Consider the following 57,671-nt stretch of genomic DNA (forward strand, 5'->3'; position numbering starts at 1 on the left):
GATAGAACTTAACCTGAGTTGGATAGTTCGCATTTGATTGCTCAACATATGTAAATCCTAAAGTATTGAATTTTTCTTGTAATTCTTCACTTTGATAGTCATTGAATTGATAATTGCTCATATTTTGAAAGTTTGGTTTATACAAATTTTACATCTTATTATGGGACTCCAACCGTTTTCTCAAATAAGTTTTCAACAAAAAATTCAATTAAGCTCTATTCCTTATTTTTATTGAAATCCGTGTATTTATCCAAAATCATTTCCAATTCTTCTTTCGACCTTGAAGCATAATACAATTCTAATGCATTCTTCAAAACCGCCTTAATTTGCTTTCTTTCCCACCAGGCGATAGCTTTAAGTTTTTCATGTTGATTCTTATCAATTACAAATGTTGCTCTATGACTTTCAGTCAATTGTTTTGAAATAGGTTCTTTTATATTTTTTTGACCTCCTAAAATCCCATCCAGGCCCGAGCTTAAATCCTTTGCCATATTACTATAATTTTTAGTTACCCGATAGTATGATATTACCGAATAATACGAGAAATAAAATATTATTAAATAATAATTGTATTTACAAAATCAGTTCTTTTGAAAGATCCAAATAATCAGAAGCACCATTTGATTCAGGACTGTATGTGAATATATCCTGTCCATGAATTGGAGCTTCGGCCAAAGCAATATTATTTCTTATCTGCGTTTTAAAAAGTTTTGCACCAAAATGCTCACTTATAGTGGCTTTTACATCTCGATTCAATATTTTTCTATTATCAAATTGAGTCAGTAAGACACCACATAATTTTAGATTTGGATTCAATCTTGATGTTATTTTCTTTTCCACCTCTATCAATTTCCCAACACCTTTTAATGCCAAAAAATGAGCTTGCAATGGAATTAAGTATTCGTCCGCTGCTACTAAAGCATTAATGGTTAGCAATCCCATTGATGGTGGACAGTCAAGAAGAATAAAATCAAAGTCATCTGCAATTTGAGAAAGCAGTTCCTTCAGAATAAATTCTCGACCAGGTTCTGAAGCGAGCTCTAAATCTACAGCAGCCAAATCAACACAAGCTGGAATGACATACAAATTCTCTTTTACTTGAATCAACTCAAGTTTGGCATTTCCTCTTAAGGCATCATAAATTGACACTTTAAATTCACTTACTCCTTAAGATTGAGTTAGGTTAGCCTGAGGATCTAAATCACACAAGAGAATCTTTTTGTTTTGGATAGCCAAAGCTGCTCCTAAATTAACTGTTGTAGTGGTCTTAGAGACACCTCCTTTATGATTTGAAATAGCAATAATCATATTACATGTATTTTTTATATTACTTATATTCTCGATTAATCCGATATTATTTACTCACATAAGATTAGCTGTATAATCTTTTTCGTTTTTTCTTCTTCTTAAAGAATAGGTCATCATCATCAGATGGAGATTCATTAACACTTCCCAATATTCCTTTTATGGAATTAAATACTGGCGTTATAAAATCGCTTTGTGAAAATGAAGAATAAACAGGCTCTCTATTATCAGCACCATCTAACTGGAGAACAAATAAGTTTAGATCTTCGCCAATATCTATTCCTTGTTTTAGTGAATAATTTAATCGGTTTAAACCTCTTAGTACACTACCATTAAAACCTCTTTGCTTCGCTGCATCTATTAATTTCAATGGATCAAGTCTAATGTATCTTTCTGGCTTTTTAGAATTCAACATTTGTACGTAGTTTAACAACCTGTCCTCCTTTATAGAATTTGGTAATTCTTTGTAAGGCTTATTTAAAAAATCAACGTAATTAAGAACAAAACCGGTTACATCTCTTTCAAGTGCTCTTCCCTGTTTTATTCTTTGATTTAGATTTAAAAGAGACCTGTGAATATCTCCGTTCCAGTTGAGCTGCTTTGCTTTATCCAAAATTTGATTCTTATCAAGAGGATACCTTTCTTCTTTATAACCAAATTGAATAAAATTGATCAGCTTTAATAACTTTTTCTCTTTTTCAGCATCAGTTAGCTGATAGTACTTTTTATTAGAAATTCTTTTAGATTCTGATGTCGCAATATGATTATATTTTACATTAGAATCTCCATTTTTAATTTCGTCTTGATATTTATAAGTTTGCTCTTCTGGACGATTGTATTGAAACATTTCATCAAACAATTTCTCACAACCGATAATGAATCGTTCTCTATTAAACCCACCTCTTACTGCACCCGACTTTGTAGATCGATGATTGGTTTTCGGTGATAATTTCAGTTTATTATCCACCGATTTTCTCCCCACTATAAAATGAACATGAGTGTTTAACTCTGGCTTGATATCTCCAACTTTGTTTTTCCCCTCAATTACCTCCTGATCTGTTCCTTTATAATATCTATTGTCTTCTAACTTTCCGAACCAATTGATATTATCAATGGTTAAGCCTTCCTTACTAAAATTGGCTGCATAAAGCTTAAATACTTCACGGACGTAATTCTTAATTTTTGCTTTATCGTTATTGAGAAAAGCCAGTTCTTCTTGTGAGAAGTTAATTGAACCCGAGTAAAACTTTGCATCATTTTTCCCTAGCCCTTTTTTACGAGAATCAATTTCTGTTTTTACAACATGACCAGGCACCATATCGTTCCGTTGATTAAAAAAGAACTCTTTATCTATCCCTTTATCTTGATCTTCTTTTTCCAGGTACGTAACCATTGGAGAGCAACTAGAAGTGTTCGTCGCCGATCCACTGGGGCTATCAAATTTAATAACTGCCATATTTCTCAATTATTTGTTTACAATGCTCCATATCCTCTTTTCGATACGACACTGTACCTCGATTCATAATTAACTGAGAAATTGCCATGACAACAATCGACAACTTCTCTAATTTTTTTTCAGTATTTTTTCTTTCGCTATCTTCAATCTTTTTCCGATCAATAGAAAACTGCAATTGCTTATTGACACCATCACGAAGACTATTTATTACCCCACTTAATTTTTCTCCTAGTTCAACATAGGCTTTATTGTAATCTTTTCGGCTCAATGATTGACCAATCATATCTCCAAGTCTACGCTCCAGAATTATCATGTCATTTAGGATAGGATCAAGCTTCTTCTCTTCTTGTGTTCTGATAAAACGAACCACCTGGTCGACTCTTTTGGTAAGTTTTTTAATCTCTTCGGAAGGAGATAAATATGGCTCCAGTGGACTTATTCCTGATTTAGAAAAGTAGTCAATACACGCATTGATAAAATCTACTTGTGAGACTCCATTTTTCTTAGCTAGCTTTTTAAGCATATCTCTCTGTGGTAATCCAATATTAGTTGTAGTTAATGAACTCATAATATATTGTCACATTAAAATTATTACTGATTTACTGTAGGTTATGAAGTTTTCAATATCACAACAAGCACCTTGTAATACATAGCTCCTTTTTCACATCAGTGAGAACCAACTCTTTACAGAATGTACAAGTCTAAAAACAGGACTTTGTCCCGTTTCTACTTGCTTTTCTTAACTTCAATATTTCCTTTCTTCTGAATTATATAATACTCCCTAGAATTCGATCTATGATCCTTACCATTCTTCGCTGGATTAAATGCATAATTTCGGAGTTCGCAATACAATTTCAATTTTACTTTTGATTCCCTACTTCCTATCTCCTTCCCATTCGATTCAGAAACATAATTTTCAAAGGAGGCCTCAAATTCTACTCTATAAATGCGTTCTCCAAATTCGTATAATTCGAAAAATTCATCTGCCCACTCCAAAAAGTCTTCTCCAATTTTATCCTTCATAAGTTTAATTTTAACATCAGGGACCTTTGCTTCAATTAGTCCATATTCTAGATAAGTCTTGAGGCATTGCATCATTAAGTTGTAAAACTTATTTCGCTGAGCATATGGTTCTTGATTAGAAAAAAAATCATAACCAAATTCTGAAGCAGGCGTTATTCTTTTATGATCATAGTAATCTGAAAAATAAATCCCAAAGGCTCTCCGATCCTTTGACTTATGAGATAAATCAAAGAAATCATTCGTAGACAGATAAAATTTAATTGACTGATCTTCTGGAAGAATTCTCGCATCATGATAACGATTTCTTAAGTTAAAGCGACCAGTTATTTTTGCAAACAAATCTTCGAGATTGAATCCTTTAGGCACATCATCTATAACAATAAGTCTTGTTTTATCTGTTACCCGGCTAAAACCAGTATCCTTCTTAACAAGTTGTTTATCTTTTCCATCAAATTCTTCTGTTGAAATCATACGACTTAAAGCCGTACCTAAAATGGATTTCCCTGTTCCTCCATCAGCTCGCTTAGAAAACAAACTACTATAATCGAATGCAATAACAGCTCGACTCTTACTTTTCACTAGGTAAGTATGAAAAAGATACCCTAAAGCAGTAATCTTTGAAATCATATGTAGATTCTCTTCAGTTATCATATCTACAGTTTTATAACTTTCAGCATGATATATACTACTTGTATTTTTCAGATATCTTAGAAAATCACAACTATTATCCATAATGTTGATATGAAATCCTGATGGGCTTTTACTGATTTGATAATAATCTTTTTCTATGATGGGGAGAAAGGGAATCTCATGATTTCTCCAAATATAATTTTGAAAATTATCCAACTTATAATCTTGGATTTGATCTTTTGTTACTTTTAAGAATTTACCCTTAAACAAAAATATCTGAGAATGAGGAAAGCCATTATCAAACTCCAACTCCCTCTTTGAATCAATCAAGCTGACAAGTTTTTTATCTGAAAATGATCGTAAACCATTAATAACTACATCTAAGATATCTTCATTTCCATATTCTTTACTGACAATACGAAGTAACTTTTGTACGAATCCTATTGAAATCTCTTCAATCCATGGATTATTAATCTTGATTAGCGTTGGTTTATTGTCATTAAACCTATATTCAAAAATCCCATTAGAGGTAAGAAACTTTGAGATTCGACCTGGTAAAAACTTATATCTTATCTCATTATTTTTAAGTTTCTTTACTGACCAAAACTCATGTTCTTTTTTTAAAACAATATGGTTTGAAAATAAAAATGCCTTATCAATCAAAGAGTCATAATCACTACTTGTATAATGCCTAAAATAATCTGTAACACTTGAGGCTGCAACCTTAGAATATGCATTTTTATTGAACAGTAAATCATTTGGGAGAAGAATCTGCTTGATAAAATCATACTTATTCCATAACTTTTCAACCTCACTTTTAGCATTTTTATCTGACCCAAAACTCACATATAATTCCTTCGACTTAAATATCAATTCGCTAATAATTTCTTCAGGTATTTCTGATAAGTCACATTCAAAACAAATAGCATGATAACCTGATTTTTGCAAATTGATAACATCTCTTTCATCTGAAGTAATTATTAATTCCTTAACTTTTCTGTTAGATCTGAAGTTATAACCAAAAGAAGAAAACTGATTATTACTGAAACAGTGGTAAATTCCTTTTTGAGGTATAATCACCTTCATTAAAGTATCATTATTGATAATTCCATATATGAAATTGTCCTCTGTTGCAGTATGATCGGAATAATAAGAAAGAGAGCAAATGTTATATCTCCTAAGGTCATCTTCAGTTATTCCTTTTCCCCAATATTCTAATTCTGATATAGTAAAATCCTTTACTTCGTATAAACGACCATTCGATCGACTCCTATTTTCTATTGACGAGCATCTTGATTCATCATTATCCAAACTATTTCGATCAAACTGCATACTATTATAGATTTAGATAATCACTCAAAGCTTTCTCAGATATTTTACCATCAGGTCTTAATTTTATTAATCCTTTGTATATCAGCTTCTGTAATGTATTGTAACTAATCTCTAATCTTTTAGCTGCCTCTTTTTTTGTGAAAAATAAAATCTCCTTTTCTTTAACCAGTTTGATTCGGTCATATTTTTCCAAGCTATCAAGGATCAAGTTTTCCAGTTCAATTGGAGTAAGTTGGACAAGTTTCACTTCTTTTAAATCCATATCAGTATTATTTTATAACTTTGAATATTTTAAAAATTCATGCAGAAATATGAAATGTTTTTATTTCTGTGTCATATTTTTATGACACAATTTTAAATATTATTTCTTCTTTCTCAAAAGATTTTTTGACATTTGTTATAAAATTCCGAAAGTTCACTATGAATCAAACCTTAAAACTAATTGAGCAACAGTTAATTAAATTAGGCATATCAAAAAAGGATTTAGCCAGTGAATTAGGCCTATCAAGAGGAGGTCTATATACAATGCTATCGAACTTTGATAATATCAAGCTTAGTTCACTGATGAAACTTAGTGAAGTAATTCAAATTGATACGAGCGATTTACTTTTGGTTCATAACTATAATCCAACTTATGCATTTACTCAGATCTCAAAAGCATCTAAAAAATTAAAACTTAATGAAGTTGAATTAGCTGGCTACCTCGGTACATCAATAGATAATACTACCCAATTCAAGAAAAATAAATCCATAGAATACGAATACACCGAACGCTTTTCTAGACAGACAGAAATACCTCTCGAATTTTTCCTTGAATCTAAAAGTAAGAAAGAGATAGATGTAGAATTATTTATTAAAAATCAAGACTTATTTCTCAATAACGATATCTTAAAAAATTTCTTCGATTACCTTCCTAGGTTTCAAGTAAAACTGTGTTCAATTATAAATGAGAATGTCGAAAAAATTAAAATTCACAATCAACAAAACACATTTTACATTGAAGAGTTGGGGCAAGAGTTAAATGGAACCATAGCAAGTGTCCAAGTTTCAATTTTAATAAAGGGGAATAAAAAACCTATTGTTATTGCATCAAATTTACCAACCAATCCATTTCATATTCTGCATTTCACTCAAGAAATATTTTCGGAAGTTATAAAACAATTTCTTAACGAATACACTTGCAGTCAGGTTGTGTGGGTTTGCAACTATTCAGGAATAGTAGAAAACCAATCTACATATCTAGTAAAGTTTGAAGAAAATTTCAAGAATCCAGAATTCTTTCAAATATATGATTCTGTTCGCAAATTCTCAATAATTAATAAAAGTGAACTGCAGGAATTTTTAAGATGAAAATGATTTAATTAGACTTGTTTTGAACTATATTTAGACTTTATTTTTTATTGAGTATGAGATAATTAAATATAAAAAGGCTAAAAGTCTAAAAATTATTGAATAAAATATGGAAAAAGAAATTAACAAAAATAATTGTTTCACAATTGATTTACATTAATTATATTAACATACTGAAAACCAGTGAAATTATATAGAGGAATAAGGAGACCCTGCAGCTCCACGAGACGATAGTCAAATTAAATCAAATCCGCTCAAAACGCGTAGTTTTGGCGGATTTTTTATATTCAAATTCAATCGAAAAACAAGACATCTTAAAGTGAACTTATATATTCGATTTAATCTTTACTAAAAATCCTGACTAAAGGGGAAAACATTTATTCCTGAATATGAAAGTAAATTGTTATCCTGGTAGGGATGTGAGTCTTTACAATCAACCAACTACTTCCGGAGTAGCATTTTTAATGAAGAGTAAGTATTATAACGTGAGTTCGACGTAAAATTCTATCCACAGAAAGTTATATTTGCGATAGATTTGCATTAAAAATTTGGAAAGAATAGCGGGCTATTTTGAGGAATTTTTAATGTGAAGATGTCGTAAAGAGAACTTTCCATTATGTGCTTGCCTGCTTTCGGCATAAGTTTCCTCAAATCTTCTTGAAATATCCCGATATTCCTGCGAATATTTGAGAAAATTTCTACTCAAAATCAGTGCAAACTGTGAACGAATTTTACCTCGAACTCACGTTATTATAATGCTCACTCTTTTTGACCGTTTAAGGTTCGGGTAGTATAGCCCAAACTGCTTGGGCAGTATGACCCGAACTATTTGGGTAGTGTAGCTCTTTTTTTTCATCACGTAAACTACAATTTAAAGTATCGGCAGGGCTATCCAAATCCACTTTTACTGACTTGCTATTTTACAAGAAGAGGAACACCAAATGGTGCTCCTCTTGTATTTATCCGCTTATAAATTAGGCATCTACATAGCTGTAATATACTAATATACAATTACCTTTATCGCTAGCAGTGCCTGCTTTATGATATTTTATGCATAAGGATTATAATCCTCTTTGAACTTTAATTTTTTAACTTTAGAATCTGTTGTATATGTCTCCGTTATTGTATTTCCGTTATTTACATCGTAGAAAATAACTTTAGAACCATTTCCTTCGTCCAATACAATTCCTAATATGCTACCGTCTCGGCTTACAGCCATATCTTTGATATCTCCTTCAACTGTTAAATGATCATACTCAAAAGCTTCAGTTATCGTATTGAATCGATGAAGACTGTTTCCTTTTGATAAATACACAAATGGAAGGGCAGGATTACATGTATAAACAGAATTGTCATCGAGTTTTCCATCTTCAACTGCTAATTCCAATTCGGCTGTAAATCCACTATAACCCAATGCGAATTTTTGGATAAAGAATGCCCCAGCATCATCTTTTAACACAGCGTAGTTTCGATTTCCACTACTCAAAGAACGAAATGCATCATTGCCAATCCAAATACAATCTTTTTGCAGATTTTCAGGGTCAAATGGAGCACCCGCAGACGCCGTAACTTCTGCGATTGAATATACATCGGGAGACCAGCCTCTTTTTCCATACGTGATATACCTGCGGTTTTTCGAATCGAAAAAGATAATGTTATCGTATCTGGCTTCAGCAGCCACACCAGTAGCATAATAATCGCCGGCAGCAGGTGTTTCCCACCATGCCTCGTCATCAATTACATAACCACCTTTCCCATAAATTTTACCGCCTGCAATAAATGTGGGAACAGATCTAGCCAGGTTGGCAATTATGCTATTTGTAAAAGGTAATTCTACCTGATCCAAACCATGGAACCTCTCCTGAACCGAAGCATTTAATTTCATGGAAAATGCATCAAAAAATCCGCCTCCATTTTCTGTTAAAATAAACATGCTGCTAAAAGGAGTATATGTGCTCCAATAGAATCCAATATTTAATGGTTTCCCATCAAAACTTACCTCTGAGATATTTGTAAAAACATCGGTGTAATAGGTATTGGTTATTTGGGAAATGAAATCCAGTTCTGCTTTTCCATTTTTCTCTTTTAACAATGCCCATCCAGTTGAAAATGGTGTGTCAATAGAGAGGTCAATCATTTTATCTGACTTAACTCCATTCTTGTTATCGACAACAGTAAAAAACAAATCCTGCTTCCCAGGTTGGAAATTAATTAGTACATCCAGGTCACGACTGGTACTAATCGTATCCATATAGAAATCTCTATTTTCATCCTCCAATTTTATTGCCCAGACATAGGACATATCTGCATCAGTTAAGTTGGTACTGATATCCCCGGGAATTACCAAACGTTCTCCAATAATACCCTGAGCTTCATCAGGTATTTGAGATAGGTCCATTTCTGGAAGATCGATATAGTCATAGTTGCCTTCGTCATCCAAACATGACGAAAGGGCTACCATAAGCACCATTGTATATATAAGATATTTTAATGTCTTCATAGTTTTCAATTAATAGTTAAAAGTTTCAGAAATTAAATCACCATTCTCGTCGTAATACAGGCCTCCCGAATCGGTTTCTAACCAATTTTTAAATCCATAAATATGTGCCCATACAATTTCACTAGGATTGTAGTTATAACCACCAATATAGTCGTTATAGCTATCTGATTTGTATTCAATAAGCGGATCGGAACCATCGGTTACACCCCTGTACTGCAGCCACAAAATGGCTTTTTTCTGAGTAAATGGCCCTATAGTTGGATAACCATTATAAAGCTCATATAACCACCAATCTGGTTCAGCAAAATAGTCGTTGTAAGTTATTTTAACAACTGTACTTACACCAGGTGTAAAATTATCACTTGAAATCAGCTCTAAACCAAGCTGATAATCAGTATCCTTCATATCTGCGGTTTTTATCAAGTTGACTGATATTGAACCTTCCGTAGAGTTAGCAGGAATTACCTGTGAAGAAGCATCAATGCTAAAATGTGTCCCTTCAACCGCCGTAGTCAATGAATCCACCACTTTGATTGAGAATAAACGATCGGTTGAAGTCATGTTGCCAAGTGCCATTACGGGTATCTCTAATGTTTTTTCATTGACCGATTCGTCCTCGAATAAGAAAGTAAATGAAGTTTGTAACACTTCTCCAGACTCTCTTGTCTCCCATCCTTGAATATAAATGTAATCTTGTTCTCCGTAGGTCATAATGTCATTTTCAGTACATGAAATGGCACCAAGGATGAACAGTATCAGGAATAATATATTTTTTATTTTCATTGTAATTAAGTTTTAGTTAGGTATATTTCCAAATTCCAATTCATTATCTGGCAGAGGAAAGATAAAACTCTCGGCTGTTGTTGTAACAGAATGATCATTGTTCATTGCAGGAATTGTTGTAAACCCTAGGCGTTTGTACAAATACATAAGTTGTCCTTCCATATAAGTCTCTTTACGGAATTCCTTCACAATAATATCAAGTAATTCACTCTCTGACAAGCCATTTAAATCATCTTCTATGATTACCTGACGTTGTTCCATTAAACCTTTAATATAAGCTACTGCTTTTGTCTTATCCGTAAAAAGTGAAGCCTCGGCAGCAATGAGCATCATTTCTGAGATTCGAATCAGAGGTACTGTTTTGTAATTCATGAAGTTAAGAGACGATGTACTCTCTGCAGGTTGTTCATATTTTGTGGAAATTGTTAATTCTCCATTCTCATTTTCTTTAAATAGGTATAAGAATCTTATGTCATTGATTCCGGGTCCTGAAGTTGGTTTTTGCCACCAATAAGCAGGAGGAACGGAAACTTCAAATGCATATCCCGCATAATTTGTTGTACCATTACCTGCATGGTATTGGTTATTATCAGGTCCGAACCAGGTACTGTAAAGGCTTTCCAATTTTGTCACATTCAAGGCAGAAACTACTTCATCAAAAAATAACATGTCCTTGTACCTTAAGTCTGGTTCATTTAAGTTTTCAACATTAACCCATTTCCAATCGTACTCATTAATTAACTTTTCTGCATAGATCAGTGCATTGGAACGATCGCCTTTGTTTATGTATACCCTTGCTTTTAATGCCAGTACTGCATAATAATTCATTCGGTATTTTCTATTGTAACTTCCCAGTAGGTTGCCATCGTAAACATGCCCCACAATAGGATCCACCTCAGCTAAAATTGCTTCAGCTTGGTCCAGATCGGCGAAAATATTTTCGTAAACCTTGTCAGCGGTTAAATGCTGATATCTTACGCGTTCGAATGTTTTTACATAAGGAATTTGAGGTTCTTCTCCAGCATTTTGGTAGGCATCGCCAAACATACGTAATAAGTCAAAATGCAAATATGCACGTATAGCTAATGCTTCTGCTTTAATGATTTTATAGTCAGTATCTGCAAACAGGTTGGCTTTGTCATCAATATTGTCTAAAATGATATTGTTGTTGACAATTACATTGTACATGCCTTTCCAAATTTTTGCAATGGTTTGTTTTGTTTCTGGGTTGTCGAATTCTAAACTTCCAAACCCCCAGCCCCAGGTATTATTAATGTTTTGAGCAACTTGTTCAACACCGCCATAAATAAGATGATGCCCATATAAATTATCATCAGTCATATTGATATATACACCGTTCAGGGTTTCATTAAAACCATCGGCGCTGGATATCTGGTCAACAAGATCAATCTCTGTGACCGGTTGTACATCTAACCATTCGTCGCACGCAATGAATGCTTGAGATAGAAGTACTAATGTTATAATTAATATCTTGTTTTTCATGTGTATATTTTTATTATTCTTATTCTTATTCAGAACCACTTTCCTAAATAGTCTTTTCGCTTGAGCGTAAGAAATATTCTGGTTTGTATTCATCATTCGAATGATTAAAAGTTAGCACGTAAAGAAACAGTAAATGAACGAGCATAAGGATAGTCAAATCCACGCTCTCTGCGTACTGTCGACCAATAGAACAGATCACCCATATTGGCAGTCAACCTTAGTGACTCCATTCCCAGCCCTTTAAAATATTTCTTCGGAACATTGTAATTGATATTTACAGAACTAAGGGTTAGCAAATTAAAATCTTCCACAAAACGTGAACTAAGCGGTGTGGTTTCATCTCTAAATCCATATTCAGTGTTATAATTTGATTTAAACTTCACAACATCTCCTGGTTGTTTCCAGGTTTCTTCAAGTACCCTGCGGTCTACATTCCACCTTTTATCAGAATTCTCAATTTTGCTTACCAATGTATAATTATATCGCTGTCCACCAAATTCATACCCAAAGCGAACATCAACATCAAAATTACCATATTCAAAGGTTGTTCCGAAGGTACCCCTTAAGTCAGGGTCTTTGTTACCTACAATTACTTTATCTGTTGGATCCCAAACAAATGTAGTATTCCCATCTTTGTCAAGAAATGCTTCCTGTCCTGTCATCGGATCTATTCCTAAGGAACGAACTGCCCAGATTGCATTTTTCGGCGTTCCTTCCTGATACCTTATCCGGAACTGATGAGAAAGCATTTTTTGCCTATCCCCGCTAGTATCACTAATAGCATCATCAACAGAAAGTCCACCTCTATCGCTAATTTGGTTATATGCTTCCAATGAGTTACTAATGGCTAAAATTTTAGTTCGGCTTTGTGCACCATTGGCATGGATTGTCCACCTCATGCCGTTTTTATTAATAAGATTAGCTCGAAGTGCTAATTCAAAACCTTTATTTTCCATCTCCCCTATATTTTCAGAGAAAGAATCAAACCCTAATGAAGGAGGTGTGGTAACAGGAATTACCATATCGACGGTCTTCTTAACATAGTAGTTAGCTGTTGCACTGAAATTGTTGTTGAAAAGTTTAAACTCAATTCCCAAATCAGTAGATTCGGTGGTTTGCCATTTCAAATTCTCATTTCCAAGTGCAATCAGGTGCGTTCCCAATGCCCTCAAGTACCTTTTGTCGGTATAATAGGTTACCGCATCTTTGGCCTGATAGGAACTGAAATTCGTAGATCCAGTCTGACCATAAGTTGCTTTAAGCCTTAAATGGTTAATCACGTCATTTCCTTTAAGGAACTTTTCGTTATGAATATTCCAACCGATACCTGTACTAAAGAATCCTGCTGTTTTGTCCTTGGAACCAAATTGTGACGAACCGTCCATACGGTAGGTGAAGTCGGCAATATATCTTTCTTTATATGAATAACCAAATAAACCTAAAACACCCGCTAAACGGTTTCTTCCCTCCAATGATACCGGAAGGTTTCCATCACCATGACCCGCAGCATAAGCAGGGTCGGCTTGGTTTTTTGCGGCAAAACCCTGCGCTTTGAAACCTAAAGTACGGTAGGTATCTTCAGTTGCATTAAAAGCAATTGAAGCATTAACAAAATGACCATTAAAATCCTTCATAAAGCTTAATGATGTGTTTGCATAATACCGTTCGGTGGTTGAATGATTGTATTCGTATTCGCCTTTTTCATCGATATCATATCCTTCCCAATAATAGTATGATTGTGGAGATCTAAACCATTCCGTTTTACCTGTATTATAGGTATACGACAAGTTTGACCTTAAGGTGAATGATGGACTTATTCTCCATTCCAAACCAAAGTTATTGTTAATATCGGTATACTTTGATTCATCGATATTTCCAATGCCTGCCTCAAATATTGGATTGTAGTCGTTCCTGAAGTTTCTGGTTACTTTATCAAATCCATCATAGTAAGTGTACCTTTCAATAACATTTCCATTTTCATCATGAACAGGGAAATAAGGTTGCATTCTTGAATAAACACCGAAACTTCCGTATGGAGATTCTTCCGAAATGGTTTTATCCACCGCCAACCTATTCCTAAAAATAAGTTTGTCGCTAGCATTATAGGATAATGTTAAGGCAATTCCCTGGTTTTTACGGGACGATTTTTTCATTACTCCCGGACGATCCTGATAATTTACATCCAGCATATAACGCATGCGGTCATCGCCTCCCATCAGGTTCAATGAATGTTTTTGACCAACTGCATTTCTTAATGGTTGGGATATCCAATCGGTGTCCACACCTTTTTGCACCAAATTATTGATTTCGTTAGACGACCATCTTTTGGCATTAATATAATTCCAGATACCTAATTCATTTTGTACTTCAAATAGTTCTTCAGCATTTAAAAGGTTGTAGGTTCTCAGGTCAGGAAAATTAAAGTCACCACTTACATTGTAGCTTACCTTTAACTCACCTGATTCAGGTTGTTTTGTTTTAATAACAACCACACCATTTGCTGCACGTGAACCATAGATTGCCGTAGCTGCAGCATCTTTGAGGAAAGTTACCGATTCAACCCTGTTAATATCAAGGTCAAAAACTTTTTCCAGAGTTGTTTGGAAATCATCAAGCATAAAAATAGGCAAGTTTGGATCACCAGCAAGATTTACTCTTCCTATACTCTCAACTCCTGGAGTTGAGAATACAGCCTCACCACGAAGTCGAATTTCTGGCAAAGCATTAGGATTCGATCCAAGTTCATTGTTTTCCATAATGTTGAATGATGGATCCAATACACTCAAACTTTTTATGATGTTATCGGTTCCAACTGATCTGATTTCTTCAGCTTTGTAAGTTGAGGCTGTTCCTGTAAAACTTTCGGCTCTCCTTTGTACAATACCAGTTACAACTACCTCTTCAACTGTTTCCATGGAAGACTCCATTGTTACATTAAGTCCCGTCTGACCAGTATATACTACCTCCTTGGTATTCATACCAACAAATGAGAACACCAAAGTAGTTCCTTCCTCAACAGAAATTTTGAATATTCCATCTATATCGGTTATTGTACCACTATAAGATCCTTTAATAATTACTGATACACCAGGTAGAGGCTCTCCCTCTTTGTCGGTTACTTTTCCTTTGATGGATTTTTGTTGTTGTCCATCTACCGGAACAGTTATTGGTTCTATATAAGAAACAATTACCAGATCATCTTCTGTAGTATATTCTAATGGCAAGTCTTTAAGAAGTGTATTTAAACACTCTTCTAGAGTTACAGACTGCAAATCTACAGACACTTTGTATCCTTCTACATCATCAAATGAGAATACAAAATCGTAATTAGACAACTCCTCTACTTTTTCCAATGCTTCGGAAAGTTTAACCTCCTGCAATTTTAAATTAGAGATAATCATTTGTGAGTTTACACTTGCGTAGGTGGTAATCAAACTCATCAATAGAATCATTTTCAGCACAGCAAGTCTCATCAGCCACTGTCGGTTTTTCTCCTTGTCTCCCAAAGGATAAAAGAGGGTTAAGTTTTTTTTCATAGATTTGTAATAAATATTAAACAATTGCTCATTGCTTCAACAATGAGCGGTTATTTGAGGGGTAGCTCCAACTATCCCTTTTATCTTTTTAGTGAATGAATAGGTTTGTTAACAAGGAACTACAGCTCCAACTATAGCTTCTTCATTTGTTCATTCATAACTCAAACTAGTCCATCCATCTTTTAATTTTTATGCTTATTTGCGACTAAGGCCAGCAACAAGTATAATATTTCCATATATTTCTATTGAGATTCTGCCAGTCTGCTCCAACCTGCTAACAATATTATTAAATTCCAGATCACCATCGGATCGCATTTTAAACCGGTAATCTTTTGCTCTCTGGTTCTGACAGAACACTATAAAATCGCACCACCATTCAAGCTTCAATAGAATATCTTCCAATCGTTCTTTCTGGAAATAGAAATATCCATTTCGCCAAGCAATGTATTTGTTTACATCCACCTTTGATACGGCAAAATTTGTGAGTTTACACTTTCGTCGGTGACAATCAAACTCATTAATAAAATCATTTCAGCACAGCAAGTCTCATCAGCCACTTTCGGTTTTTCTCCCTGTCACAAAAAAGATAAAAGAAGGTTAGGTTTTTTTTCATAAATTTGTATTGAATATTAAACAATTGCTCATTGCTCCAACAATGAACGGTTATTTGAGGGATAGCTCCAACTATCCCTTTTATCTTTTGTGAATAAATAAGTTTGTTAACAAGGAACTACAGCTCCAACTATAGCTTCTTCATTTGTATTCATAACTCCAAACTAATCCATCCATCTTTTAATTTTTATGCTTTTTTGCGACTAACGTCAGCAACAACTATAATATTTCCATTTATTTCTATTGAGATTCTGCCAGTCTGCTCCAACCTGCTAACGATACTCTTAAATTCCAGATCACGATCGGCTCGCATTTTAAACCTATAATCTTTAACCCCCTGGTTCTGATAGAACACTTTAAAATCGTACCACCGTTCAAGCTTCAATAGAATATCTTCCAATCGTTCTTTCTGGAAATAGAAATAACCATTTCGCCAGGCAATGTATTTGTTTACATCCACCTTTGACACGGTAAAATTATCTCCTTCCACTATCTGATTGGCGTTCTCACCAGGCTTTAAAAGAATTTCCTTTGAATGCTTTTGATTTAAGGCAACACTTCCCTCAACCAGGGTAATATTCAATTCTTCATTCGGATAAGAACACACATTAAATTCCGTTCCCAACACTTTGGTATATACTCCATTTGTTTTCACGATAAACGGATGGTCGGGCTTTGATTTGACTTCGAAGTAGGCCTCTCCGGTTAGCTCAACAAGTCTCTGTTTTTTATCGAACTGCACAGGATACTTCAATGTCGATTCAGAATTTATAAAAACTTTGGTTCCATCAGACAATAAAATTTGATACTCACCTAAACGTGGCACCTCCAAGATATTGTATTGTTTTGCAAGCTCTGCTTGAGACAAGGCAAGTGCCTCACCTGTATATTGCAACATATTGCACGAATCTGTCTTAATTTTAACACCAGATCGATCGGCTATGATTCGGCTTTCACCATCTTCCAATTTATACTCTGCGCCCGAAGAGGTAATTAAAACAGCTCGTGCATTTCCTTTTTCGATGTTCACCTCTTGTGCCATTTGATCTGAATCATCAACTGTATACACAAAAGTCAAGAGTGTTGAAACAGATGCTACCAACACAATACTTGCAGCAGCCATCCACCTTCCAAGCATATGCTTTTTCCTGTTTAGCTTAGATTCGAACTTGCTCCATTCCAAATTTGTTTTCGGGGCATTGATTTTTTCCAGTTTAAGTCCTGCCTGTTTGTATTTCCTTAATTCCTCGTACAAATCCAACATTTCTTTATTGTCTTGATACTCGTTCAAGAAATCATCTAAGTTCTCCCTTGGAGACCGAAGCACTTGAATTACTACTTCTATTTTATCCTGATCGTAGTTCATTTATATATCAATAATTTGGGTTTTATAACGAAATTGAAAATAACCTAAACTGAAAAAGTGTCAACTTCAATTTTCAGTAAAAATCTTTAAACTCTATAATCAACTCATTTTTGTCCTTTTCACTTTCTTTACTTCATTAAAGCATCAACAAATCCATACTCAAAATTCAATATTGATTTAGCGCCAGATTCTTGATTCTCTTTAATCTTGCTCATCCATTTTTAGCCTGATTACAGTATTTACACAAGAAGATTTGCAGATGGGTGAATGAAAATATAAAAAAAAGTGATTTTTATTTGTAAGAAATGAGAATTGGGATGGAATTCGTGTAACTATGGGTTAATTTTCATACAAAAAAACGATTCGGATTAAAAATACCAAACTCAGAAAGCCCTAATTCAAACACAGAACTAGTGTAAAGAATGCTAATTCCCCGAACTAATTTTTTGACCTATTTTCCTTTCTACTGCGTTAAGCTTTTTCGCCGTAGCTACGGCTATGCCTGTAAACCTTGCCTTGTAAAAAGAAAAATATTTTCAAAAACTTTAATTCGTTTTATTAACACTCTTCACACTAGTCATTTTTATTTAAAACAAATACACAAAGTTGGTAAGTAAAATTTATGTGCATTCGTGCATATTTTCCGATCAATTCTTATACAATTAGACTTTTCTTAAATAGAAAAAAAGCAGCAATGAGTCTTTGTCCAGATCGTTTCTTAATCGTTTTAAAGAATTCTTTACATGAGTCTTAATGGTATTTACCGAAAGGTTTAAGTCTTTAGCAGCCTCTTTGTAGCTAAGATTTTCGATAAAGCATTTGGTAAACACTTTACGCCCTTGTTCAGGCAACTGTTCTATGGCCTTCATAATATCTGCCATAATCAAATCATAGTCCTTGTATTCATCACTTTCTTCCAGAAATTGCTTGGCTCTATCAAGGTATTTTTGTTCCACATCTTGTTTCCTCAAGTGATTTATACACTTGTTTTTTACAACCCGGTACAGAAATGATAATAGAGAATAAGAAATATCCAATTTATTTCTTCTGTTCCAGATCTCTTCGTAGGAGTCGTTCACCAGATCTTTTGCCAATTCATTATCGTTTACAATGCTATAGGCATAATAATACAAACTGTTGTAGTTTTCCTTAAACAGTTGCTCAAAGTTATTTCTATTTAGCTGAAATCTAGACAAAGGGGCAAATGGTTAGTTTTAGAAATATCAAAATAAAAAGAAAAATCTGAAATGGTTGAATGAGATTGTTTATTTTTTGAGCCTAATTATAAAATTTGATGGATATTCTATAAATGCTCACCCAAATTAAGAATCTAAACCCACAACCGTAACTGGATGTAAAAACCTGAGCTTTTTACGTTAATGCCTGAGCTTTTAACATTAAAACGTGAACCTGGAACGTTAAAAGCTGAGGTTTTAATGCTACAAGCTTAAGTTTTGATGTTTTTTGCTGTCCTTTTAGCTAAGAAAAGCATGGTATTGCATTAAAAGATGAGCTATTAACGTTCAAAGTTCAGGTAGAAACGTTCAAACCTTAGCTTTGAACGTACAAACATCAGTTTTGAACGTAGACACATCAGCTTTTAGCATAGAAAGTTCAGGTTTTATTATTAAAAGCACAAGCAATCACATTAATAAGTCTGTTGATGATATTAAAACCTGAATTGAGAAGCTTAAAAGTTGAAGTGTTAATGATCGCATAGTCCTGTGTAAAGAATAAAACTTGATTAACGTGAGTTCGACGTAAAATTCTATCCACAGAAAGTTATATTTGCGATAGATTTGCATTAAAAATTTGGAAAGAATAGCGAGCTATTTTGAGGAATTTTTAATTTGAAGATGTCGCAAAGAGAACTTTCCATTATGTGTTTGCCTGCTTTAGGCATAAATTTCCTCAAAATCAGATCAAACTGTGAACGAATTTTACGTCGAACTCACGTTATTATAATGCTCACTCTTTTTGACCGTTTAAGATTCGGGTAGTATGACCCGAACTGCTTGGGCAGTATGGCCCGAACTGCTTGGGCAGTATGACCCGAACTACTTGGGCAGTATGACCCGAACTATTTGGGTGGTGTATCTGCCCAGGGCACCAATTTAGATTGATAGTAATTAATCTCTTGAATTTCGAATCTTGTTTTTTGTTTTCCCAAACGAACTTTGTACTCTTCCCATGAATTGCTTTTATCAGTTGACCAGCCCAATTCTGCATAACCCAATAAACGCGGAAAAATCAGATATTCAATATCGTCCATGCATTCAATGGTTTCCGACCAGAGAGGAGCTTCAATACCAATGATATCTTTTTTGTCGATCCCTTCAATATTTCCTTCCAAAGTCCAGTCGTAAGCTTTGTCAACTTCCAAATAACCTGCCCAATGAAGCCCTAGCGGTGAAATTGAATCATACTGCATATCCATATAAGCGCGAGCTGCAGGCGACATCAATATTTTAAGGTTTTGCTTTACTGCTTTTATGGCATTGTCTGGTTTTGTTTGCCAAAACTGAGCAATGGTAGTTTCGTATAATTCGGCTGCAGCAATATCGGCCCAACCCATCACTTTTTTATTGTGAGCGTGAACAATCTTCTGAACCCTTTCTATAAATCTGATGTAATCTTTCTTTTGGGTTGCATGCGATTCGTCGCCACCAATATGAATGTACTCGCCTGGCGTTAAAGCTGCCAATTCACGAATCACATCATCAATAAATTTGTAAGTAATTTCTTTGTTGGTTGCCAAAGAGCTGAAACCAACCTTTGTTCCTGTATATGGCTTACGAGCTTTCCCATCGGCATTTAATTCGGCATAAGCCACCAAAGCCGCATTGGTATGACCCGGCATATCAATTTCGGGGACTACCGTAATAAATCGATCTGCTGCATATTGTACAATCCTTTGGTATTGTTCTTGGGTATAAAAGCCTCCTTCTCCGCCCCCTACTTCGGTTTTTCCTCCTATTTCGGTAAGCTTAGGCCAAGATTTAATCTCAATTCTCCATCCTTGGTCATCCGTCAGGTGCAAATGCAAAACATTCATTTTATAAGCTGCCAGATAATCGATGTATTGCTTCACTTCATCAACATCGAAAAAATGACGAACCACATCCAGCATCGCACCTCGATATGCATATTGGGGATAATCTTCGATTGTACCGCTAGCAATTAGCCAAGGGCCTTTCTGCTTTTCTTGTGCTTCAATTTTAGCTGGCAACAACTGACGAATAGTTTGAATTCCACGGAACAGGCCCTCCGCATTGAATGCCTGTAACGAAATTTTACGAGCATCAATCATTAAGCTGTACCCCTCTTTGCCCAAGTTTTTAAATTTATCGTCGAGAATTAAAGAGATGCCTCGGCTTCCCAACGGTGTTTTGAGTTCCTTGATTTTGGGATGAAAACCAGTTGCCGGCTGAATCATTTCAGCCAAATGATTGGCAACTTTCTTTGCTTCCTCATTTCCTGTTTGGATGTGAATTTGAGTATACCTTGTCCACTCGAAAGAGCTACCAGCAGCTTTAAGCTTTGCAGGTTTCGGAATCAGATTTTCTTTGGCTAAATCCATAGGAATGGGTTCTTTGCAAGACGTATACACCAATCCTATAAATAGTGCAAACATCAATGGTTTTATTTGAATCATAGAGCTGCGTTTTACTTTGTTTCTGTCAATCCGATTCGGACTTTGCATAGAATAAGCTAAGCCGATTTAAGTTTTGAAATTATTCTTTCATCGTTCCAAATTAAGGCTGCGGCTCCTAAGATACCGGCATTTTCGCCCAATTGCGATGGCAGTAATTTAATCTTATCCTTGTAAAGAAACAAGAGGTTATCTTCCATCACTTTTCTAACCGGATCGAATAGTAAATTGCCTGCTTTGGCCAATCCTCCAAACAAGAAAATTGCCTCGGGAGCTGTTACTGATGCAACATTTGCCAAGGCTTCTCCAAGCATTTTACCTGTGTATTTGAATGTTTCCAATGCAACCAAATCACCTTGCTTTGCAGCTTCGGCCACCATTTTTGCATTCAAATCATTAAATGGAATATCGCGTAAAGCACTATCCCCTAAATGCTTTGCCAACAACTTGTACACGGTTCTTTTTACTCCTGTAGCCGATACATAGGTTTCCAAACAACCTTTTCTGCCGCAAGCACACTCTCTTCCACCGGGGCGAACAATTACATGCCCAACTTCACCGGCAAAACCTTCGTATCCATACAACAAATCGCCATTTACAACAATACCACTGCCTAATCCGGTTCCCAAGGTAATTACCATAAAATCGGACATATTTTGGGCTCCACCAAAAATCCTTTCCCCTAAAGCTGCTGCATTGGCATCGTTGGTAACTTTTACCGGAACAGCAAGTTTTTCATTAACCAATTTAGCAATTGGCAGTGTTCCCCGCCATCTTAAGTTTGCAGCATTTTCGATTGTTCCGGTACGATAACTGCCATTCGGTGCACCTATACCTACACCTACAATATCAATAAGCTTATTGGTATGGTTTAATGATTGTTTGATTTCGTTTACCAGATCATTAATATAATCCCCAAAGCTATGCCTTGTTTGCGTAGGAATACTTCCTTCAGCTAATATCTTACCTAAAGAGTCAATACATCCAAATGCAGTATTCGTTCCTCCAATATCTATTCCTATTGCTATTTCAGTCATTCTCAGGTTCTATCTTTTTCGTTTTACTTGCAAAGCCAGTCAGCCTATAATACCTCTAAAAATCGGATCGAAGAGATACTCCTCTCCGATCCTACTATACATTCTTAAATCTTTAGAAAGGATTCTCTTCCACAGCTCGTTCCAGGTCTTTAGCCATGTCAACAAACTCGTTTGCAGACATTTGTTTCATGTATACCAAACCGTGAGTTGCTCTAACCAATGGATTATTGTTCTCGTAGAAGAAGTTTTTGCCCAGTAAAAGTTGAATTTGCTTTAATTGCTGCACCCATACTTTTTGAGTTAGCTCATTGAACTTCCCATCGTACTCGTAACTTGGAAAGGAAGCATTTACCTGACTCATGTAACATTCGGTAAACGAATTTTCAAGCACATCGAGGGCATTTAAGGATACAGGAACAATATAATCGGCATCAGCCGAGTGATATTTAAACCAAACATTTCGGTACCCGATAATTCTTAATTTCGAAAGATCTTCTTCTTCTCCCCACTCTTTTACAGCTCCTGCAATTGCCTGCAATACTTTGTAATGGGTATCAGGTCCACTTCCTTCAGGATCCATAGCCAAACTGATGGTTGTGGGCTTGTACTTTCTGAATTCTTCCAGAACAGGAAGCATATCTCTATTCTTTTCGGGCAGTTCTGTAAAGATATCTCCTTTATAGAATCCCAATCGCAAGTGATGGACATTGCGAACCGGAATTCCAAAGTGAGCCCACACCAATTCCTCCTCGAACTCCCGTACCATTCCTTTCATTTTCTGAACCTCAGCTGAGTTCTTTCCGCCATCATAAGAATTTTCCAATTCATCAATTACACTAGCAATCACTTCAATTAAATGATTCTTATCCTGAACTTTCCAGATACCAACAAGCGAACGAATTACACGGTGGCACAAACCTCTACGCTTCCCTTTTTCGTTTCTGCCGGCAACCGAATTCAAGAAATGAGATACATCCTTATCCCATTTTTTGCTATAACCTAGTTCAAAGAAATCAGGATACTCAAGCATTTGAATTTCACCTTTGGCAATAAATTCCTGACATTCTTTTAAAACGCCAATAATAAAACGATTTGTAACAGCAGTAAAACCAGAGGTCAATACCGAAAAGTGAATTTCGTTACTAGCCGAACGCATCTGACGATTTGTATAAGGCATAATTCCCAGCATGATATCATCGTGGTGGGGGCCTGTATGATAAATTACCTCGTCAGTATCAGCTTTCATCCCTTTTTCAAGCTTTACTTTTATTGAATCAATTACCGATTGTACCGTTCCTTCGTTCAGATTTGGAATTAAGCTGGTATATGGGTCGGTCTTAAGATCTTGCATGGTAAGATGGTGACCATATTTATTGATTTTCTGACACAAATCGATAATCGCTTTCTCCGTTTTGGTATGTGTCCATTCACCAGTTCTGTAGTACTGATTTACGCTATCGGTAAGCTTACAAGCAGCTCCTGTTGTTAAATAAAAACGACTGTTTTTCTGACGCTGAAGTACCGAGGCTGGATACACTGCATCCGGCTCGCTTTCCAATGAGCCTTTTACGATATCCGCTTTGGCTTCACCAGCTGCAAATATGATTGAAACAGCATTAGGATCGTGGGTAATGGTATCCAATCCAATCGTAATCACCAATCGGTTTCTTGATACCTCGATTCCTCCCAAATCACCCGCTGCAACCGCCTGTGTTTCGAAATTTGTTTTGGTTAATCTTGTGGTGGAATAGTGATCCGACCCACGGGTATTAAAGGCAATGTGACCATCAGGTCCAATTCCGCCAAGAAAGAATCCAATTCCTCCTTTTTCGCGTATTTTCTGTTCGTATTGCGTACACCAATTGTCAATCATAAAGATTGATTCTTGCTGCATTTTTTCATCATCGCTGCTTGCTTCACGGTAACGAAGCGACAGATCGATATTGTAATCAGGGAAAATTTCCAGAAAGGTTTTGTTGTCTGCCAAAGGAATCTCATCCGAGTTAATCAGCAAAGCATTTTCTTTCTTTAAGCCAAATCCTTCGATGTAATACTTCATCACATAGTTGTAAAAACTATTGTGCTGACGTGGGTCGATAGGATAGAACTCGTCGATTTGCACAAACTGTAATCCACTTAAATCTGGCTTAGCCATATTGCCTAATCCATACTGCTTTCGAATTTCAATTCCTTTTTTATTGTCCCAATTCTCAAGCAAGAATTGGGTGTATTTGATAAAATATTCGGGAGTCTTACCCGTAGGTAAACTGATTACTCCCTGAGGGTTCTGCTCCGCCCATTCTAGAAATCGAAGCGATGTAATTAAACCTAATTTAGGAAAGTTATCAACCGTTAGGTAAGGGATTTTAGTTGACATTTCCTGCACTCCTGATAATTCATAGAATGCTTGCTCTACTCGTGATTCGAATCTTTTTTCCATTTCTCTCTATAAAATCTATTTCGGTTGAATCTCCACCACACAAGGAGAAAACGACTTGTTATCTATGAGTTAGCTATAGCTTTTAAAGAATTTACTAAGGCACTACTGTTTGGTTCCAATATTGTTTGCTACAAATTTCCAGGATCTTATTTTGTATCCTTTTAATGCGTAAAACAGAATAAACAAGTAACAGGGAACCATAATCCAATAGGCTTGTTGAGTTGAGAATACGTCTGATAAACCACCCCACAGTAATGGTATGATTGCACCACCCGAGATTGCCATGATTAACAAGGCCGATCCGGTACTGATAAAACTGCCAAGTCCTGATAAAGCCAAAGGCCAAATTGCCGGCCACACCAAAGCATTCGACAATCCAAATAATGCCACAAAAATCACAGAAGTTAAACCTGACGTAAAAATTGCTCCTATAGCGAAAATCAAACCTAAAATTGCTGATGCCTTTAGAGCAAAACGTTGGCTAATTACAGTAGGAATTAGTGCAACACCTAACAAGTAACCCACAACCATTGTTACCATTGTATATGAAGTAAAGGCTTTTGCGGTATTTAGCTCAATCCCCAAGGATAATCCGTAGTTGATAATTGTATCGCCAGCTATCACCTCGGCTCCTACATAAAAGAACAATGCCAATACACCTAAAATCAGATGAGGAAAATCCAGAATACTTTTCTTTACCCTTGCATTCTCTTCAAGCTCTGACTCCTCTTTTTCAGTATCAATTTCAGGCAGAGGAGCCAAACGAACCCCTATTCCCATTATAATTAAAACGGCTGTCATTACCAAGTATGGATTAATTACTCTGGCAGCCAAAGAATCCAGTGCTGCAATTTTTGCTGTAGCATCCAATGTCTTTAAGCTTTCAACAAAAGCATCACCATCATTTAAAATGTAGTAAGCTAAGATAAGTGGAGCCATTGCCCCTGCAAATTTGTTACAAATTCCAAGGATACTGATTCTTCGAGCGGCACTTTCTTTAGGACCAATTATGGTTACATATGGGTTCGATGCAGTTTGCAACAAAGCCAAACCTGTTCCCATTACAAATAATCCGGTAAGGAAAATCTCAAAAGTTCGTGCCATAGCAGCAGGAATAAAAATAATCGTTCCTATGGCCATCACCCACAAACCAATCATCATCCCATTTTTAAAGCCCGTTCTTTTCAGCACCCAAGCTGAGGGCAAAGCCATAATTGTATATGCGATATAAAAGGAAAACGCTACAAAAAGGGCTTGAAAGTCTGATAATTCGCAGGCTATTTTTAAGTAAGGAATTAGAATTCCATTCAGCCATGTTACAAAACCAAATATAAAGAAGAGGGCACCAATTATAATCATTGGTAAAATGAAGCTTTTAAATGAAGTTTGAGAAGTATTCATTTTTTAATTTTTTTAGTTCTTGAATTCATCTGTCTTTTTTTCATTGGCATGATATGCTTTTAAGATAAAGGATATCTATTTCCACAATTGATTTGGATACTCCCCTGCTTCAATTAATGCTTTAATTGCCCGAACTGCCTTTTCCTTATCCTCTTTGTATGTTACTCCAAACCATTGTGAGTTGGAACTTAACACCTTAAACTGTATGGCATTTGTTTCAATTAGCGATGTCACAACTGAAGGAATGTAGAATTCTGATTTTAGTTCATTTCCTTTTTCTGTAATAAAACTCTTAAACTGTGAACTTATGTGGTCGAAAACATTTGGAGTAAAGCCCCAAAAGTTCATCGATACAGTTGCATCTTCAGGCAATGAATACCATCTGTTATTTTCCAAATAAGCGATATGTTCAGGTAATTTCTCGATATGTGTTCTTTCCACAACATTCACCAGATGCTCGTGCTCATCTGCTTTACAAATGCCTCTTGAAACCGATCCATTTTCAGAAATTGTATTCTTTAATAAATAGCCAAGCATACAGTTCTCCTTTTCAGTTGCTCCATTTAAAAGAAAATCAGCCATTGTATGAAAAGCATTGGCTCCATAAAAATCATCTGCATTAATTACTGCAAACGGTTCTTTAATAACATCTTTTGCCATTAAAACAGCATGAGCTGTTCCCCAGGGCTTTTCTCTATCTTCACGATATGTTGTTCCCTCAGGCACCTTAAAAATTTCCTGATTTACAAATTGCAGTTCAATCCTACCATCCAGCTTGCTTACGAATCGTCTTTTAAAATCTTCCTCGAATTGTTCACGAATTACAAAAACAATTTTCCCAAATCCTGCTTTTATTGCATCATAAATAGAATAATCAATAATTGTCTCACCTGATGGCCCTATGGGATCAACCTGTTTTAAACCACCATAGCGGCTTCCCATACCTGCTGCAAGTACTAATAATGTCGGCTTCATGTTGTTATTTTTTTAGTATTAATTATCCAATTGTCTATCATTAAAAAATTGATTCCCGCCCCACACTACTACTACAATTACATGTTAAACCAAAATTTAACAAAGCGGGAATCAATTATTTCTTATATCAATCCAAATTTAACGCGATTCTCATCACATTTGCCATTGTTCCCATTAAGGCAGCATTATCCAGCAAATCGGAACAAACAATCTCTGTTTCTGAACTTATCCTCCTCATAGCATATTTATTCATTGACATGCGTACCGGGTCAAGAACATATTTTCCGGTATGTGCCATTCTACCTCCTATAATTACCATTTCAGGATTCAACAAGTGAATCAGAGTTACCAAACCTTTTCCCAAATATTCACAAATCTGGTTCAATTGATCTATTGCGAATTGATCTTCGGCCTTTATCGCTTCAACAACAGATCTAAGATCTATCTTCTTTCCTTCTTTTTGATACTGTGCAAGTATTGTTGGTTGGCCTTTTTCCATGGCCTTTTTCACATTTTGCACTAAAACCTTTCCGGATGTAAGGGTTTCCAGACATCCTATTTTTCCGCAATGACAAAGCTCTCCGTTCGGTTCGATAGGAATATGCCCAAACTCACCCGCAAATCCATTTTTTCCGGAATGAAGTTCACCATTCAAAATCATACCAAGACCAATTCCATTAGTCAAATTCAAACAAAGAACATTTTCTTTATCAATTGCTTTTCCAAAAGCTTTCTCACCCAATGCCATAATCCTGGCATCATTATCCAGTAATACATTCAGGCCTATTCGTTCAGCTAAATAATTGGCCAAGCCATTTGCGGCTACCGACAAGTGGGTATAGCTTAATCCTAGCTTAGCATCTACCAAACCCGGAATCGAAACACCAATGGAAAGATACCTCTCTTTAGGAACATCTAATTTTGAGATCAGCATTTCTATCATTTCTACTAAGGCAAGCAAATACTCTTCGCTATCTTCCAAATCAAAATACTTAATTTCCTCCTTTTGTATCTGATTATTTGACAAATCAAAGACCGCCAGATTTAAGGTGTGTAAATTAATTTCTACACCTATTACATACTGATAGTCTGGATTAATACAAAAAAGATTCGGGCGTCGCCCACCTATCGATTCACCAACGCCACTATCCAAGAGCATCCCATATCCAATTAAATCATCAACCAATGAAGCTACCAATGGCTGACTAATATGAACTGCTTTTACGATTCCGGCTATTGATGTAGCATCATTATAATATAGGTGACGAACAATTTTACGATACTGTTCCTGCTTTCTCTTTACAGAATTAGCAACACCCTCCAGGTTCTTCTCATAGAAAAATTGTATACTCAATTGTCTCTCTTCTAATTAGTATCTTGTATTACCACCACAAATTTATAATATTCTTTCTTTTAAAAGAGCACTTTTATAATTTTTTTTAAAAGATCTTTACTATAAGGCCACTTTTTTAAGGTCATCATTTATAAACATTTGTAGAATAATTGGCATAAGAGTAAAAAAGATGAGGCATATGCACAAAAAGAAAAAGGGTCTAAACCAGACCCTTAATCAAAGAAAACCAATTAATTATGCTATTAAAACCAAAATCCCGGGACACCACTCCCAATTTTTGGGAAACCATTAAAAATGATTTCGTCTGTACATTTACAATCCATAGACCAAAAAAACTTTCCTTCTGTATTTCAGTCTATTAATCTATTTCTGTTTTTTTTAGAAAAGATTAAAGTGTCCGTTTGTATCACATTTCATGTACGCATACGAACAAAAGTCACACATTTTTACCCTACTCATTAACTAATTGTAGGTTTGATCACCCGAACTGCTTTTCCCATGAATCCATATTTCTCCATTGCGCAGATATAATTTCCTGTCTCCTCTTTTATTGCCAGCCCTTAAACTCCCGGAAGATGCAATCAAGTCAAAACTAAGTTGATCAGGATCATTTTTCAATAGCATATCAACATTCCCCGAGGTAGTGCGAAAGTATGATTCTCCAAGTAATACTATATTATGAGCCTGAATATCACCTGAGGTTGCAGTAAGGTGCAAGTAAACCTTAGAATTATCCATTTCCAGATTTCCGGAACTAGACACATTCTTTAACCTTCCCACCAAGTGATCAATTTCCAAATCGCCTGATGTGGTTTCGGAAACCACATCTCCCTCTACATAACTGAACTCGATATCACCGGATGACGCCCGAGTTTTTATATTCCCTACAATCTCCTTTAATTCCTGGTTACCTGATGTAGATTCAATTTCTAAATTTCCAACCAATTTTCTCACCAAAATTTCCCCTGATGAAGTAGAAACATTTAAATCTCCTTTTATATTAAAAGCATTAATGTCACCAGAGCTTGCGCTCAAAAACGTATACTTTGCATTCAATCCTTCACATGATATATCTCCGGAAGAATTTTTCACTTTAACATGAACATTTGATGGAACAGTAAATCGAAGTTCAGATTCAATTCTTCCACTAAAAGAAAATGGAGAATAAACCCAAACGCTCAGCAAATCATTATTTACACTGTATCTTATCTCAAATTTCTTATTTCTTTTAAATGATGATCCTTTAATAATACCATCAAACTTTACATTATCTCTGTTTGTACCTACAATCTCAACATCGCAAAAAGAACCCTTCACTTCAATTTTACTGATCCCTTCAAAATTTTTGTGCTCTTCTGCATAAGTAGTTTGTGAAAATGAACTCACAGAATAAATCATCAACAAACTAATTAGCAATAATTGCCTCAAGCTTTTATTTGTTTTCATTTCTAATATGATTTTATGGAATGATTGATTAAATTCAAGAATACATATTCTTAGACGCTTGAATATGATGAATAGTTACATAGAGGCTATTCTCAATATCAAGAATTAGATCACTATTTAGATCCTTTTTAAATTAATTACTATATTTGCCCTCGCTAAATTGTAAAATATGAATTCAAATACAGATCAAAAGAACAAACTTCAAACAACCAAAATACTTGAAAACAATGAAATATCTCCTGGTGTATATGTTTTAAAATTCAAAAAAATTAAAGAGTTTAAAGCAGGTCAATATGTTGGATTAACAACCGACCTAAGCGTAACTCCAAGACTATATACCATTGCAAGTGGTATTAACCAGGATGAAGTTCATATTCTATATAATTTAAAGGACGATGGTTGGCTTACTCCTAGATTAAGCGAAATTAAGCCTGGTACAGAATTATTCGTTACCGATCCTGAGGGAGATTTTATTGATGATCAATCACCAGCTTGGTGGATTGCCTCAGGAACAGGAATTGCGCCATTTTCTTCTATGTTTCGTTCTGGCTTGAAAAAGGACAAGCTTTTGATTCATGGTGGAAGATTTGCACACTCTTTTTACTTCGAAAAAGAGTTTCTCCCCGAATTAGGCGATAATTATATTCGCTGTTGTTCACAAGAATCCGGTGAAGGTTTGTATAGTGGAAGATTAACCCGATATTTGCAGGAAACCTCGGAGCTGCCAAAAGATTGTAGATTCTTTTTATGTGGTAGCCCTGAAATGGTTATTGAAGTTCGCGATTTATTAATTCTACGTGGTGTTGAATACAATAAAATTGTGGCTGAAATTTACTTTTAATTTGACTGATACTAAAAGATGGGAAAAGATACTCTATTAGGAAAGAGTCTTGATGAATTAACTCAAGTAGTTAAAGAGTTAGGACTTCCCAAATTCACTTCCAAGCAAATAGCCGATTGGTTGTACAAAAAAGATATCAACGCAATTGATGAAATGACAAATTTATCTTTAAAAGCCAGAACGGCTTTAAAAGAAAAGTATGATTTCGGAACAACTGCATCTACCAAAGTACAAGAATCGGTTGACGGAACAAAAAAATACCTTTACCCAACAAATCATGAAAATAAATTTATCGAGACTGCTTACATTCCCGATAAGGATAGAAATACTTTATGCGTATCATCGCAAGTAGGTTGTAAAATGGGATGCTTGTTTTGCATGACAGGTAAGCAAGGCTTTCAGGGCCAACTTACCAGTGGTGAAATTATTAATCAGATTAGAAGTTTGCCTGAAAGGGAAATGCTAACCAATATTGTATATATGGGTATGGGCGAACCTCTTGATAATGTTCCTGAAGTTCTAAAATCTCTGGAGATTCTGACTTCGGATTACGGCATGGCTATGAGCCCAAGAAGAATTACTGTTTCTACAATTGGAATCATTCCGGGTATGATTGAGTTTCTTGATCATAGCGAATGTCATTTGGCAGTTAGTTTACATACTCCATTCGACGAAGAAAGAAAGAAATTAATGCCGGTTCAGAATGTATATCCAATTAAAGATGTATTGCAAATTATTAAGGATTTTGACTTTGGAAGACAGCGAAGAATATCCTTTGAATATATCATGTTTAAAGGAATAAATGACACCTCCACACATATAAAAGAACTTTGTAGAATTCTTGATGGCATAAAATGCAGAATCAATTTAATTCGCTTTCATCCAATTCCTAACACTCCATTGGATGGATCAGATGATCAAACTATTGAATTTTTTAAAGAGCAACTAAATAAAAAAGGAATTACAACCACCATTCGCCGTTCGCGTGGTTTGGATATATTTGCTGCTTGCGGATTACTTTCAACCAAAGAATTGGTAAAACAGCAACAGGAAAAAGATTTCTAATCAGAAGATTACCAATAATATATCCACAAAAAAAAATCCTGCCAGTAAGCAGGATCTTTAATATCTTATTTTTAGTCCTTTATCTATCGCTAGAAGTACGCACAACCAAGTCAGCTTGCACAACCACCTCTTTTATAGCTTTCGAATCAGGCTTATTTTCCAACTGATCGAATAATAATTTTGCAGCCTCTCGCCCAACTTGTTTAGGGTTCTGATCCATTGTAGAAACAGAAGGCTCCATATAACGAGAACGACGACTATTAGAAAATCCTACAACCGCCACCTCTTCAGGAATTTTAAGTCCTAACTCTTTCGCAGCTGCAATAGCTCCAATTGCCAAATCATCATTAATGGCAAAAAAGGCATCCGGACGATTGGATCTCTTTAATAATTCCAAGACAGCTTTTTTTGCATCCTCAACGGTAAAATCACATCTTGAAATCAAGGTTTCGTCAATTGGTAAACCCTTCTCTTCCAAAGCCATTTTATATCCTCTCATTCGGTTTCTTCCGAAAAGCATATATTCAGGCCCTGTTAAAAAAGAGATACGCTTTGCACCTCCTTCAATTAGGTGCAATACTGCCGAGTGAGCTGCAGCCGCATCATCAGCAACTACTTTTGAAACTTCCAATTCTTTTGATGTTCTATCGAAAAGCACCATTGGCACACCCATATCCTGAATTTTATGAATATGATCGTATGTATTTGTGGCACGAGATAAAGAAAGGATAATTCCATCCATTCTCATATTCAGGAATCCATTCACATTCTTCTCCTCTTTTTCCATATTCTCGTTTGAAGAACTAACGAAAACCTGGTAACCGAACTCATCAGCAACTTGCTCAATTCCTTTCACAACCGATGCATAAAACGAGCTAACAATTTGCGGAACAACAACCCCAATCGTGTTTGACTTCTGAGTTTTCAACGCAACAGCCAATGGATTTGGCTGGTATTTAAGTTCTTTTGCCAACTTCTGAACAGCTTCTCTTGTTTGCAAGCTAATTTCAGGGTTGTTTTTTAAAGCACGAGATACAGTTGAAACAGAAATATTCAGTTTTTCTGCAATGTCTTTAATGGTTACGGGTCGGTTTGCCATAATACAAAATTTAATCTTATTTCAATAAATCAGATAAAAAATCATTAAAATCATGACTTTTATCAGTTTATCCAACATCATACAAAGATAGTATAATTTGGATAGCATGAATATTTAGCAACTGACTTTTTCATTCAAATCCAACAAGTATCTTTAATAATTATTCAAGAATAACATTACACTAACATTTGTTTAAGATCGAAGCAACACAAGCTCATACCATCGCATAACGAATTGAATTCTAACAAGAAAACCAAATTTACATTGTTTTTTGCTATTACATTTAATTTTACGCATCTCTGCTAACAATATCCAACTACTACGAACTGGTAGGGTCTTAATCAATAACTAAAACACATTCAAACCAACTCCATTTTTGAGCGTATCCGGCGAAAAACAACCCAACAAATGATTACAATTTACTCGATTTAATCACCATCAACTTTTCGCATGTCATTTCGTGCATTGAATAAGGAATTCCACCTACTCCAATTCCTGATTCATCCCTTCCTCCAAATGGCATCCAATCCACTCTAAACGCTGTATGATCATTCACCATCACAGTAGAGGCATTAAATTGATTCACTGCGTTTAATGCTTTATCGATATTCGAAGTAAAAACTGCCGACTGAAAAGCCAGCGGTAATGAATTCGATAAATCAATTGCTTCTTGCATTTCACGATAGGCATAAACACAAATAACCGGACCAAAAATCTCATGTTGCGATACTTTCGAGTTCTGACATGGATTTAGAAGAACTGTTGGCTCATAGCAAGTATCTAATATCTTTTTCCCTCCACATAGCAATTGTGCCCCATCAGATATGGCTTCTTTCACCCATGTATCAACCCGCTCTACTTCGTAAGTTTCAATAAGAGGTCCTACTTCCGTTTCCGGATCAAGAGGATCGCCAACTTTTAAGTTTTTAGCAATAGAAACCAACTGCTCACAAAACCTATCTACAATTCCTTCCTGAACAAAAACACGCTGTACCGATACACAAACCTGACCAGCATGGTAAAACCCTCCTTTTGCCAAAGCGGGAATGGCTTCCTCCAAATTTGCATCAGCTTCAACAATTACCGGAGCTGAGCCTCCATGTTCAAGCGCACATCTTGTACCTGGAGCCAATTTCGAACGCAAATTCCAACCTACTTCTGCCGAACCTATAAAGGATAAATAATTCACGCGTTTATCTTCTACCAGATTGCCGGCATTTGTTCTATCACAAATCACAAAATCGACCCAATCCTCAGGCAAACCCGCTTCTTCCATCATCTTCACCAACTCGATGGCCGACATTGGTGTACTGGTAGCTGGTTTAATCAACACAGGGCATCCCACGGCAAAAGCTGGAACAACCTGATGCACTGCCAGATTAAGCGGATGATTAAATGCACTGATACTAAGAACCACGCCTATGGGTTCGCGCATGGTAAATCCCCAACGATTAACAGAAGCAGCAGTTGTTCCCATTGTAATTTGTTCGCCTTTCATCTGTCCGATGTGCTCTATTGCCAATTGCACTCCATTAATGGCACGCAACACTTCCACCTTACTATCCTGATATGGCTTTCCTCCTTCGGCTGCCGCAATTTTCGTTAACTCTTCAACCCGAGTTTGCATGATGGCCTTTGTCTTCTCCAAAATTGCTATTCGTTCAAACGGCTTTAAGCATCGCGCTTTATCCTGAAAAAGTGCATATGCCTTTGCTATTTTTTCCTCGACCTGATTGCTGTCAAGCAAGGGAATTTCTTTTATCAAACTCCCATCAAATGGTGATTTTACTGATATTGTGCTCATTGTGTGTGTTTCATATTTTACCAAAACAAAATACACGTTTTTGTCCTGAATTTAAGCATGAAGCCTGCAAAAGATCAATCCAAACTACTACTTTTGCTGCTCTCAATTTTACCGACTGATAAGAATACACATGAAGAATCTAAATAAAAACCTAAAACATTTACGAATCAGAAAAAGACTATCACAGAATCGCCTGTCAGCCCGAATAGGAGTTGGAGCCTCATCAATCAGCTCCTACGAACAAAGAAAAAGTACCCCAAAAATTTCTACACTTTTAAAATATTCGGATTATTTTAATCGAAATCTGGATGAATTGGTAAAATCGGACATTGAAGAAGAGGAGAGAATTAAAAAGCGAGACACGAAAGGAGAAAACCTTCGAATTCTACCCATATTGGTTGATGAAAAAAACGATGAAATGATTTCATTGGTTCCGGTTAAAGCAGCTGCCGGCTATTTAAACGGACACTCGGATGCCGAATTTATTAGCGAACTGCCAAACTTTAGAATGCCATTTGCCGAGCTTTCGGAAAATAAAACCTACAGGGCTTTCCAAATTGAAGGGGAAAGCATGTTGCCTGTGCCAGCAGGAGCATACATTATTTGCGAATATGTGCAAGATTGGCAACTGATAAAAGACAACACAAGCCACATTGTAGTTACTACCGACGATGGAATTGTTTACAAACGAGTATTGAAAGATTTCAACAACAATCAATTGCTATTAAAGTCCGACAATAAAGAATACTTATCCTTTGAAGTAAGCCTAAACCAAGTGGTTGAGGTATGGAAGGCTTTGGGATTTGTTTCTTTTCAATTGCCATAGCTATTTGCTAAGAATTGAACCACAAAACAAAAAGTAAACCAGCAAATAGCTTTTGGGTGTAATACTGGTTTTAATATAAAATAGCTCTTATCGCTACTGCAATATTTTTTAAGGAAGAATCAACTTAAAAGGCCAAAAGAGTAAAACTGATTTTATGGCAATTCCAGTATAAAAATCAATCTTCTTTTTTCCTAAGGCAACAAGCTGTAGGGTAGCCATCTGTTACTTTCCTGTTATTTTTTTATTTGGAAGTATCAGCGAATCTTTTTTTTTCTACTTTTGACTCCTTGTAATTATTCTAAATAAGAAAACCAATGAACACTCTTGCTTCTTCCAGTAATTTTAAGGGAGTACTGTATGCCATGCTCACTGCATTTTTATGGGGGTTTCTTCCCATTTTTTTAAAAGTGGCATTAAAAGATATCGATCCTGTTAGCATCGTATGGTTTCGTTTTGCTTTTGCTTTTTTAGTGCTGTTCATTTACTATTTAATAAGAGATCGAAAGCAACTGAATATCATTAAGCGCCCTCCACTTATACTAATTATTGCTGCCGTTGCATTAGGGGTTAACTACATTGGTTTTCTGCAAGGATTAAACTACACTAGTCCCAGCAATGCTCAAATCATTATTCAATCGGGGCCAATATTGCTTGCTTTAGTGGGCGTAATCATGTTTAAAGAGCGGTTAAACCTAAAGCAGCTTGCCGGTTTTGGCATTGCCGGCATCGGATTGTTCCTGTTCTATCGCACTCAACTGCAAACATTCATTCACGATACCAATGCTTTTAACCTTGGCTTTTTTTGGGTAGAGCTGGGGGCAGTTACCTGGGTATTATATGCTGTCTTGCAAAAGAAACTGGTGCAAAAACACCCTGCTCAGGCTCTCAATATGGTACTTTATGGAATTCCTGCACTTCTCTACACGCCGATGACCGATTTTTCGGCTTTTCAGGACTTGGACTTTAAAACCTGGGCCATTGTGGTATTTCTTGGAGTGAACACCTTGGTAGCTTATGGCTCTATTGCCTTGGCTTTTAAATACACCGAAGCCTATAAGGTTAGCATTATTGTTACCCTAAATCCAATTATTACGCTAATTAGCATGTCTGTTCTTACTTCCCTTAGGGTAAGCTGGATACAACCCGAAAGCATGACTCTTTATTCGCTGATTGGTGCCATTTTGGTAATTGGCGGTGCAGTTACCGCAGTGTTTTTTTCGCGCGAAAAGAAAAAAAGAGTGCTTGCTGTGCAGAAAGAGGGATAGCAATGATCTCAAATTGTTTTTTGGGAATTGAAAATCCATTTGCTCTATGAGCCCTTATTACAATCAAGACTAGCTGACTTGCTAAACCTCTAAAATTGAATTAGAAATTCATTACTCCTTGAGCCCTGATTGCAAATCAGGACTAGCGGGGTGTTGTGCAACGGTTACTTTTGTTAGCAAACGTTTTATTTATTGGCTTTCCTCGCCTCTTCTTCTTTTAAAAGCCTCTCATAGATTTTTTGTTTTAATTTTTCAGAAAACTGAATACTTCTAAATAGAATAGCTTCAATTTGTATATGATCTTTTTTGAATCTATTTCTTAATTTTTCCAAAATAAGAGTTTCAACTTCTTTCCGTTTGAAACTATATATTTCTCCTATACTATATTGCTCAAAGATTCCATTCATTATTTTTAATACTTCGGGATGAATTCCCTCATTTGTATCATTTTTGTCAGATTGTAGGGTAACTATGTGGTTATTATCTAATGTATAATATCTCATTGCAAAACTATAATGAAAAGATACCCCATTCTTTGCGACGGAATTAATTGAATCACCTCTTACTTGCTGGTAGAATATTTGATCATTCATTGATATAAGAAAGGAGTGAGTATTTGATCTTATCTTGTTTAGCTGAATGGTCAATTTATTACCCCATGAATAAATAGATGTTAATAATAAAAATGTAATTAAAATTATATTTTTCATACTACTAATTTGGTGTCAAGAATGTTTGCTAATGGTAAATTGTATGGTGTCGTAGCGGATACACACCTACCAGGTCCGCTACAAATCTCAATATAGTTTAACTCTCCACCCCATTTGTTTTTCATGCCATTAGAGAAGATTCCAAAATATTGAACAAGATGATATATTTTTTGCATACCCCACTCTCCAACGCACCCTATTGGTAAATTATCAAAAGTAGAGTTTGTACCAGTACACAAATCGTTTTCAGTTATTTCTTTTCTGTCGTATTTATTACAACCTTGCTTGCATTCCTTGTTCTGAATATAATTTAAATCTAACCTATCTTTCATAGTAATCAATAGTTTATCTGGTTGGAAGCGTGGGTAAGAAAGAAAAGCATGTGTTTGGCAGCGAAGGGATGATTGCAGGGATGGGCTGACAAACTTATGCTTTGCGCATTGGGGTTTTTTAGTATTTCGGTCTCTTTTTTTCTCATCAATTTAGCACTATATTTCTGTCTGGGTGGCTGTTGCGTACAACGGCGAATTGTATGAAACGTAGCCGATTGCGAGCTACAAACTTATCAAACGGAGATAAGATACTACACTACAAGTTTGTAAAATCTCGGCTATGTTTTATACAAAATGTTATGGGCTTTTATTTACATTCATTTAGTATCTTTCCAATTAAATTTTCAATGTTTGCATTTATATATGGTATATCATATTGACCTAGATTTTTCCAATATTCATTAGTATATGAAGTTGATTCAGGAAAGGCATAACTTGATGATTTTATTAGCTTGAATTCTTCTTTGCTTATATAACTTCTATTAAAAATATATAATTCATCAATACCTTCTAGTTTTACTGATTTGTTATCTTTTTTATGTTTAAATAATATTAGACGATGCTTTTTCCTTCTCAATATATCTTTTGTAGAAAGTAAGGATAATTTAATATTGGGATAGATTTCCGTAAGTTCGTTGCTTGTTATTTGAGAAGTATAATTAAAAAGTGTTCTTGTTTCGTGTTTTTTTGGTGCAATAAAATCCAAATTTAAAAGAACTGTGCTATCTCCAAAATTTCGTTCAACTATACCTACAACAGAAGAATCCTTTGTTATTTCTATAATATTTTTAGAAATATCTCTAACCTTGTAATTCTTCTTACTTAAAGTTTTAAGAATCGAGCCGTGTACTATTCTTGGTATGCCAGCCAAACGCATCACTATCATATTTGTTCTTTTTTTTTCGGCTTGAACTAAAACATTATTGCAATATGAACGATTCTCAATAATCCTCATTTTTATTTTTTTTTCATTTTTAACAGGAATGTAATATTCAACAATGCCATCCGTAAAATATTTTGGAATGTTATCATCAAGCTCGTAGCTTCTATAATAACCTTTTAACACAATAATTTCCGGCTTACTGGACATCACAATACTCTCTGCTAAAATATGAGTATTCTTAATCATAAAAACAGAATCATTAGCATTTAAATCCTCATAAGAAATTTTAATGCTTTTATAAGATATATGTTGAACAATCAAAGAATCGCATTGAGCAGAATTATCAGCATCTATTTCAATTATTCCATTTAAATCAGATGTTGCAAGTAGATTCCCATTCTCTGATACTACATGTGCAAATAAGATTGGTGAGTGTGTGTCTGTGTCAATTAAAACAGTTTGCCCAAAGCTATAATAATTAATATTATATAGTAGTAAAATACAGAAAATTATTCGCATAATTACAAAAATTTCAAGGGGTCAAATCAATTATTGACTTGACCCCTAAAGATTAATTAATAAGTGTCCCAAATTTTCTTACCAAAGAGATAACCTCGACTACCTTTTTTTCCATCAAACCAACCTTCAATACGAATGATTGAGATACCGCCTTGTACCTTTTTCATTTCATTCTTTGTTAATTCCTGGACTTGGAACATTTCTAAATTTTTCATTTTAAACTAATTTTAAGTTATTAAAAATATTATCGAACCAAAAATAGTTTACTCCACTCTCATTTTTTGATAGTGAGTTTCTATCAAAGTTAAAAAACATTCCTCCTTCAATTTTTTGTTGGTCTTTTTTATCTATTTCATAACAAAATCTAATCTCTAATTTACCATCGAATTCATAAACATATGAACTTCTGCTTTTATCAAAAATATTGGACAGGATGCTCTTTCCTTCAAATAATTAATAACTCGATATAAATGACTTTCTGATATTCCCAACTTGTTTGCAAATTCTTTTGGGGAACCTGTCATCTTCATTTTTATCATCTGGTCTACTCTTTCGTAAAATTCTTTATTCTCAAATTCTTTCATATTAAAGCTAATTATACTTACTGGGTAATTGCCCATAACGGTAAATTGGTCGAGTAGGCAAAGGGAGTTTCACCCTAAGCCTCTCACAGAACCGTACGTGACAGTCTCCCGTCATACGGCTCTTGTTATACAATCGATACCAAATTTAACAAGATAATCCAACTTGCCAATGGTAAAACAGGTAAGGAAATTGTTTCTTTATCCGTTCGTACCACTTAAAGGCTTTGTTTAAACTTGTCTTGTAGCGTTTATACCGCATTCTTGCCCAGCGTATCAAACGATTTCGCAACAACTGAAATACTTTAACTAGTTCTGATTTCCTGAACTTCCCATAGTAATTGACCCACCCCCTTATCATAGGGTTAAGGTATTGGGCAACTCCAACTATGCTTTTGAAGCTCAGTTTCTCTACTTTAATTTCTTCCAGTTTGTCCGCAATCCGTTTTCTCGAACTTATACTTATAGCACAATCAAATCCAAGGAACAGCTTGCCTGTTTTCCTGGACGGGGTTGTGCGGGGCTGAAAAGAGTACCCTAGAAAATCGAACTTCACCAGCTCGTGTTTCTCTCTTCTGCGGTAATCTTTACAATACACAATTTTGGTCTTGTCAGGATGGAGTTCCAACCCACATGACTTCATCCGTGAATCTAGTTGGCCCAGTATAAGCTCCGCTTGTTTCTTGCTACCGCAATGAATAATCGCATCGTCGGCATATCGTGCGAATTTCAGTGTAGGGTCTGTTAGTTCCAGCCATTTGTCCAGTGCGTAATGTAGGTAAAGGTTGGCCAACAGGGGGCTTATCACTCCTCCTTGCGGTGTACCTTTGCCTTGTTTTTGCTCCAACTCCCCTGACTTTAATTGAACAGGCATTTCCAGCCACCTCTCAATGTACATGCAAACCCACTTTTCGGCCACATGCTTTTCTACCGCCACCATCAGCTTGCCATGGTCGATATTGTCAAAGAACCCTTTGATGTCCAAGTCGATTACCCAATCCGTTCGTCTACAGTTTTCTCTTACCGATGACAGTGCCTGATGGGCATTCTTGCTGGGACGATAGCCATACGAATGAGGGCTGAATATCTCCTCCATTCGTGGCTCTATAAAGTCCTTTACAACCTTTTGACCAATCCTGTCCGATATAGTGGGGATGCCCAACTTGCGCATCTTTCCGTCTTTCTTGGGTATTTCAACTTGCTTTACCGGTGGCGGAAAATAACTTCCCGATGACATGCGGTTCCAAAGTTTGTAGAGGTGTTTTGAACGGTTCGCATCAAATTCTTCCATACTTACCGAGTCCACCCCTGCACTTCCTTTGTTCGCTTTTACTTTCTTATAAGCCTGCCAAACCATTTCTCGGCTTACAGGTATCGATTTTGTCTCATACCATAAATTCATCCTCTTTCAAGTTGTTAAATGTTATAAGACGGTATAACCTAACCCCTTCGCTCCTCTTCCATTACGGTCGTATCTTCACTACTACAGGTCAGTCCGTCCCTGCTCCAGCACTTCGTTATTCAACCTTTAGGGTGTTCCTATTGTGTCTTTCGCTTTGCATTGCCAGGCAGGTTCCCGAGTTCCGTAATTGAGCCCAGATAAAAGTCATGCCTCCTGAATGACGCCAACCGCACGGACAGTAAACAGGTTTCTTCCGTACTTATCACTGCATCACATACTTTGCAGTTTTTGATTGAATGTACCCACTTCTCGACACCTCGTCGGAGGTTCACTTTCGTTCATCTCTTTTTTTCAACACCTAATTGTGCTCGCGGCACAACCTTTCCCAAACGCTCAGCACCATGGCTCTTTACCAAAGCACCTTTGGGTGGTTTGAAGCCCCCTCCTGCAAGACGACCCCAGTGGTTCCACCTTACAACTGGTGTCCACCATCTCAATTACAGCATGCAACAGATATTTTGCCGACCGTTGCTTCTCGGCACACTATGAGTAGTGGCAGATTGCGTAGTAATTTCCTGTCAAACCGCTACGCAGTTTGAGCGGGCTACAAACCCTGAAATTAAACACTTTCCCTGCCATTACTTATACAAAATGTGTGTGCCCTGCATGAGCAAGAGCACACTTATCTGTAAGCTCTTGAAAAAGTTTAAATATGCAAATATTTGATCAAACGAGCTAACAATAAGTATGTTAATTTTCCAGAGGGTGCAAGTCCCTTATGTGCCGAGGTGACTCTCGGAAGCATTAGTAAGTCGCAAGGTGGTTTACCGTGAGGTATGCACTGAAGGAAGCGAGACTACAAAATCCGGTACTGACGAACAGGAACCTGATATGAGGCTATGAGGTTGGATAAGGCAGCACATCATGTCGACGTCCTAACTCTTTTTTTAGAGAAACACCAAAGTAGTAGATCAGGCAGGAATTGGAGGAAGGAAAATGCTCTTACCGGGGGATATCTCAGGAACTACGGGTTAGTTGTACTGAGAAGTCAGCAGATACCATATTAGCTATTGGTAACGAGCCATGAATAGAAACCATGGAGGTCTCACAAAATAGTGAAGGGTTGAACGTTAAGTTGTTCCAAATGTTGCAAGGAAGCTTTCTTATGATTCTAGCCTTGCATTAAGCGGAACAGGGAAAAAAAGTAATTAAAATGATTGAGCAAATACTAACAGGCAAGAACTTATTACGAGCCATGTACGGGGTTCAAAAGAACCACGGTTCTGCAGGTGTTGATCATATGCCTGTAACCAAACTTACAGACCTCATGTCGATTAATCGGGATGAGCTGACTGAAAAGGTTCGTACAGGAAAGTATTTGCCCCATGCGATTTTAGGTGTGGAGATTCCAAAAGGGAACGGAAAGATGCGCTTATTGGGTATTCCGACCGTAACCGATCGTTTGCTTCAGCAAGCGGTATTGCAGATAATCACGGCAAAATTCGAGTTTGAATTCTCAGACAATAGTTTTGGATTTCGACCAAAGCGAAGTCTGCATCAGGCAGTCATGAAAGCACAGGGATATATTAACGATGGCTTTCAGCATATTGTAGATATCGACCTGCAAACTTTCTTTGATGAAGTGGATCACTGCTACCTATTGCAGTTACTTTATCGAAAGATAAAATGCAGAGAAACAATGCGCCTGATTCGTAAATGGCTGCGAGCCCCGATTTTAATTGAAGGCAAACTGGTCAAACGAAGAAAAGGAGTACCACAAGGTAGTCCACTAAGTCCTCTTTTGTCCAATATCATGTTGCATGAACTGGACAGAGAACTGGAACTCCAGAACTTACGCTTTGTACGCTATGCGGATGATTTTAGCATTTATTTTAAAACAAAATCGCAAGCCCGACAAGTTGGGAATTCGATTTACAAGTTTTTAAGAGACAAGCTAAAATTAAAAATCAACAGGGAAAAGAGTGGAATTCGCCGACCAGTTCACTTCACCCTTTTAGGGTTTGGCTTTGTACCAACCTACAAGAAAGGGGAACGAGGCAAATATCAATTGGTAGTTTCCAAAAAGAGTTGGAAAAACTTAAAGCAAAAGCTAAAAACCATCACCCGCAAAACGACTCCTATGAGTTTTGAAGAACGTATTCAAAAACTGAAAGAATTACAAAGAGGTTGGGTAAACAACTTCCGAATGGCTAGTATGCTGGTTAAACTTCAAGATGTTGATGGATGGGTTCGTAACAGGCTCAGATATTGTATCTGGCATCATTGGAAAAAGCCTGAACGAAAAAGGAAAAACCTGATTCGTTTAGGAATAGAACAGGGTCAAGCCTATGCATGGTCTCGTTCTCGAATGGGAGGTTGGGCAATTGCTCAAAGTCCAATACTTGGAACTACAATTACTCTTGACCGATTGAAGAAGCGTGGCTACGAATCAATGCTTGACATTTACAAGAAAATTTCCCCACAACTTAACGAACCGCTGTATACGAGACCCGTACGTACAGTGGTGTGAGAGGTTCTCCGCTAGGCTAATGGCCTAGCGGCTGCCTACTCGATTGTGGGTAGTTGATTTTACATACTAATGATAATGAAGGAATTACAGATACCTCCATTATCATTTTGTTAACTTACTTGACAATTTTAACTAATGCTGTTTCAGCATCTCTATTCCAAACTAAATTACTATTATACCACACCTTAATAATATAATTATAGTTGCTACCTATCTCATGTTCACTTCTGATTGTATCTGTTATATCTTCTGATAGCTTTAAATACGTAGTGTCATGGGATAATGGAATGAATAAGGTATAAACACCTCTTTCATTTGAAATAAAATGCAGTGATTCATTGTTCGCCAAGATGCTTTCATCTCCATTATCTAAACAATAAACTTTCAAATCCTCATGCTTATATGAATTAGTAAAAGCAGGATTTAGTAAGTCGTTTCCATTATTGTCTTCAAATGAAAATTCAAGAATTACATCGATCAATGTAGACTGATTCTGTTCATCTTTCTTATCACAGCTTGTAAACATTGTTAGTAGAATATATAAATATAACATATGATATTTCATAACTTAAGGTTTTATGCCGATTATACACTTTTTTCTATATTGAAAATCATATGGCGTGCCGTCAGATGCTGTCACACTACCAATCTCCCAATCATCATACTTAAACCAACCATTGTTGTCTGCACTACCCATTCCAGAACCATTCCACCCCCAGTTCATATGTAAATAATAAGGACCATAGTCATATTCTCGAAATTCATTAGGCGTTCCATAATAATATATCGTGCAATACCTATTTCTTTTATAACCATCACATACCCACGCATGTCCATCTTCATAATGATGGGTCGTCTTCTCAAAAATCCACCAACCACTAGTTGTTGTATAATACGTATGATAACCGTCCATTATTACAGGTCTATTATTTGATATTTCTGTAGCAACAGTGTTTACATTATAGTCAACGTAATTTGCAGAAGAGGAATAACCAAAATCGTTAATTAATGCATTTCTCGCATCAGACATATCTGCACCAGAGCCACTTAGAGTATAGTTCATACTAACTGCTTCGCCAATATCTCTCATTAGTTGTGCGGTTTCATTCGTCCCATATGTATTTGGCATTAAACTCCAATTATAGCTTGACGGGTATTGGTGATATTTCATTACTTGAGCCATAGCTGTTGCAACACAACCAGTTGGCGGTAACGAACCACCAATCCGGTCAAGTAAAGAGTTATACCCCCAACCTTGCCCCCATATTGTAGTAAGCAATGGTCCTTTTTGAATTAATTCAGTACCCCCATCAACTCCAGATGGATTATCGGGATCGTCATCAGGGTATGGTACATCAGGCGGTTTAACTTGGTATGACCATTCCAACTCAACATCATCAGGTATAAGAAGATCATCTAAGTCTTTTAATACTTGTATTTTATCCATTCTATCCGCTATCCAAAAAGCAATAGTAATAGGAATGCTATCTAATTTGAATACACTATTTTCAGAATATCCTAAAATTGGACTTTCCTTTTGAGTACCTGAAATTATCACATAACCTTTAGGGATAAAATTAATAATATACAAAGCTGGGGAACCGTCTTCACTTGGTGCTACGATTATTTCATCTATTTCCCTATCTTGAAAATTAGAATTTAAAGAGGCCGACTTTAACCTTTCACTTTTTCTATTAAATTTATTTCCATTTGAAAAATTTAGTGCGACTTCTGATGCCAATTCTATTGGTACTTCATCAGATGTAGAGTTAATTTGGTTAGGGCTAGTTTCAATTGTAATTTCTTCCTTTTGACACGAAAATAACAAAACGAAAACTGCTACCAAGTAAATTTTTTGTTTAAAAAGTTTTTTCATTTTTTTGATTAAATTAATTATTGCTAAAGATTCATTGCATGTCAGATGGTCAGTCTTAGATTTAACCGGCTATTGGTTTGTTTCAATTACCCACAACTCCTTATTCGCACACTGGTGCACTTATTTTTACTATCTCAGAGTAAAAAGGTGCACAATACACGCAATATTGGTATGTATTGTGCACTTATTTTTGACTCACGATTCCAAATCTAAGAATTATAATCAATATTAGCACGATTCAACAGGTAACAATTCGCATTGGGTTTGTTGAACACGGATCAATGCCATTTTGATGCATCAAAATAAACATATCATACCTTTAGGTCTGGATTATTTACAACAGTATGGCTATTGAAAACAGAACAAAAGAGCTTTGTCGGAGAAAATGACTGTAGAAATTCTCTAGGGGCATTGTTCAAGTGACAATGCCCTATGAAATTCTCTAGGGGCATTGTTCAAAAGACAATGCCCTATGAAATTCTCTAGGGGCATTATTCAAAAGACAACGCCCTATGAAATTCTCTAGGAGCATTGTTCAAGTGACAACGCCCTATGAAATTCTCTAGGAGCGTTGTTCAAAAGGCAACCGCCCTATGAAATTCTCTAGGCACATTGTTCAAAAGACAATGCCCTATGAAATTCCCTAGGGCCATTGTTCAAAAGGAAAAAGGGCTTTTTAAACTTTTAGGGCTTTGTCTTTTGAGAAAAGCGGTTTTTGAAGTTAAAAAAGCGGATTGTCACTTAAACAATGGCTGTATGAATTTTAAAATGGCCATTGTCACTTGAACAATGGCCATTTTGAATTTGATTTTGGCATTGTCAGTCGATAAAAATGCGTTTTTAAATTCAAAAGGCCTTTTTCCTTTCGATCAACGCTCCTAGAGAATTTTAATATGCCATTGCCACTCGAATTAAGGAGCCCAATAAAATTTTTTAATGGCTTGGTTTTTATAATTCATCACCAAAATAAATTTTAGCCTTACAAAACAAAGGATATAACTTAATTTTCACACTCAACTATCCCCTTATTAAATAATAATCGCCCCGAAAAGAAGCAAAGTATTTTTAGTATGAGATCATAAATTTTTTTTAAAAATATATCCCATAACATTTTATCGTTTGTTTAATTTTATTTAGATTAGCAAACGATTTCTCAAATATGACAGCTCATCAAAGCAATTGAATTGCCAAGATTCGAAGATGATCAGAGAATCAAAGAAATAAACAAAACTTAATTAAAATGGAAAAAATCAGAATCCATTATTCATGCGACAGCGCTGAAACAAGCAATACAATTAGCGCTATTCGTACCAAATTCGCCGAACAAGATTGGTCGGAAGATTTAATTCTAAGTAAAATTATATCAGACATTGCAGTTGAGCATCCAATTCTTGAGCAGGCAATTGAAGCGGTACACGGAAACACCTTAAAAGCCAATGTTAGAGCTGAGGACGAGCAAGCAGGAAAAGATTACATCTGCTTGAAAAATTTTATCAGAGCAAATCTTTATGCTCCCGAATTGGAAACGGAAAATGCCGCCAAAGAGCTTTGGAAACTTATTGTAAGTCATAACCCAAAGCTTGACAAACAAAATTACGCCAGACAGATTGAACTAAGCAATTCCCTGGTTGCCAACCTAAAAAGCCCAACTTTTAAACCTTTGGTAGATCTGCTGACCGGTGTTTCTGATCGTGTAGAAAAATTTTCTGCATCAACGGCATCGCTTGAATCGGCTTACCAACAATTGGGTACCATCAAATCAGAAGAGTTGGATTTGCCTGCTCCATCGATACAAAAAGACCAGCTTCGCAATATGATTAACGATAGATTAATGCCTTATCTGGAAAGTGCTGTTGATGCGATTCCTGAAAAGTACGAGGCAACCTATAAAGCCATCTGCGAAAGCATAGAAATAAACAATGAAAAAGCTCGTTCTCGTAAATCCTTAAAAGAAACACTAAAACAGGAAAAAGAGGAGGAAAAAGATAATTAACAATTGATTTTTGCTAAGTCAATTATTTATTTACAACTCAAAAAAGCAGTCGTTTGGCTGCTTTTTTTTATGAAATTGCCGGTACTATAGTGGGTGCATAAAAACCAATTCATCCTAAAAGCTGGTTGGCGGTAAAATCCCACAAGGGTGCTTATATCAGTAATGCCATAAAAACTGTCTCATCCTTAATACAACATTATGTATGTTGCATAAATAAGGTGAGTTCAACGTAAAATAAGTATTAAACATGCTCCCTCGGCTCAATATGAATTGTGGCCACAAATCCATATCGTTTTTTTATCTCTTTTTCTATTTCGGTAGAGATATCGTGTCCTGTTTTTATCGACATATCATGTGGCAACTGAATGTGAAATGTAATTTCGCTATGATCGCCATAATTGTGTACATGAAAATGATGTGGATTTAAAGCATGCGGATATACCTCCTGGCAGGTTTTCTTTAAATCTTCAAGCAACTCTTTGTCGGGACTCTCGCCCAGCAGGGAGTGAATCGAATCGCTGATAATTTCGTAAGCTGCATATCCAATCATCATGGCAACAATCATCCCCAAAGCGCCGTCAACCCACCAAAAATACTTTCCAGCGAATATCCCCAGCAATATCACAAAAGAAGAAATTGCATCGCTTCTATGATGCCAGCCATCCGCTTTTAAAACTTTCGAATTGGTTTTTCGAGCTCCATAAAAAGCAAACTGCGCCAGTGCTTCCTTTACTATTATCGATAGAATCATTACCACAATGGCAAGCGTACCAAATTGCGACGACTCATGATTTCTTAAGGTATGGTATGATTCAATTACAAAATCGAAGGCTACCAAAAGCAGCAGAATCCCAATAATAAAAGCACTAATTAAATCGGCTCTACCATGTCCGAAAGGATGATCCTCGTCGGCCGGTTTCTTAGAAATTTTTGCTCCAATTAAAACGATAAGCGAGCTTAAGCTATCGGATAAAGTATGCCAGGCATCTGCAATAATGGCGATGGAACCACTTACCAATCCTGCCCAATATTTAAGAACAAATAAAATAACATTCCCTGCTATCGAAAGCCAACCTTCGGCTTCTGCCCAATTCGATTTGTTTAGCTCAAACTTCTTCATTTTATCTAATAATGCAGCTCTAAATTAATATTTTTAAACTAAGGTGAGTTCGGTTGCAACCCTGACAAATCAATCATTTAAAAGAATAAAACTGGCATAAAATACTGAATTTACTGTTTTAAGCCAATGGCTAAAGCTAAAAACCACTAGTGTAAAGAATGCTAATTCCCCGAACTAATTTTTTGACCTATTTTCCTTTCTACTGCGTTAAGCTTTTTCGCCGTAGCTACGGCTATGCCTGTAAACCTTGCCTTGTAAAAAGAAAAATATTTTCAAAAACTTTAATTCGTTTTATTAACACTCTTCACACTAGCCTGAATAGCCGGAGCAGTAGCAAGCAAATTATTAAGCATTTAAGCAAAATAACTTCTATCGAACCGAGCTTACACCATACTTCCTTCTACTTTTATCAGTTGCGAAGCTGCTAATTTTGTATTTTTTTTCTTGTCGATATAAAAATCGATTCTACCCAAGGCAATTCCTGCCCAGCCAACCTGGTTGATTATAACCTCTTCTCCATCAAGATTTTTAACACGCTCAGGTTTTTCCAACAAAGTATGAGTGTGGCCTCCTAAAATCACGTCAACCCCTCTGCTTTGCTTGGCAAATTCCATATCACTATCTCCACCAATATTGCTTGTATGCCCCATATGTGATAAGCAAACCACCAAATCGCATTGATTCTCTTCTTTTAAAATTCGCACCATATCTTTAGCCACATCAACAGGGTCGATATAAACAATTGTTTCCCTATTGTGAGCTTCAACATAACCTGTAAGATCGACCCCCAAACCAAATACTCCGATTTTTAGATCTCCTTTTTCAAAAATCTTGTAAGGTGGAATTTTTCCTTCGAGATCGGTTCCCGAAAAATCGTAATTGGCATTTAAAAGCGGAAAGTTTAAATGTTTCATTTGCGAAGTAATTCCTTTAATCCCGTTATCGAATTCATGATTTCCAAGATTTCCGGCATCGTAGCCAATTTTGCTCATTAATTTAAACTCTGCTTCCCCCTTAAAGAAATTAAAATATGGAGTTCCCTGATAAACATCTCCACAATCGAAAAGCAAGACATGTTCTTCCTCTTTCCTGATTCTTTTTACCAAAGCATTGATGCGGGTAAAACCTCCCAAGCCTCCGTATTTAGGATCTTTTTTAGGAAATGGCTCAATTCTGCTGTGCAAATCGTTGGTGTGCAACAAGCATATTTTCTGTTTTGATTTTGTAGCTGCAAATAGCGATTTGACTGCCCATCCACTGCTTAAAAAAGCATAAGTTAAAGCCAATTTCTTAACAAATTCTCTTCTATTCCACATTGTAAATCCTCCCATCTTTTTTAGCCGATATTTTCTCACCTTTCTTGTACTTCCGGGTCATATAGCTGATAATTTCAGATCGTAACAACTTGTGCATATGTCGGAAAGTTTCACGATTTTGGAATGCATCAAAACCGCCGCCACCATTCACCAAGTAGTCAACACTTATAACATGATAAATTTTAGCCGGATCAACAGGCTTGCCATCCACCAAAATATCAACAGCTTTTCTGTCTTTTATTCCCATCTTGATATTGCTTACGCCTTCGCCTCCAGAATAAGCAACACGATGCAACAGATTAATCAAATCCTTCCCTTTCATTCCCACAATCACCAACTTGTTCTTGAAAGGCAACATTTCATATACGATTCCTGTTTTTATCTCGCCTTTGGCAAGCGAGCTTCTAATTCCACCCATATTCATTATTACCAAATCAACCGAATGATTCAAATTTTTCTCCTCGCAATATTTATTGCCAATTTCGAACAAGGCATCAGCAATAAAATTGGATAATAAGCCTTCCGGACGATTTACCATTAAATCTGTTTCTGCCATCGAAATGATGGTATTCATTTCCCCATCCAATTTATTTTTATAGGAGCTAATTAAATTGATCAGGCTTGTATCTTTGGCAGCTATTTTATCAAGTTCGGAATTGATTGCATAATGCGATTCTGTTTTACCTGTTGAGAAATTCGTATTTGTAGCACAGGAATGCAACAATAACAATACGATTGCATAACAGATTGATTTGATTAAGTGATTCTTCATAAAATTGCTTTTAGTCTAATGTAGTCAGGTAAAAAGTATAAATATATCCCATTGCTATTACTAAATAATATGAATTCGATTAAAACAATCTTAAATTTTATACCTGTGTTATTCAGAAATCAATTGTAAGCTGCAAGGGTTCCGATTCATCAATTCTATTGGAAACCGTAAGGCCAATTAAGCGAATACTAGTTTTCAACTCTTCCTGATCCAGCAATTCTTCGGCTAGCTGCTGTATCATTGCTTCACCTTCAACAGTTTGCAATAAAGTTCGGCTTCTGGTCTCTTGCTCAAAATTGCTGTATTTTAATTTAAGCGTTAAGGTTCGACCCTTAAAAGCACTTTTTTCCAATCGTAGCACCAAGGATTTGGTAGTGCTTTGCAAGTCTTTCTTAATTTCATTGGTATCGATTAAATCGGATTGATAGGTATGTTCGGTTCCAACCGATTTTCGAATTCGATTCGGATTTACGGGTCTTTCATCAATTCCTCTGGCAATATGATAATAGTACGATCCATTTTTCCCAAACAACCTGCTCAAATCAGTAATACTTTTCTTTTTAAGATCCTTTCCCTTAAAGATTCCTAATTTGTGCATCTTATCAGCGGTAACCTTACCCACTCCAAAAAACTTATCAATCTGTAAATTTTCAATAAAACCTTCCACCTCTTTCGGAGGAATCACAAACAAACCGTTAGGCTTATTTATATCCGAAGCTATTTTTGCCAAAAATTTATTTACTGATATTCCTGCCGAGGCCGTAAGCCCGGTTTCTTCTTTTATTCGCTTCTTAATTTCTTTGGCAATTGTGCTTGCCGATGGCAGGTTTTTCTTGTTGTGGGTAACATCTAAAAAAGCTTCATCAATTGATAGGGGTTCAACCAAATCGGTAAACTCATAAAAAATACTCATGATCCGGTTTGAAACTTCTTTGTAGCGATCGTGCCTGCCTCTCACAAAAATTAATTGAGGACATCTTTTTTTTGCAATTTTTGAAGACATGGCCGAACGAACGCCAAACTTGCGAGCTTCGTAGCTGGCAGCTGCCACAACTCCCCTATCGCCACCACCGCCAACCGCAATGGGTTTATTGCGCAATTGCGGATGATCCAACTGCTCAACCGATGCAAAAAAGGCATCCATATCGATGTGTATAATTTTCCGAACCTCGTTCATGCTTTGCAAATATTTGAATAATCCAGAGTCAATCAAAAATAATCGCATGCATTTTTGTAATTTTACGCCCTATTTTAAATGTGTATACAAGGCAGATTCGAGGTGACTAAAATCAAAGATCTTACATCGGGCAATATACTTTCTCAAATTGTAAAGTTGGCAATACCCATTATTGCCACTTCCTTTGTGCAAATGGCTTACAACATGACCGATATGGCATGGCTTGGACAGGTAGGGAAAGAAACGCTTAGCGCTGTTGGCATGGCTCTTTATCTGGTTTGGTTTGGATCTTCGCTAATGTTTATTCCAAAAATTGGAGCCGAAGTTGGCATTTCACAATCCATTGGCCAAAATCACATTCCCCATGCGCAATCATTCGCAAAGAATACTTTTGCTTTGTCGTTGCTGTTATCTACCGCCTTTGCTGCTCTTGTATGGATTTTTGCAGTACCAATTATTAACTCTTTTAATATTGATAACGAGTTTGTAAATGCTACGGCTGTTGATTATTTAAGATTTGTTGCTTTTGGTATGCCATTTACCTTTACCAACATTGGCATTTCGGGCATTTACAACGGAACCGGAAACACTCGTATTCCTTTTGTAGTAAACACCATTGGCTTGATCATGAATATCATTCTTGATCCGATCCTGATTTTTGGATGGGGAAGCATTCCGGCCTTGGGCGCAAAAGGTGCAGCAATTGCCACTGTTAGTTCGCAAGTATTGGTTTTCCTGATTTTTATTTATCACCTGCATTTTAGGCAAAACCCTTTACACATCAAAAACTATTTTGGTCGAATTCAGAAAAAATTCTTACAACCAATTTTAAAAGTTGGCGGCCCTGTTGCCTTACAGTCGGTATGCTTTGCTTTTTTAGCCATGCTGCTGGCCCGAGTATTAAACGACATTGCCAAAGGAAACGAAATTCCATTTGCTGTTCAATCCATTGGGGCGCAAATCGAAGCCCTTTCCTGGATGACTGCCTCTGGATTCTCAACTGCATTAGGCACATTTACAGGGCAGAATTTTGGTGCCAAAAAATGGGACAGAATTCAAAAAGGATTCTTTATCACGCTTGGCATTGCCGCATTCATAGGTTTAATAAGTACAGTACTGTTTCTTTTTGTTGGAGAATCAATATTTGGGTTGTTCATGAAAAACAGCGAACAAGAAGTAATTCAATTGGGCATTATATATCTTATTATCCTTAGCTTTTCGCAGATTTTTATGTGTATCGAGATAAGCACAACAGGTGCATTTAATGGTATTGGCCGAGCTATTCCTCCCGCCGTTGTTGGTATTATTGGCAATGTATTGCGAATTCCATTCGCCCTATTGTTTAGCTATACCTTATTGGATTTTCTACCCTTGTTTCAAGATTGGATCTCATCGGAATCGGTGCAGGTTACAGGTGTTTGGTGGGGAGTTACCTTTACGAGTATTTTAAAAGGATGCATTTTGTTCTTTTGGTTTTTGATACTATTATACAAACACCCGGAAAATGAGCACCCTTTGCCACTACAAAAATTTTGGATACGCTTAATCCCTTGCCGATTGCGTCAGACATCCATCATCATCAATCAACTCGAAAATGAAGAATTTAAAAAAGGAGCTTAAGCTTACCGAGGATGGTTCGCATACTTTCTACATGCCCGATTTAGATGAGCACTATCATTCTACTCACGGTGCCATACAAGAATCTATGCACATTTTCCTAAACGCAGGATTTCATTTCTCAGAAAAAGATCCCATCCATATTTTAGAAATTGGCTTTGGAACAGGATTAAATTGCTTTTTAACAGTTATAGAAGCAGAAAAACTGAACAGAAAAGTAATCTATCATTCCATTGAGCTTTATCCTTTGGAAGAGGACTTGGTAAAGAACTTAAATTATGCCGATACCGCTGGCGAAGCATCTTTTGCAATGTTTCAAAAATTACATTCTTGCAAATGGAATATAGACGTTCAAATCAATGAAAATTTCACACTTCGCAAACTTCAAGGAGATTTAATTGAATACACTTTTCCTTCGAAATACGATTTGGTGTACTTCGATGCTTTTGCACCCGACGTTCAGCCTGATTTATGGAGTCAGCATGTGTTTGAAAAAATATATCATTCCACCAAACCTGAAGCCATACTAAGCACATACTGCACCAAAGGAATTGTAAAAAACGCCTTACGTTCCGCCGGCTTTAGCATCAAGCGTCTCCCTGGCCCTCCGGGCAAAAGACAAATGCTTCGTGCTACTCGTATCGATGATTTTACATTTGAACGAAATCAAAAATAAATGTAAAAAAAGCTTAAAATCCCGACTAATTTCGAATATGTGGAGGAAAAGACTTACCTTAGTCGATCTTTAATGAAATACTGATCATAAGTCAGAAAGAAATTATCAAACAATTATATAAAATGAAGTACACTGAAGAACAAGACAAGATAAGCTATTGCCTGGGCTTAAGCATTGCAAGCAACCTAATTACATCTGGTGTTAAAACAATAAGCATCGATCCTTTCATGGATGCTCTTAATGCTGCTTTTAATGGTAAAATGCCCGAGATTTCTCCGGAAGAAGCAAACAAAATACTACAAGAATTTTTTGGTAAAATACAAGAAGAGCAAGCTGGTGCAGCAATTGAAGCCGGAAAAAAATTCTTAGAAGAAAATGCTAAAAAAGATGGTGTTGTTTCTCTTGAAAGTGGTTTGCAGTACGAAATCGTAAGCGAAGGTAAAGGTGATTTACCAAAAGGAACTGATAGCGTAAAATGTCACTATCACGGTACCTTAATTGATGGAACTGTTTTCGATAGCTCGGTAAACCGAGGCGAACCTGCTACATTCCCGGTTAATGGTGTTATTGCTGGTTGGATTGAGGCTCTTCAGTTAATGCCTGTTGGATCGAAATGGAAATTATATGTTCCTTCTGATTTAGCATATGGTGCTCAAGGTGCTGGTAACCTAATTGGTCCTCACACAACTCTCCTTTTTGAAGTTGAGTTGCTTGAAATCGTTTAATTTAAATAATAACCAAAAAATACAATTCAAAATGAAATTAAAAGTAATGTCAATTGCACTGGGATTAGGTGCTATGGCTCTTGTTTCGTGTAATCAAACTGGCAACAAAGATGTTGCTTTAAACAATGAGATTGATTCAGTAAGTTACAGCATTGGTTTAAACTTCGGATCTAACCTTAAGAAAAGCAATATCACTGAATTTAACGAAGCAGCTCTTCTTGCTGGTATTTACAGTGTAATTGAAGATGATTCATTAAAAATTAGCTTGCAGGAAAGTGGTTCTGTTATCAACAATTACATCAGAGGTCTTCAAGCTAAAATTGGCGAAGAAAATATTGCTAAAGGTGAAAAATTCTTATCTGATAATGCAAAAAAAGATGGTGTTGTAACAACCGAAAGCGGCTTACAATATAGAGTAATTACAGAAGGAACAGGAGATAAACCAGCTGCTACCGATCAAGTAAAAGTTCACTATCGCGGTACTACTATCGATGGCAAAGAGTTCGATTCTTCTTTCAAAAGAAAGCAACCTGCTACTTTCGCTGCTAACCGTGTAATTAAGGGATGGACAGAAGCATTACAATTAATGCCTGTAGGTTCTAAATACGAATTATTTATTCCTGCAAAATTGGCTTACGGTTCTCGTGGTGCCGGTTCTGATATAGGACCAAACGAAACTTTAATTTTCGAGGTTGAGCTTTTGGAAATTATTAAGCCAGAAGAACCTAAAAAATAATTGAACTGTAAAAGATTCAGGACAATAAATTAAAAACAGAGCCCTTTTTGATGAGAATCAGAAGGGGCTTTTTTTGCGAGCTGTCATTCAGAATACATCCCCGCTTTACCATGAATTGAGTCGCAGATTGTTTTGAGTATTTTGAGTTTAAATCAAGGCTAAAAAATAGAGGCATAGCCTTAGCTACGGCCATATTTTTTTTTTAAAGGAAGAATAAATTCATGGCAATACCAGTATCATACATCGCAAGCCAACAATTTTTTAAGCCCATATCTTTTTTTTAGATTTGCATTCCTTTGCAACTACCAACACGATGTTGTAAATTTAAATCTTGTTTTCTATACCAGAAAACTGATAAAAATAACCAATAAAACAAATCGTCATGTACGCTGAAATTCATACCGAAAAAGGAGTAATGAAAGTAGAATTCTACGAAAAAGATGCTCCAAAAACTGTAGAAAATTTTGTAAACCTATCGGAATCCGGATTTTACGACGGACTAAACTTTCACCGTGTAATTCCTAGCTTTGTGATTCAAGGTGGCTGCCCCGATGGAACTGGTGCAGGCGGCCCAGGTTATTCAATCGACTGTGAATTGGATGGAGACAACCAATATCACGACAGAGGAGTTCTTTCCATGGCACATGCTGGCAGAAACACAGGTGGATCGCAATTTTTTATTTGCCACAACCGCGACAATACCTCTCACCTGGACAGAAACCATACTTGTTTCGGAAAAGTTGTTGAGGGTCTTGATGTAATTGATGACATCCGCGCCGGAGATGCAATTGAGAAAGTTGTAATTGTTAAAGAGTAATCCAAACAGATAATTAGATACAGATGAATTTTGAAATCAACGGAAAAGTAATCGTTAAAGATGATACTCAACAAATTAGCGATCGCTTTAAGAAAAGAGAGTTTGTAATTGAAGTAGAGAATGAAAGAAATTCGGAGTGGAACGATTTCATTAAATTCCAATTAACACAAGACAGATGTGACCTTTTAGAACCTATTTCTTTAAACGAAGAAATTAAAGTTTCTTTTAACATTCGCGGTCGCAAGTGGGAAAAAGATGGAAAAGTAAGCTACTTCTCTAATTTGGAAGCTTGGAGAATTGAAAAAGTACAAGCCGAAGCAGCAATTCCCGAAATGCCCGAATTTACTGCTGATGATGTTCCGCCAGCTCCGGAAGAGGACGATCTTCCTTTTTAATTAAGATATCAGAACCGCTCCCAACCGAGCGGTTTTTTTTATAAAAAAACTGCCCTTCCAAAGAAGAACAGTTAATCGTCAAAAAAATATTGAAAAATCCGGTAGGCACCGGCTGTGTTTGAACTTACCTAAAGTGAATAAATTTATTTAATATTTTATCGAAAGCCGCCAAGGATGCCATAGCAACCACAACAATGTACACAATAACCGGAACATCCGACAAGCTTACAAAAACGCCATTTAGCAGTTGATTGATAGGTGTTAAAAACAGTTTATTCAACTGCACAAAAAACGGATGATCAAAATCGCTCACCAAAGTTCTGACATCAGTTCCTAGTAAAATCAATGCCAACACGAATAATAGCCCAATTAAGCCTAACCATTGCTTTCGCGATCTGGTCTGTTTTACTTCAATTGGTTTTGCCAACCAATCTTGCATTACCTCATCCATTACCTTGTTGGTGAACCTTCCTGATGGTTCTTCCAATTCTATATCCTTCATTAAATTCTTAATGAATTCGTCTTTATAGATATCTTCTTGTTTGCTCATGGTTTTCTATTTTTAGAAATCTATAATAATGTTTTTAGTTCTCCTTGCAGAATCATGTCCAATTCTGAATACAATTTCTTTCGTGCACGATGTAACTTTACTTTTACATTTGACTGACTTAATCCGGTAACGGTACAAACCTCTTCCACCGAATGTTCTTCCAAATAAAATAGACTTAACAATGTTCTGTCCTGTGCGCTCAATTGCTGCAAAGCTTTTGCAAGATATTTTTTCCTTTCTTCAGATTGCAACTCCTGCAAAGCCGATTGAGTTGATTTTACATTTATCGAAGCAGAATAATCTTCATCAATTGAGCTTACTTCAAGCTTTTTTTTTCTTAATC

49 protein-coding genes and 1 pseudogene (2 of these 50 cut by a window edge) are annotated in these 57,671 nt (G+C 36.2%); 13 read left to right on the forward strand and 37 right to left on the reverse strand.

Annotated elements, in window-relative coordinates; all coding sequences use genetic code 11:
• The 7 genes and pseudogenes from ACO05S_RS04960 to ACO05S_RS04990 all read right to left on the reverse strand — a co-directional run.
• Positions 1-121: the 5' portion of a hypothetical protein gene (locus ACO05S_RS04960; protein ID WP_421920424.1), read on the reverse strand. It extends 284 nt beyond the left edge of the window; 121 of the gene's 405 nt are visible here — the first part of the coding sequence; the start codon lies at positions 119-121; its stop codon lies off the left edge, out of view.
• A 94-nt stretch (positions 122-215) separates the two neighbouring features.
• Positions 216-491: a hypothetical protein gene (locus tag ACO05S_RS04965; RefSeq protein WP_421920425.1), complete on the reverse strand. Its 276-nt coding sequence runs from the start codon at positions 489-491 to the stop codon at positions 216-218.
• A gap of 82 nt (positions 492-573) precedes the next feature.
• Positions 574-1,308, reverse strand: a pseudogene (locus ACO05S_RS04970) (ParA family protein).
• A gap of 64 nt (positions 1,309-1,372) precedes the next feature.
• On the reverse strand, positions 1,373-2,761 hold the full coding sequence (locus tag ACO05S_RS04975; RefSeq protein ID WP_421920426.1) for a DUF5712 family protein: 1,389 nt from the start codon (positions 2,759-2,761) through the stop codon (positions 1,373-1,375).
• Positions 2,748-3,329, reverse strand: coding sequence for a BfmA/BtgA family mobilization protein (locus tag ACO05S_RS04980; RefSeq protein ID WP_421920427.1), 582 nt, complete (start codon positions 3,327-3,329; stop codon positions 2,748-2,750). The genes ACO05S_RS04975 and ACO05S_RS04980 overlap by 14 nt, the downstream gene beginning before the upstream one ends.
• 158 nt (positions 3,330-3,487) lie before the next feature.
• Positions 3,488-5,746 (reverse strand): hypothetical protein, encoded by a 2,259-nt coding sequence (locus ACO05S_RS04985; RefSeq protein ID WP_421920428.1) that lies wholly within the window; start codon positions 5,744-5,746, stop codon positions 3,488-3,490.
• A 4-nt stretch (positions 5,747-5,750) separates the two neighbouring features.
• Positions 5,751-6,008 (reverse strand): hypothetical protein, encoded by a 258-nt coding sequence (locus ACO05S_RS04990; protein WP_421920429.1) that lies wholly within the window; start codon positions 6,006-6,008, stop codon positions 5,751-5,753.
• Positions 6,009-6,166: 158 nt separating this feature from the next.
• On the opposite strand from ACO05S_RS04990, the gene ACO05S_RS04995 reads away from it, so the two are divergent.
• Positions 6,167-7,096: a helix-turn-helix domain-containing protein gene (locus ACO05S_RS04995; protein ID WP_421920430.1), complete on the forward strand. Its 930-nt coding sequence runs from the start codon at positions 6,167-6,169 to the stop codon at positions 7,094-7,096.
• 1,048 nt (positions 7,097-8,144) lie between these two features.
• Here ACO05S_RS04995 and ACO05S_RS05000 read toward each other — a convergent pair.
• The 14 genes from ACO05S_RS05000 to ACO05S_RS05065 form a co-directional block, all read right to left on the reverse strand.
• Positions 8,145-9,596 (reverse strand): PKD-like family lipoprotein, encoded by a 1,452-nt coding sequence (locus tag ACO05S_RS05000; RefSeq protein WP_421920431.1) that lies wholly within the window; start codon positions 9,594-9,596, stop codon positions 8,145-8,147.
• Positions 9,597-9,605: 9 nt separating this feature from the next.
• Positions 9,606-10,379: a DUF4843 domain-containing protein gene (locus ACO05S_RS05005; RefSeq protein WP_421920432.1), complete on the reverse strand. Its 774-nt coding sequence runs from the start codon at positions 10,377-10,379 to the stop codon at positions 9,606-9,608.
• A 12-nt stretch (positions 10,380-10,391) separates the two neighbouring features.
• Positions 10,392-11,882, reverse strand: a complete 1,491-nt coding sequence (locus ACO05S_RS05010) for a RagB/SusD family nutrient uptake outer membrane protein (protein ID WP_421920433.1) — start codon at positions 11,880-11,882, stop codon at positions 10,392-10,394.
• A 104-nt stretch (positions 11,883-11,986) separates the two neighbouring features.
• Complete coding sequence (locus tag ACO05S_RS05015) at positions 11,987-15,418, reverse strand: SusC/RagA family TonB-linked outer membrane protein (protein ID WP_421920434.1); 3,432 nt, start codon at positions 15,416-15,418, stop codon at positions 11,987-11,989.
• A 195-nt stretch (positions 15,419-15,613) separates the two neighbouring features.
• Positions 15,614-15,880: a DUF4974 domain-containing protein gene (locus ACO05S_RS05020; protein ID WP_421920435.1), complete on the reverse strand. Its 267-nt coding sequence runs from the start codon at positions 15,878-15,880 to the stop codon at positions 15,614-15,616.
• Positions 15,881-16,217: 337 nt separating this feature from the next.
• Positions 16,218-17,396 carry a FecR family protein gene (locus ACO05S_RS05025; RefSeq protein WP_421920436.1) on the reverse strand — a complete coding sequence of 393 codons (1,179 nt, stop codon included), beginning with the start codon at positions 17,394-17,396 and terminating at the stop codon, positions 16,218-16,220.
• A gap of 662 nt (positions 17,397-18,058) precedes the next feature.
• On the reverse strand, positions 18,059-18,592 hold the full coding sequence (locus tag ACO05S_RS05030; RefSeq protein ID WP_421920437.1) for an RNA polymerase sigma-70 factor: 534 nt from the start codon (positions 18,590-18,592) through the stop codon (positions 18,059-18,061).
• Positions 18,593-19,476: 884 nt separating this feature from the next.
• Positions 19,477-21,051, reverse strand: a complete 1,575-nt coding sequence (locus ACO05S_RS05035; protein ID WP_421920438.1) for a beta-N-acetylhexosaminidase — start codon at positions 21,049-21,051, stop codon at positions 19,477-19,479.
• A 56-nt stretch (positions 21,052-21,107) separates the two neighbouring features.
• Positions 21,108-22,085, reverse strand: a complete 978-nt coding sequence (locus ACO05S_RS05040; protein ID WP_421920439.1) for an ROK family protein — start codon at positions 22,083-22,085, stop codon at positions 21,108-21,110.
• 112 nt (positions 22,086-22,197) lie between these two features.
• Positions 22,198-24,525: a glucosamine-6-phosphate isomerase gene (locus ACO05S_RS05045; protein WP_421920440.1), complete on the reverse strand. Its 2,328-nt coding sequence runs from the start codon at positions 24,523-24,525 to the stop codon at positions 22,198-22,200.
• Between the two features lie 102 nt (positions 24,526-24,627).
• A complete protein-coding gene (locus ACO05S_RS05050; RefSeq protein WP_421920441.1) occupies positions 24,628-25,926 on the reverse strand; it encodes a sugar MFS transporter in 1,299 nt (432 codons plus the stop codon).
• A 75-nt stretch (positions 25,927-26,001) separates the two neighbouring features.
• Entirely contained in the window at positions 26,002-26,901 is a 900-nt protein-coding gene (locus tag ACO05S_RS05055) for a nucleotidyltransferase family protein (RefSeq protein ID WP_421920442.1), read from the reverse strand.
• Between the two features lie 127 nt (positions 26,902-27,028).
• Positions 27,029-28,255, reverse strand: coding sequence for an ROK family protein (locus ACO05S_RS05060; RefSeq protein WP_421920443.1), 1,227 nt, complete (start codon positions 28,253-28,255; stop codon positions 27,029-27,031).
• Between the two features lie 462 nt (positions 28,256-28,717).
• Complete coding sequence (locus ACO05S_RS05065) at positions 28,718-29,701, reverse strand: DUF4097 family beta strand repeat-containing protein (protein ID WP_421920444.1); 984 nt, start codon at positions 29,699-29,701, stop codon at positions 28,718-28,720.
• A 169-nt stretch (positions 29,702-29,870) separates the two neighbouring features.
• On the opposite strand from ACO05S_RS05065, the gene ACO05S_RS05070 reads away from it, so the two are divergent.
• Together ACO05S_RS05070 and rlmN are read left to right on the forward strand one after the other, a co-directional pair.
• On the forward strand, positions 29,871-30,542 hold the full coding sequence (locus ACO05S_RS05070; protein ID WP_421920445.1) for a ferredoxin--NADP reductase: 672 nt from the start codon (positions 29,871-29,873) through the stop codon (positions 30,540-30,542).
• 18 nt (positions 30,543-30,560) lie between these two features.
• On the forward strand, positions 30,561-31,607 hold the full coding sequence (gene rlmN, locus ACO05S_RS05075; protein ID WP_421920446.1) for a 23S rRNA (adenine(2503)-C(2))-methyltransferase RlmN: 1,047 nt from the start codon (positions 30,561-30,563) through the stop codon (positions 31,605-31,607).
• Between the two features lie 79 nt (positions 31,608-31,686).
• Here rlmN and ACO05S_RS05080 read toward each other — a convergent pair whose 3' ends face one another.
• Both ACO05S_RS05080 and ACO05S_RS05085 read right to left on the reverse strand, forming a co-directional pair.
• Positions 31,687-32,706 (reverse strand): LacI family DNA-binding transcriptional regulator, encoded by a 1,020-nt coding sequence (locus tag ACO05S_RS05080; RefSeq protein WP_421920447.1) that lies wholly within the window; start codon positions 32,704-32,706, stop codon positions 31,687-31,689.
• Positions 32,707-33,118: 412 nt separating this feature from the next.
• The gene (locus ACO05S_RS05085) at positions 33,119-34,510 is read right to left on the reverse strand and encodes an aldehyde dehydrogenase family protein (RefSeq protein ID WP_421920448.1); all 1,392 of its coding nucleotides are present in this window, start codon (positions 34,508-34,510) and stop codon (positions 33,119-33,121) included.
• Between the two features lie 130 nt (positions 34,511-34,640).
• Here ACO05S_RS05085 and ACO05S_RS05090 point away from each other — a divergent pair, with 130 nt between their 5' ends.
• Both ACO05S_RS05090 and ACO05S_RS05095 read left to right on the forward strand, forming a co-directional pair.
• Positions 34,641-35,336 carry an XRE family transcriptional regulator gene (locus ACO05S_RS05090; protein ID WP_421920449.1) on the forward strand — a complete coding sequence of 232 codons (696 nt, stop codon included), beginning with the start codon at positions 34,641-34,643 and terminating at the stop codon, positions 35,334-35,336.
• 314 nt (positions 35,337-35,650) lie between these two features.
• A complete protein-coding gene (locus ACO05S_RS05095; RefSeq protein ID WP_421920450.1) occupies positions 35,651-36,601 on the forward strand; it encodes a DMT family transporter in 951 nt (316 codons plus the stop codon).
• Positions 36,602-36,786: 185 nt separating this feature from the next.
• On the opposite strand, the gene ACO05S_RS05100 is transcribed toward ACO05S_RS05095, so the two are convergent.
• The 6 genes from ACO05S_RS05100 to ltrA (ACO05S_RS05125) all read right to left on the reverse strand — a co-directional run bounded on the left by ACO05S_RS05100 (position 36,787) and on the right by ltrA (ACO05S_RS05125) (position 41,028).
• Entirely contained in the window at positions 36,787-37,311 is a 525-nt protein-coding gene (locus ACO05S_RS05100; protein ID WP_421920451.1) for an SPFH domain-containing protein, read from the reverse strand.
• Positions 37,308-37,643, reverse strand: a complete 336-nt coding sequence (locus ACO05S_RS05105; protein ID WP_421920452.1) for a hypothetical protein — start codon at positions 37,641-37,643, stop codon at positions 37,308-37,310. Before ACO05S_RS05105 ends, ACO05S_RS05100 begins: the two co-directional genes overlap by 4 nt.
• A 307-nt stretch (positions 37,644-37,950) precedes the next feature.
• Entirely contained in the window at positions 37,951-39,045 is a 1,095-nt protein-coding gene (locus ACO05S_RS05110) for a hypothetical protein (RefSeq protein ID WP_421920453.1), read from the reverse strand.
• Positions 39,046-39,101: 56 nt separating this feature from the next.
• Positions 39,102-39,260 (reverse strand): bacteriocin, encoded by a 159-nt coding sequence (locus ACO05S_RS05115; protein ID WP_421920454.1) that lies wholly within the window; start codon positions 39,258-39,260, stop codon positions 39,102-39,104.
• Between the two features lie 156 nt (positions 39,261-39,416).
• Positions 39,417-39,629 carry a hypothetical protein gene (locus ACO05S_RS05120; RefSeq protein ID WP_421920455.1) on the reverse strand — a complete coding sequence of 71 codons (213 nt, stop codon included), beginning with the start codon at positions 39,627-39,629 and terminating at the stop codon, positions 39,417-39,419.
• 145 nt (positions 39,630-39,774) lie between these two features.
• Positions 39,775-41,028 (reverse strand): group II intron reverse transcriptase/maturase, encoded by a 1,254-nt coding sequence (gene ltrA / locus ACO05S_RS05125; protein WP_421920456.1) that lies wholly within the window; start codon positions 41,026-41,028, stop codon positions 39,775-39,777.
• Positions 41,029-42,241: 1,213 nt separating this feature from the next.
• On the opposite strand from ltrA (ACO05S_RS05125), the gene ltrA (ACO05S_RS05130) reads away from it, so the two are divergent.
• Positions 42,242-43,558: a group II intron reverse transcriptase/maturase gene (ltrA, locus tag ACO05S_RS05130; RefSeq protein ID WP_421920457.1), complete on the forward strand. Its 1,317-nt coding sequence runs from the start codon at positions 42,242-42,244 to the stop codon at positions 43,556-43,558.
• Positions 43,559-43,673: 115 nt separating this feature from the next.
• Here the strand turns inward: ltrA (ACO05S_RS05130) and ACO05S_RS05135 are convergent, their stop codons facing one another.
• Together ACO05S_RS05135 and ACO05S_RS05140 are read right to left on the reverse strand one after the other, a co-directional pair.
• Positions 43,674-44,123 carry a hypothetical protein gene (locus ACO05S_RS05135; RefSeq protein ID WP_421920458.1) on the reverse strand — a complete coding sequence of 150 codons (450 nt, stop codon included), beginning with the start codon at positions 44,121-44,123 and terminating at the stop codon, positions 43,674-43,676.
• A gap of 3 nt (positions 44,124-44,126) precedes the next feature.
• Positions 44,127-45,434 (reverse strand): C10 family peptidase, encoded by a 1,308-nt coding sequence (locus ACO05S_RS05140; RefSeq protein WP_421920459.1) that lies wholly within the window; start codon positions 45,432-45,434, stop codon positions 44,127-44,129.
• Positions 45,435-46,674: 1,240 nt separating this feature from the next.
• Between ACO05S_RS05140 and ACO05S_RS05145 the strand changes: the two genes are divergently transcribed.
• Positions 46,675-47,427 (forward strand): DUF6261 family protein, encoded by a 753-nt coding sequence (locus ACO05S_RS05145; RefSeq protein WP_421920460.1) that lies wholly within the window; start codon positions 46,675-46,677, stop codon positions 47,425-47,427.
• 241 nt (positions 47,428-47,668) lie between these two features.
• Here ACO05S_RS05145 and ACO05S_RS05150 read toward each other — a convergent pair whose 3' ends face one another.
• The 4 genes from ACO05S_RS05150 to dinB form a co-directional block, all read right to left on the reverse strand.
• Positions 47,669-48,547 carry a cation diffusion facilitator family transporter gene (locus tag ACO05S_RS05150; RefSeq protein ID WP_421920461.1) on the reverse strand — a complete coding sequence of 293 codons (879 nt, stop codon included), beginning with the start codon at positions 48,545-48,547 and terminating at the stop codon, positions 47,669-47,671.
• 383 nt (positions 48,548-48,930) lie between these two features.
• Complete coding sequence (locus tag ACO05S_RS05155) at positions 48,931-49,878, reverse strand: bifunctional metallophosphatase/5'-nucleotidase (RefSeq protein WP_421920462.1); 948 nt, start codon at positions 49,876-49,878, stop codon at positions 48,931-48,933.
• The gene (locus ACO05S_RS05160) at positions 49,853-50,635 is read right to left on the reverse strand and encodes a 5'-nucleotidase C-terminal domain-containing protein (protein ID WP_421920463.1); all 783 of its coding nucleotides are present in this window, start codon (positions 50,633-50,635) and stop codon (positions 49,853-49,855) included. The genes ACO05S_RS05155 and ACO05S_RS05160 overlap by 26 nt, the downstream gene beginning before the upstream one ends.
• 112 nt (positions 50,636-50,747) lie before the next feature.
• The gene (dinB, locus tag ACO05S_RS05165; RefSeq protein ID WP_421920464.1) at positions 50,748-51,860 is read right to left on the reverse strand and encodes a DNA polymerase IV; all 1,113 of its coding nucleotides are present in this window, start codon (positions 51,858-51,860) and stop codon (positions 50,748-50,750) included.
• Between the two features lie 54 nt (positions 51,861-51,914).
• Between dinB and ACO05S_RS05170 the strand changes: the two genes are divergently transcribed.
• The 6 genes from ACO05S_RS05170 (at position 51,915) to ACO05S_RS05195 (ending at position 56,778) form a co-directional block, all read left to right on the forward strand.
• Entirely contained in the window at positions 51,915-53,432 is a 1,518-nt protein-coding gene (locus ACO05S_RS05170; protein WP_421920465.1) for an MATE family efflux transporter, read from the forward strand.
• Positions 53,407-54,105 carry a tRNA (5-methylaminomethyl-2-thiouridine)(34)-methyltransferase MnmD gene (gene mnmD, locus ACO05S_RS05175; RefSeq protein ID WP_421920466.1) on the forward strand — a complete coding sequence of 233 codons (699 nt, stop codon included), beginning with the start codon at positions 53,407-53,409 and terminating at the stop codon, positions 54,103-54,105. Before ACO05S_RS05170 ends, mnmD begins: the two co-directional genes overlap by 26 nt.
• A 122-nt stretch (positions 54,106-54,227) precedes the next feature.
• Positions 54,228-54,830: an FKBP-type peptidyl-prolyl cis-trans isomerase gene (locus tag ACO05S_RS05180; protein ID WP_421920467.1), complete on the forward strand. Its 603-nt coding sequence runs from the start codon at positions 54,228-54,230 to the stop codon at positions 54,828-54,830.
• Between the two features lie 31 nt (positions 54,831-54,861).
• Positions 54,862-55,566, forward strand: coding sequence for an FKBP-type peptidyl-prolyl cis-trans isomerase (locus ACO05S_RS05185; protein ID WP_421920468.1), 705 nt, complete (start codon positions 54,862-54,864; stop codon positions 55,564-55,566).
• Positions 55,567-55,948: 382 nt separating this feature from the next.
• The gene (locus tag ACO05S_RS05190) at positions 55,949-56,383 is read left to right on the forward strand and encodes a peptidylprolyl isomerase (protein WP_421920469.1); all 435 of its coding nucleotides are present in this window, start codon (positions 55,949-55,951) and stop codon (positions 56,381-56,383) included.
• Between the two features lie 23 nt (positions 56,384-56,406).
• A complete protein-coding gene (locus ACO05S_RS05195; protein WP_421920470.1) occupies positions 56,407-56,778 on the forward strand; it encodes a DUF3127 domain-containing protein in 372 nt (123 codons plus the stop codon).
• Positions 56,779-56,902: 124 nt separating this feature from the next.
• Here the strand turns inward: ACO05S_RS05195 and ACO05S_RS05200 are convergent, their stop codons facing one another.
• Positions 56,903-57,328 (reverse strand): hypothetical protein, encoded by a 426-nt coding sequence (locus ACO05S_RS05200; RefSeq protein WP_421920471.1) that lies wholly within the window; start codon positions 57,326-57,328, stop codon positions 56,903-56,905.
• 20 nt (positions 57,329-57,348) lie between these two features.
• Positions 57,349-57,671: the 3' portion of an RNA polymerase sigma factor gene (locus ACO05S_RS05205; protein ID WP_421920472.1), read on the reverse strand. The gene runs 253 nt beyond the window's last position; the window shows 323 of its 576 coding nt (coding positions 254-576); the start codon falls outside the window, past its right edge; its stop codon occupies positions 57,349-57,351.

Source organism: Marinifilum sp., assembly GCF_965230805.1.
In the GTDB taxonomy this organism is placed as follows: Bacteria; Bacteroidota; Bacteroidia; order Bacteroidales; family Marinifilaceae; genus Marinifilum.

Excerpts from the sequence above, each read along its gene's own strand:
- ACO05S_RS04965 (WP_421920425.1), bottom strand. The coding sequence starts at position 491 with ATGGCAAAGGATTTAAGCTCGGGCCTGGATGGGATTTTAGGAGGTCAA.
- ACO05S_RS04975 (WP_421920426.1), bottom strand. The coding sequence starts at position 2,761 with ATGGCAGTTATTAAATTTGATAGCCCCAGTGGATCGGCGACGAACACT.
- ACO05S_RS04980 (WP_421920427.1), bottom strand. The coding sequence starts at position 3,329 with ATGAGTTCATTAACTACAACTAATATTGGATTACCACAGAGAGATATG.
- ACO05S_RS04985 (WP_421920428.1), bottom strand. The coding sequence starts at position 5,746 with ATGCAGTTTGATCGAAATAGTTTGGATAATGATGAATCAAGATGCTCG.
- ACO05S_RS04990 (WP_421920429.1), bottom strand. The coding sequence starts at position 6,008 with ATGGATTTAAAAGAAGTGAAACTTGTCCAACTTACTCCAATTGAACTG.
- ACO05S_RS04995 (WP_421920430.1), top strand. The coding sequence starts at position 6,167 with ATGAATCAAACCTTAAAACTAATTGAGCAACAGTTAATTAAATTAGGC.
- ACO05S_RS05000 (WP_421920431.1), bottom strand. The coding sequence starts at position 9,596 with ATGAAGACATTAAAATATCTTATATATACAATGGTGCTTATGGTAGCC.
- ACO05S_RS05005 (WP_421920432.1), bottom strand. The coding sequence starts at position 10,379 with ATGAAAATAAAAAATATATTATTCCTGATACTGTTCATCCTTGGTGCC.
- ACO05S_RS05010 (WP_421920433.1), bottom strand. The coding sequence starts at position 11,882 with ATGAAAAACAAGATATTAATTATAACATTAGTACTTCTATCTCAAGCA.
- ACO05S_RS05015 (WP_421920434.1), bottom strand. The coding sequence starts at position 15,418 with ATGAAAAAAAACTTAACCCTCTTTTATCCTTTGGGAGACAAGGAGAAA.
- ACO05S_RS05025 (WP_421920436.1), bottom strand. The coding sequence starts at position 17,396 with ATGAACTACGATCAGGATAAAATAGAAGTAGTAATTCAAGTGCTTCGG.
- ACO05S_RS05035 (WP_421920438.1), bottom strand. The coding sequence starts at position 21,051 with ATGATTCAAATAAAACCATTGATGTTTGCACTATTTATAGGATTGGTG.
- ACO05S_RS05040 (WP_421920439.1), bottom strand. The coding sequence starts at position 22,085 with ATGACTGAAATAGCAATAGGAATAGATATTGGAGGAACGAATACTGCA.
- ACO05S_RS05045 (WP_421920440.1), bottom strand. The coding sequence starts at position 24,525 with ATGGAAAAAAGATTCGAATCACGAGTAGAGCAAGCATTCTATGAATTA.
- ACO05S_RS05050 (WP_421920441.1), bottom strand. The coding sequence starts at position 25,926 with ATGAATACTTCTCAAACTTCATTTAAAAGCTTCATTTTACCAATGATT.
- ACO05S_RS05055 (WP_421920442.1), bottom strand. The coding sequence starts at position 26,901 with ATGAAGCCGACATTATTAGTACTTGCAGCAGGTATGGGAAGCCGCTAT.
- ACO05S_RS05065 (WP_421920444.1), bottom strand. The coding sequence starts at position 29,701 with ATGAAAACAAATAAAAGCTTGAGGCAATTATTGCTAATTAGTTTGTTG.
- ACO05S_RS05070 (WP_421920445.1), top strand. The coding sequence starts at position 29,871 with ATGAATTCAAATACAGATCAAAAGAACAAACTTCAAACAACCAAAATA.
- rlmN (WP_421920446.1), top strand. The coding sequence starts at position 30,561 with ATGGGAAAAGATACTCTATTAGGAAAGAGTCTTGATGAATTAACTCAA.
- ACO05S_RS05080 (WP_421920447.1), bottom strand. The coding sequence starts at position 32,706 with ATGGCAAACCGACCCGTAACCATTAAAGACATTGCAGAAAAACTGAAT.
- ACO05S_RS05085 (WP_421920448.1), bottom strand. The coding sequence starts at position 34,510 with ATGAGCACAATATCAGTAAAATCACCATTTGATGGGAGTTTGATAAAA.
- ACO05S_RS05090 (WP_421920449.1), top strand. The coding sequence starts at position 34,641 with ATGAAGAATCTAAATAAAAACCTAAAACATTTACGAATCAGAAAAAGA.
- ACO05S_RS05095 (WP_421920450.1), top strand. The coding sequence starts at position 35,651 with ATGAACACTCTTGCTTCTTCCAGTAATTTTAAGGGAGTACTGTATGCC.
- ACO05S_RS05100 (WP_421920451.1), bottom strand. The coding sequence starts at position 37,311 with ATGAAAAATATAATTTTAATTACATTTTTATTATTAACATCTATTTAT.
- ACO05S_RS05105 (WP_421920452.1), bottom strand. The coding sequence starts at position 37,643 with ATGAAAGATAGGTTAGATTTAAATTATATTCAGAACAAGGAATGCAAG.
- ACO05S_RS05110 (WP_421920453.1), bottom strand. The coding sequence starts at position 39,045 with ATGCGAATAATTTTCTGTATTTTACTACTATATAATATTAATTATTAT.
- ACO05S_RS05115 (WP_421920454.1), bottom strand. The coding sequence starts at position 39,260 with ATGAAAAATTTAGAAATGTTCCAAGTCCAGGAATTAACAAAGAATGAA.
- ACO05S_RS05120 (WP_421920455.1), bottom strand. The coding sequence starts at position 39,629 with ATGAAAGAATTTGAGAATAAAGAATTTTACGAAAGAGTAGACCAGATG.
- ltrA (WP_421920456.1), bottom strand. The coding sequence starts at position 41,028 with ATGAATTTATGGTATGAGACAAAATCGATACCTGTAAGCCGAGAAATG.
- ltrA (WP_421920457.1), top strand. The coding sequence starts at position 42,242 with ATGATTGAGCAAATACTAACAGGCAAGAACTTATTACGAGCCATGTAC.
- ACO05S_RS05135 (WP_421920458.1), bottom strand. The coding sequence starts at position 44,123 with ATGAAATATCATATGTTATATTTATATATTCTACTAACAATGTTTACA.
- ACO05S_RS05140 (WP_421920459.1), bottom strand. The coding sequence starts at position 45,434 with ATGAAAAAACTTTTTAAACAAAAAATTTACTTGGTAGCAGTTTTCGTT.
- ACO05S_RS05145 (WP_421920460.1), top strand. The coding sequence starts at position 46,675 with ATGGAAAAAATCAGAATCCATTATTCATGCGACAGCGCTGAAACAAGC.
- ACO05S_RS05150 (WP_421920461.1), bottom strand. The coding sequence starts at position 48,547 with ATGAAGAAGTTTGAGCTAAACAAATCGAATTGGGCAGAAGCCGAAGGT.
- ACO05S_RS05155 (WP_421920462.1), bottom strand. The coding sequence starts at position 49,878 with ATGGGAGGATTTACAATGTGGAATAGAAGAGAATTTGTTAAGAAATTG.
- ACO05S_RS05160 (WP_421920463.1), bottom strand. The coding sequence starts at position 50,635 with ATGAAGAATCACTTAATCAAATCAATCTGTTATGCAATCGTATTGTTA.
- dinB (WP_421920464.1), bottom strand. The coding sequence starts at position 51,860 with ATGCGATTATTTTTGATTGACTCTGGATTATTCAAATATTTGCAAAGC.
- mnmD (WP_421920466.1), top strand. The coding sequence starts at position 53,407 with ATGAAGAATTTAAAAAAGGAGCTTAAGCTTACCGAGGATGGTTCGCAT.
- ACO05S_RS05180 (WP_421920467.1), top strand. The coding sequence starts at position 54,228 with ATGAAGTACACTGAAGAACAAGACAAGATAAGCTATTGCCTGGGCTTA.
- ACO05S_RS05185 (WP_421920468.1), top strand. The coding sequence starts at position 54,862 with ATGAAATTAAAAGTAATGTCAATTGCACTGGGATTAGGTGCTATGGCT.
- ACO05S_RS05190 (WP_421920469.1), top strand. The coding sequence starts at position 55,949 with ATGTACGCTGAAATTCATACCGAAAAAGGAGTAATGAAAGTAGAATTC.
- ACO05S_RS05195 (WP_421920470.1), top strand. The coding sequence starts at position 56,407 with ATGAATTTTGAAATCAACGGAAAAGTAATCGTTAAAGATGATACTCAA.
- ACO05S_RS05200 (WP_421920471.1), bottom strand. The coding sequence starts at position 57,328 with ATGAGCAAACAAGAAGATATCTATAAAGACGAATTCATTAAGAATTTA.